53 protein-coding genes, 1 pseudogene and 1 riboswitch (2 of these 55 only partly in view) are annotated in these 57,671 nt (G+C 48.0%); of the genes and pseudogenes, 11 read left to right on the plus strand and 43 right to left on the minus strand.

Annotated features, from left to right (window positions below):
• From sdaAB to CZ379_RS18785, 21 genes are all read right to left on the minus strand, one after another.
• Positions 1–248, minus strand: the 5' end (the start) of a protein-coding gene (gene sdaAB / locus CZ379_RS18685) for an L-serine ammonia-lyase, iron-sulfur-dependent subunit beta (protein WP_110934455.1). The gene continues 418 nt to the left of window position 1, outside the view; only the first 248 of its 666 coding nucleotides appear in the window; its start codon is at positions 246–248; its stop codon lies beyond the left edge, outside the window.
• On the minus strand, positions 245–1,318 hold the full coding sequence (locus CZ379_RS18690; protein ID WP_110933002.1) for a dihydrodipicolinate synthase family protein: 1,074 nt from the start codon (positions 1,316–1,318) through the stop codon (positions 245–247). The genes sdaAB and CZ379_RS18690 overlap by 4 nt, the downstream gene beginning before the upstream one ends.
• On the minus strand, positions 1,318–2,334 hold the full coding sequence (locus CZ379_RS18695; RefSeq protein ID WP_110934456.1) for an NAD-dependent epimerase/dehydratase family protein: 1,017 nt from the start codon (positions 2,332–2,334) through the stop codon (positions 1,318–1,320). The genes CZ379_RS18690 and CZ379_RS18695 overlap by 1 nt, the downstream gene beginning before the upstream one ends.
• A gap of 165 nt (positions 2,335–2,499) precedes the next feature.
• Complete coding sequence (locus tag CZ379_RS18700) at positions 2,500–3,000, minus strand: RNA polymerase sigma factor (RefSeq protein ID WP_110933003.1); 501 nt, start codon at positions 2,998–3,000, stop codon at positions 2,500–2,502.
• A gap of 27 nt (positions 3,001–3,027) precedes the next feature.
• Positions 3,028–3,954 carry a D-alanyl-D-alanine carboxypeptidase family protein gene (locus tag CZ379_RS18705; protein WP_234404953.1) on the minus strand — a complete coding sequence of 309 codons (927 nt, stop codon included), beginning with the start codon at positions 3,952–3,954 and terminating at the stop codon, positions 3,028–3,030.
• A gap of 195 nt (positions 3,955–4,149) precedes the next feature.
• A complete protein-coding gene (locus CZ379_RS18710) occupies positions 4,150–4,806 on the minus strand; it encodes a GGDEF domain-containing protein (RefSeq protein ID WP_110933005.1) in 657 nt (218 codons plus the stop codon).
• Positions 4,807–4,840: 34 nt separating this feature from the next.
• Entirely contained in the window at positions 4,841–7,999 is a 3,159-nt protein-coding gene (locus CZ379_RS18715) for a hybrid sensor histidine kinase/response regulator (protein ID WP_234404954.1), read from the minus strand.
• A gap of 29 nt (positions 8,000–8,028) precedes the next feature.
• The gene (locus CZ379_RS18720; RefSeq protein ID WP_110933006.1) at positions 8,029–8,697 is read right to left on the minus strand and encodes a class D sortase; all 669 of its coding nucleotides are present in this window, start codon (positions 8,695–8,697) and stop codon (positions 8,029–8,031) included.
• Between the two features lie 132 nt (positions 8,698–8,829).
• Complete coding sequence (locus CZ379_RS18725; RefSeq protein WP_110933007.1) at positions 8,830–12,300, minus strand: LPXTG cell wall anchor domain-containing protein; 3,471 nt, start codon at positions 12,298–12,300, stop codon at positions 8,830–8,832.
• A gap of 151 nt (positions 12,301–12,451) precedes the next feature.
• The gene (locus CZ379_RS18730) at positions 12,452–12,919 is read right to left on the minus strand and encodes a hypothetical protein (protein ID WP_110933008.1); all 468 of its coding nucleotides are present in this window, start codon (positions 12,917–12,919) and stop codon (positions 12,452–12,454) included.
• A gap of 146 nt (positions 12,920–13,065) precedes the next feature.
• Positions 13,066–14,205, minus strand: coding sequence for a response regulator (locus CZ379_RS18735; RefSeq protein ID WP_199925681.1), 1,140 nt, complete (start codon positions 14,203–14,205; stop codon positions 13,066–13,068).
• Between the two features lie 25 nt (positions 14,206–14,230).
• Complete coding sequence (locus CZ379_RS18740) at positions 14,231–15,328, minus strand: sensor histidine kinase (RefSeq protein WP_110933010.1); 1,098 nt, start codon at positions 15,326–15,328, stop codon at positions 14,231–14,233.
• The gene (locus CZ379_RS18745) at positions 15,318–16,013 is read right to left on the minus strand and encodes a response regulator transcription factor (RefSeq protein ID WP_110933011.1); all 696 of its coding nucleotides are present in this window, start codon (positions 16,011–16,013) and stop codon (positions 15,318–15,320) included. The genes CZ379_RS18740 and CZ379_RS18745 overlap by 11 nt, the downstream gene beginning before the upstream one ends.
• 129 nt (positions 16,014–16,142) lie before the next feature.
• On the minus strand, positions 16,143–16,856 hold the full coding sequence (locus CZ379_RS18750; protein WP_110933012.1) for an MgtC/SapB family protein: 714 nt from the start codon (positions 16,854–16,856) through the stop codon (positions 16,143–16,145).
• Positions 16,857–16,996: 140 nt separating this feature from the next.
• Positions 16,997–19,303 (minus strand): 5-methyltetrahydropteroyltriglutamate--homocysteine S-methyltransferase, encoded by a 2,307-nt coding sequence (metE, locus tag CZ379_RS18755; RefSeq protein ID WP_110933013.1) that lies wholly within the window; start codon positions 19,301–19,303, stop codon positions 16,997–16,999.
• 132 nt (positions 19,304–19,435) lie between these two features.
• Positions 19,436–19,632, minus strand: a riboswitch (cobalamin riboswitch).
• 94 nt (positions 19,633–19,726) lie between these two features.
• Positions 19,727–20,086 carry a replication termination protein gene (locus CZ379_RS18760; protein ID WP_110933014.1) on the minus strand — a complete coding sequence of 120 codons (360 nt, stop codon included), beginning with the start codon at positions 20,084–20,086 and terminating at the stop codon, positions 19,727–19,729.
• A gap of 198 nt (positions 20,087–20,284) precedes the next feature.
• Complete coding sequence (locus tag CZ379_RS18765; RefSeq protein ID WP_110933015.1) at positions 20,285–20,926, minus strand: response regulator; 642 nt, start codon at positions 20,924–20,926, stop codon at positions 20,285–20,287.
• Between the two features lie 202 nt (positions 20,927–21,128).
• Entirely contained in the window at positions 21,129–23,654 is a 2,526-nt protein-coding gene (hrpB, locus tag CZ379_RS18770) for an ATP-dependent helicase HrpB (protein WP_110933016.1), read from the minus strand.
• A 126-nt stretch (positions 23,655–23,780) separates the two neighbouring features.
• Entirely contained in the window at positions 23,781–24,587 is an 807-nt protein-coding gene (locus CZ379_RS18775; protein WP_110933017.1) for an SDR family oxidoreductase, read from the minus strand.
• A gap of 152 nt (positions 24,588–24,739) precedes the next feature.
• Complete coding sequence (locus CZ379_RS18780; RefSeq protein ID WP_110933018.1) at positions 24,740–24,934, minus strand: SH3 domain-containing protein; 195 nt, start codon at positions 24,932–24,934, stop codon at positions 24,740–24,742.
• Between the two features lie 22 nt (positions 24,935–24,956).
• The gene (locus tag CZ379_RS18785; RefSeq protein WP_110933019.1) at positions 24,957–25,793 is read right to left on the minus strand and encodes a hypothetical protein; all 837 of its coding nucleotides are present in this window, start codon (positions 25,791–25,793) and stop codon (positions 24,957–24,959) included.
• Positions 25,794–26,267: 474 nt separating this feature from the next.
• On the opposite strand from CZ379_RS18785, the gene CZ379_RS18790 reads away from it, so the two are divergent.
• Positions 26,268–26,507 (plus strand): hypothetical protein, encoded by a 240-nt coding sequence (locus CZ379_RS18790; protein WP_110933020.1) that lies wholly within the window; start codon positions 26,268–26,270, stop codon positions 26,505–26,507.
• 96 nt (positions 26,508–26,603) lie between these two features.
• On the opposite strand, the gene CZ379_RS26295 is transcribed toward CZ379_RS18790, so the two are convergent.
• Positions 26,604–26,744, minus strand: coding sequence for a hypothetical protein (locus CZ379_RS26295; RefSeq protein WP_199925682.1), 141 nt, complete (start codon positions 26,742–26,744; stop codon positions 26,604–26,606).
• 189 nt (positions 26,745–26,933) lie between these two features.
• Positions 26,934–27,287 (minus strand): annotated as a pseudogene (locus CZ379_RS26755) (MFS transporter); the annotation flags it as partial.
• Positions 27,288–27,360: 73 nt separating this feature from the next.
• Between CZ379_RS26755 and CZ379_RS18800 the strand changes: the two are divergent.
• The 3 genes from CZ379_RS18800 (at position 27,361) to CZ379_RS18810 (ending at position 29,711) form a co-directional block, all read left to right on the plus strand.
• Positions 27,361–28,146, plus strand: a complete 786-nt coding sequence (locus CZ379_RS18800; RefSeq protein ID WP_110933021.1) for an alpha/beta hydrolase — start codon at positions 27,361–27,363, stop codon at positions 28,144–28,146.
• A gap of 124 nt (positions 28,147–28,270) precedes the next feature.
• Positions 28,271–29,257: a YpdA family putative bacillithiol disulfide reductase gene (locus CZ379_RS18805; RefSeq protein ID WP_110933022.1), complete on the plus strand. Its 987-nt coding sequence runs from the start codon at positions 28,271–28,273 to the stop codon at positions 29,255–29,257.
• Position 29,258: 1 nt separating this feature from the next.
• Positions 29,259–29,711 carry a DUF441 domain-containing protein gene (locus CZ379_RS18810; RefSeq protein WP_110933023.1) on the plus strand — a complete coding sequence of 151 codons (453 nt, stop codon included), beginning with the start codon at positions 29,259–29,261 and terminating at the stop codon, positions 29,709–29,711.
• 73 nt (positions 29,712–29,784) lie between these two features.
• Here CZ379_RS18810 and CZ379_RS18815 read toward each other — a convergent pair whose 3' ends face one another.
• Together CZ379_RS18815 and CZ379_RS18820 are read right to left on the minus strand one after the other, a co-directional pair.
• Entirely contained in the window at positions 29,785–31,533 is a 1,749-nt protein-coding gene (locus CZ379_RS18815) for an ABC transporter ATP-binding protein (protein ID WP_110933024.1), read from the minus strand.
• Between the two features lie 57 nt (positions 31,534–31,590).
• The gene (locus CZ379_RS18820) at positions 31,591–32,535 is read right to left on the minus strand and encodes a phosphotransferase family protein (protein ID WP_234404955.1); all 945 of its coding nucleotides are present in this window, start codon (positions 32,533–32,535) and stop codon (positions 31,591–31,593) included.
• Positions 32,536–32,680: 145 nt separating this feature from the next.
• Between CZ379_RS18820 and CZ379_RS18825 the strand changes: the two genes are divergently transcribed.
• Positions 32,681–33,199 (plus strand): ADP-heptose synthase, encoded by a 519-nt coding sequence (locus tag CZ379_RS18825; RefSeq protein ID WP_110933026.1) that lies wholly within the window; start codon positions 32,681–32,683, stop codon positions 33,197–33,199.
• A 76-nt stretch (positions 33,200–33,275) separates the two neighbouring features.
• Here CZ379_RS18825 and CZ379_RS18830 read toward each other — a convergent pair whose 3' ends face one another.
• Positions 33,276–33,578, minus strand: coding sequence for a HesB/YadR/YfhF family protein (locus CZ379_RS18830; protein WP_110933027.1), 303 nt, complete (start codon positions 33,576–33,578; stop codon positions 33,276–33,278).
• A gap of 476 nt (positions 33,579–34,054) precedes the next feature.
• Here CZ379_RS18830 and CZ379_RS18835 point away from each other — a divergent pair, with 476 nt between their 5' ends.
• Both CZ379_RS18835 and CZ379_RS18840 read left to right on the plus strand, forming a co-directional pair.
• Complete coding sequence (locus CZ379_RS18835; RefSeq protein ID WP_110933028.1) at positions 34,055–35,812, plus strand: ABC transporter ATP-binding protein; 1,758 nt, start codon at positions 34,055–34,057, stop codon at positions 35,810–35,812.
• Entirely contained in the window at positions 35,813–37,885 is a 2,073-nt protein-coding gene (locus CZ379_RS18840; RefSeq protein ID WP_324616478.1) for an ABC transporter ATP-binding protein, read from the plus strand.
• A 133-nt stretch (positions 37,886–38,018) separates the two neighbouring features.
• Here the strand turns inward: CZ379_RS18840 and CZ379_RS18845 are convergent, their stop codons facing one another.
• The 3 genes from CZ379_RS18845 to CZ379_RS18855 all read right to left on the minus strand — a co-directional run bounded on the left by CZ379_RS18845 (position 38,019) and on the right by CZ379_RS18855 (position 40,481).
• Entirely contained in the window at positions 38,019–38,915 is an 897-nt protein-coding gene (locus CZ379_RS18845) for an S-layer homology domain-containing protein (protein ID WP_110933029.1), read from the minus strand.
• Positions 38,916–39,001: 86 nt separating this feature from the next.
• Positions 39,002–39,337, minus strand: a complete 336-nt coding sequence (locus CZ379_RS18850; RefSeq protein WP_110933030.1) for a four-helix bundle copper-binding protein — start codon at positions 39,335–39,337, stop codon at positions 39,002–39,004.
• A gap of 112 nt (positions 39,338–39,449) precedes the next feature.
• Positions 39,450–40,481 carry a CobW family GTP-binding protein gene (locus CZ379_RS18855; RefSeq protein ID WP_110933031.1) on the minus strand — a complete coding sequence of 344 codons (1,032 nt, stop codon included), beginning with the start codon at positions 40,479–40,481 and terminating at the stop codon, positions 39,450–39,452.
• Between the two features lie 148 nt (positions 40,482–40,629).
• On the opposite strand from CZ379_RS18855, the gene CZ379_RS18860 reads away from it, so the two are divergent.
• The gene (locus tag CZ379_RS18860) at positions 40,630–41,142 is read left to right on the plus strand and encodes a MogA/MoaB family molybdenum cofactor biosynthesis protein (RefSeq protein WP_110933032.1); all 513 of its coding nucleotides are present in this window, start codon (positions 40,630–40,632) and stop codon (positions 41,140–41,142) included.
• Between the two features lie 101 nt (positions 41,143–41,243).
• On the opposite strand, the gene CZ379_RS18865 is transcribed toward CZ379_RS18860, so the two are convergent.
• From CZ379_RS18865 to CZ379_RS18915, 11 genes are all read right to left on the minus strand, one after another.
• On the minus strand, positions 41,244–41,780 hold the full coding sequence (locus CZ379_RS18865; RefSeq protein ID WP_110933033.1) for a hypothetical protein: 537 nt from the start codon (positions 41,778–41,780) through the stop codon (positions 41,244–41,246).
• A 180-nt stretch (positions 41,781–41,960) separates the two neighbouring features.
• Positions 41,961–42,968 (minus strand): acrylyl-CoA reductase family protein, encoded by a 1,008-nt coding sequence (locus CZ379_RS18870; protein WP_110933034.1) that lies wholly within the window; start codon positions 42,966–42,968, stop codon positions 41,961–41,963.
• A 108-nt stretch (positions 42,969–43,076) separates the two neighbouring features.
• Positions 43,077–45,383 (minus strand): thiamine pyrophosphate-dependent enzyme, encoded by a 2,307-nt coding sequence (locus CZ379_RS18875; protein ID WP_110933035.1) that lies wholly within the window; start codon positions 45,381–45,383, stop codon positions 43,077–43,079.
• A 66-nt stretch (positions 45,384–45,449) separates the two neighbouring features.
• On the minus strand, positions 45,450–46,457 hold the full coding sequence (locus CZ379_RS18880; RefSeq protein ID WP_110933036.1) for a 2-oxoacid:acceptor oxidoreductase family protein: 1,008 nt from the start codon (positions 46,455–46,457) through the stop codon (positions 45,450–45,452).
• A gap of 308 nt (positions 46,458–46,765) precedes the next feature.
• The gene (locus tag CZ379_RS18885; RefSeq protein ID WP_110933037.1) at positions 46,766–48,220 is read right to left on the minus strand and encodes a nicotinate phosphoribosyltransferase; all 1,455 of its coding nucleotides are present in this window, start codon (positions 48,218–48,220) and stop codon (positions 46,766–46,768) included.
• Between the two features lie 56 nt (positions 48,221–48,276).
• Positions 48,277–48,819 carry a cysteine hydrolase family protein gene (locus tag CZ379_RS18890; protein ID WP_110933038.1) on the minus strand — a complete coding sequence of 181 codons (543 nt, stop codon included), beginning with the start codon at positions 48,817–48,819 and terminating at the stop codon, positions 48,277–48,279.
• A 139-nt stretch (positions 48,820–48,958) separates the two neighbouring features.
• Positions 48,959–49,744, minus strand: a complete 786-nt coding sequence (locus tag CZ379_RS18895) for an NUDIX domain-containing protein (protein ID WP_110933039.1) — start codon at positions 49,742–49,744, stop codon at positions 48,959–48,961.
• A 109-nt stretch (positions 49,745–49,853) separates the two neighbouring features.
• Positions 49,854–50,249 carry a PaaI family thioesterase gene (locus CZ379_RS18900; RefSeq protein ID WP_110933040.1) on the minus strand — a complete coding sequence of 132 codons (396 nt, stop codon included), beginning with the start codon at positions 50,247–50,249 and terminating at the stop codon, positions 49,854–49,856.
• A gap of 194 nt (positions 50,250–50,443) precedes the next feature.
• A complete protein-coding gene (locus CZ379_RS18905) occupies positions 50,444–50,878 on the minus strand; it encodes a YlbF/YmcA family competence regulator (RefSeq protein ID WP_110934459.1) in 435 nt (144 codons plus the stop codon).
• A 102-nt stretch (positions 50,879–50,980) separates the two neighbouring features.
• On the minus strand, positions 50,981–52,531 hold the full coding sequence (gene miaB, locus CZ379_RS18910; RefSeq protein WP_110933041.1) for a tRNA (N6-isopentenyl adenosine(37)-C2)-methylthiotransferase MiaB: 1,551 nt from the start codon (positions 52,529–52,531) through the stop codon (positions 50,981–50,983).
• A gap of 209 nt (positions 52,532–52,740) precedes the next feature.
• On the minus strand, positions 52,741–52,947 hold the full coding sequence (locus CZ379_RS18915; RefSeq protein ID WP_110933042.1) for a DUF1657 domain-containing protein: 207 nt from the start codon (positions 52,945–52,947) through the stop codon (positions 52,741–52,743).
• Between the two features lie 175 nt (positions 52,948–53,122).
• Here CZ379_RS18915 and CZ379_RS18920 point away from each other — a divergent pair, with 175 nt between their 5' ends.
• From CZ379_RS18920 to spoVAD, 3 genes are read left to right on the plus strand one after another with little or no spacing between them, the layout of a single operon-like run.
• Positions 53,123–53,983, plus strand: coding sequence for a DUF421 domain-containing protein (locus CZ379_RS18920; protein ID WP_110933043.1), 861 nt, complete (start codon positions 53,123–53,125; stop codon positions 53,981–53,983).
• A 12-nt stretch (positions 53,984–53,995) separates the two neighbouring features.
• Positions 53,996–54,484, plus strand: coding sequence for a stage V sporulation protein AC (gene spoVAC, locus CZ379_RS18925; protein WP_110933044.1), 489 nt, complete (start codon positions 53,996–53,998; stop codon positions 54,482–54,484).
• A 1-nt stretch (position 54,485) separates the two neighbouring features.
• Complete coding sequence (spoVAD, locus tag CZ379_RS18930) at positions 54,486–55,502, plus strand: stage V sporulation protein AD (protein WP_110933045.1); 1,017 nt, start codon at positions 54,486–54,488, stop codon at positions 55,500–55,502.
• 89 nt (positions 55,503–55,591) lie between these two features.
• On the opposite strand, the gene pduL is transcribed toward spoVAD, so the two are convergent.
• From pduL to CZ379_RS18945, 3 genes are all read right to left on the minus strand, one after another.
• Positions 55,592–56,164: a phosphate propanoyltransferase gene (gene pduL, locus CZ379_RS18935; RefSeq protein ID WP_110933046.1), complete on the minus strand. Its 573-nt coding sequence runs from the start codon at positions 56,162–56,164 to the stop codon at positions 55,592–55,594.
• A gap of 120 nt (positions 56,165–56,284) precedes the next feature.
• Positions 56,285–57,151, minus strand: a complete 867-nt coding sequence (locus tag CZ379_RS18940) for a 2-oxoacid:ferredoxin oxidoreductase subunit beta (protein ID WP_110933047.1) — start codon at positions 57,149–57,151, stop codon at positions 56,285–56,287.
• On the minus strand, positions 57,152–57,671 hold the 3' portion of the coding sequence (locus tag CZ379_RS18945) for a 2-oxoacid:acceptor oxidoreductase subunit alpha (protein WP_110933048.1). It continues 1,241 nt past the right edge of the window; 520 of the gene's 1,761 nt are visible here — the last part of the coding sequence; the start codon falls outside the window, past its right edge; it ends in the stop codon at positions 57,152–57,154. It abuts the gene before it with no gap.

Raw genomic sequence — 57,671 nt, forward strand, 5'->3', positions numbered from 1 at the left:
TTTAATGCATCCTTTATGCGAGGATCATGAGTGTCGAAATTCATCAGCCCGCCCACGGTGGCCACATCCGTTCCATGGCCCTGATAGGTCTGCGCAAACGAACCGCAGAATTCGATTTGAGCCTGACGCGGATTTCGTCCAAATAGCCGCCGGGCCAACCGACCGATTCGTGCTGCCCCCGCCGTATGAGAACTGGAAGGCCCGATCATGACCGGGCCAATAATATCGAATACCGAGCGATATTTCATGTCATTTCCAGCCATTTCGCCAGACCAGCCTGTACAAACTCATCATCATTCAAGTGGGGATAAGCACGATACACGCGATCGATTTCCTCCATTTGGCCTGAAGACAGCTCTTCCGCCGGGTTCAGGCACCAACGCCCTTCAAGCAAGCCTTGACGGCGCAGTACCTCATGTATGCCGGGAATACAACCGTGAAAATCATGCCCGGGGTCAAAGAAGGCCGCATTCGCATCGGTAATTTCTATGCCGCGGGTCATCAGCTCCTCCGGAATGCTGTCGCCGCTTTCCCGCAAATCGATAATTTGCGACATTAATTCCACGGCCTTACGCGTCCATACGGCCCAATGACCCAGCAAACCGCCGACAATGCGCTTCTCCACCTTCATGCCATTAACCTTAAACCGGTAAGTCGTCAGCAAATCAGCAACAATATTATCGTCATTTCCCGTATACAGAGCGATTTCCTCACAACGGCTAGATTCACAAACCGCTCTGACGACATCCAGCGTCTGATAACGGTTGAACGGAGCCATCTTGATCGCTTTTACCCCGGGAATTTCAGCAAGCTCGCGCCAAAACTTATAGCTCAGCCGCTTCCCGCCCACAGCCGGCTGCAAATAAAATCCGAAAACGGGAATCACCTTAGCAATCGCCTCCATGCGCTGCAGAAGCGCGGATTCATTCCAAGAATCCAATCCTCCTGTGCTCACTAATCCAAGATCATAGCCGTACTTGACCGCTATCTCAGCTTCTTCCAGGGCCTGATCCGTCGGTCCGCAGATCCCTGCGACTTTGATGAACGAACGTTCCAGCATGGACGCACTAACTTCCTCTGCGGCCATGCGCAATACCGGTTCATACAGCTTGATGCCGGGATCACGGATTTCGAATTGAGTCGTATGCACCCCCACTGCAATGCCGCCCGCTCCGGATTCAATATAGTATCTGGATAGTGCCCGCTGCCTCCGTTCATCCAGTTGTCTTGACGAGTCAAGGGCTAAAGGATGAGCTGGAATGACGGTGCCCCGCTGCAATAATGCTTCAATGTCCGATTTTAATTGAGGGGCCTTCATTAGAACGCACCCTCCCGTTCTTGGAAATGCGTCGGTTTGCCAAGAGTGTCTCCCCCTGCTTCAATCCAGCTAACCGTCCATTCCATCATTTGCCGCAGCGTAACGCGAGGATATCCAAACAGACGATGAGAATTTGAGGCATTATTCAATAAGGCGGTTGGCTGTTCTACGCCAGTAAATATGGGAGCTGTCCCGAACATTTCCCCGAAACGCTCTGCCAGCCAGCGAATGGATACTGTCTCCGGCCCCGTAATATTTAGTGTGACTGGCGGGGAATCGCAGAGCAGCAACGAGCGTATTGCCATTTCATTAGCATCTCCTTGCCAAATGACATTGACCTGGCCCATGCTCAAATCAATCGCCGTCCCTTCGTTGACAGCTTTAGCGATTTCCAGCAAAATCCCATACCGCATATCGATCGCATAGTTTAAGCGAAAATTGACAAGTGGCGTGCCATTTTTACGGGAAAAATATTCAAACACTCTTTCTCGGCCAAGGCATGATTGCGCATATTCACCTACGGGAGCCGGAGGCGTCTCTTCAGAGGCGCCTCCCGACGCGACAGCAGTTAGCGGATAAATATTACCTGAGGAAAAAGCGACAATCCGCGATTGTGGATACTTCTCCGCTACACGCCCCGGTAAATAAGCATTCATCGCCCATGTAAAATATTCGCGGCCAGTGGTGCCGAATTTATTTCCGGCCATATAAATCACATTGCGTGATTCCGGAAGCTTCGAGAGCGCTGCTTCATCCAGCAAATCTGCAGCAATCGTAGCCACCCCTGCGGACTCCAGTTCATCTCGCAATTCCCCCGAAGAGAATCTGGATACCCCGGTTACTTTCTTACCGATTCCGGCTGCGTCGATCCCTCTTTTCAGCAGCTTAGCTAGACTTGGCCCCATCTTACCGCCAACACCGAGGATGAGAATATCTCCATCCAGCTTCGTTAAATCCTCTATTAGACGTTCAGAAGGTTCACTTAACTTACTCTCCAATTCGCTTGTCGTTCTCAACATTCTCACCTCTTCTAGTAATATGATCAGATGGAAATCAATACCTCTTGTTATTTCCATTCTAAAAGTGGCCCCATTATAAGACAACGTCTTTAAATCGCCCTTAAAAGCGCTTTCAATCTATGCAAAAAAAAAGACCGGAGAGATATCCCCAGTCTTGGATCGCTATGCACTTGCAATTTCTTTGGATTGGCTGCGTAGTCTTTGTCTTGCCCGATACAAGGTAATTTTAAATTTAGACAGTGATATCTCCATCAAGTTAGCGGATTCTTGGTAGGAAAAGCCGTGAACATCATATAACAGCACGGCCTGCTGCTGACTCGGGGACAGCAATGACAATTGATGATAGAGTTCCAGTCGATTCTCTTCCCGGAGCACATTCGTCTCAGGCGTTTCCTCACAAGCAAAACGATAGAAAAATTCATTTTCGTAGGAAGAGGAACGACTCTCCTTGCGCAGCTTATCTATGTAAGCATTATGGGACACGCGAAACAACCATGGTTTTACTTTTTTCTCCGGCAATTGCTCAAGATGTCCCCATGCCCGGCAGAACGTCTCTTGCGTCAAATCCTCCGCGGTATGATGGTTGCGGCATAAATAGAATAGATAACGATATACGTCAACTTTATACTCTCGGTAAGCTTTGTCGAGTGATAAGAATGTCATTTGCAGTTTCCCCCTATACTTCTCTCTTTAACTTTTGAATCCGTAATCCAGCAATTTTATCGTGTCTGACCATACCCCTAGCTCTGTCGAATGCAGAACAACTGTAATCAGCTCTTTGTTATTGCGAAGCGCTGATCCGACCAGACAGTAGCCTGCCATTTCGGTGTAGCCCGTTTTTATTCCATTTGCTCCTCTGAAGTACCATTCGTTATCAGGCTGAATCAGTCTGTTCCGATTATGGTAAGAAGATGCCGACTCTTGGCCCTGGCTATAGTAAACCGACTCGTTGACGATAGCCTGAAACAATTCATGATTCATCGCCGCCTTAGCAATAACGGCTATGTCTCGCGCTGTCGTGTAATGATCTGGATCATGGAGCCCATGCGGATTAACAAAATGACTGTTCTTCGCCCCTAGCTCCTTGGCACGCCGATTCATCAATTCAGCGAAATGGGCTAACGCTTCCTCCGTTCCCAGCTTCTGCCCCGTATCCTTCTCGGCGATATATACCGCAGCGGTTCGGGCAGCATCATTCCCGGAGGGAAGCATCATCGCCGCAACCAAATCTTGAACCGACAACCTATCCCCTTCCCACAAGCCAGCACTACTCTCATCTGCCCTGCGAAGCCTCGCCTCTTCTCCGACTGTCACCAATTCATCGGGCTCCCCCTTTTCCAGCACAATCAATGCGGTTAAAATTTTGGTCGTGCTGGCCGGGTACATTTTTTTCTTATCATTATGGGCATACAAAATCTTCCCGTTTTCCTGATCCATGACGAGTATGGCCTTCCCTTCCACGTCTTTCAATTCAGGGATCTTGAGCCCACGCCAATGTGTTTCAACCTTATTCAACAACGCAGCAGCGCGCGGGTGCAGCCGCTCAAGCTGCAGATTGTTGCTCAGGAACAGCAGTAATACGATCATTGCCAGTAGAGCGAGCCATTTTTTTCGCAAATAACCTCTTACCCCTTTCTCTGCATGCATGTATCACGTGAAAATCGATAGTTCCATTATGGCTTTCATTGTTTTCTTTCAGTGTAAGAAATTATTAAGATTCCCTTAAGATTTTGCTGCAAATATCTTAACCTTTCGATAAAATACAAAAAAACGCGTTGCCTGTTGCAGGGCAGCGCGTCATTTGGATGATTCTTAAAATAGTATTTTCTTCTTTTTTAGCGAGTACTCCAGCTCCTTCAAATATTTATGCCTGTCCTCTCTGTACAGCGAATAACGGTTCCTTCCGAGCTTTTTCGCATGATACATCGCCAAATCAGCTTCAGCCATCATTTTTTGCCGATCAACATGCCGGCCTTCACTAACGCTGATTCCGATGCTGCCTGTCACCGTAATATTCCGGCCCTGGATTTCGAACGACCTGCTGATTTTATCCAAAATAAGCGCTGCGAGGATTTCTACCTTGTTCGGGTCGCAATTTTTCATTATGAACACAAATTCGTCGCCGCCGATTCGAAAGGCCAACTGATTTTTGTTTGTTATTTGCCGCAATCTTATGCTGACATCATGAAGAAGCTGATCTCCGGCCTGATGACCGTAAGTATCGTTAATTTCCTTGAAATGATCTAAATCGAGAGATAATACGGCAAGATGATCCTTCCCCTTATGGCGATTCCAAAAGTGATCAAAGCCGTTTCTGTTCATTAGTCCTGTTACAGCATCTGTATATGCAAGCTTCATCAGCATAGTCCTCTCACGCAGCAGTGACCTAAGAACAATAGTGATTCCAACCAGCATGGCACTTAACAGTCCAATGATGGTGATATAAATAATCCCAATATATTCTGCCATTTTCATCTCACATCCCATTTCACTTGAAAGACTCTCAAGCAATGATTTCAGCCTTTGGTATCGTAAAAGCAACGGTCGTTCCTTCGCCACCAACGCTGTTAATCCGCAAGCCTTGCCCGTATAGCTGCTTCAGGCGCCGATCCGTATTGATTAACCCAATCCCTCGTCGCGGATGCAATTCGGCATGAAGCAAGCCCTGCAGCTTCTCTTCCTCGATCCCTACCCCATCATCCTCAATTATAATTTCGGTGTGATCCGTACGATCAAGGATGCGAATGGTTACTGTCCCTCCGCTAACCCGAGTTAATAGCCCATGTCTTACCGAGTTCTCTACTATTGGCTGTATGGACAATGGAGGTAGGTGTACCATACTGTATTCTTGCAAATCCCAGACCACTTGCAGCCTATCGCCGAAGCGCTCCTTCTCAATATAAAGATAGGAGCGGAGAAGCTCCAGCTCGTGCTCAATAGGAACTACCCTCTGCAAGTTGCATACATCAAAACTAGTGCGCAGGTAGCTGCCAAATCGCTCTAGAAGAGCGGCCATCCTGGATGTGTCGGTGACACTAAGCGAGGCTACAGAGTTTAATGTATTAAATAGGAAGTGAGGCTGTATTTGTGCCTGCAGCCAAGCCGCCTCCATGCGAAGGCGTTCCATGATCGATTGCTTTAACTGAATCAGAGCACGAACCCTTGTTTTCAGTTCTAGTCCATCCATCGGCTTACTCAAATAATCATTGGCTCCAGCCTTAAATCCGGTTTCAATATCTTGAGGTCGGCTGCTTGCAGTCAAGAGCAGAATCGGCAGCTCAGAGATCGAATATTTGCTGCGAATTTTGCGAGTCAGCTCATACCCCGATATATGCGGCATCATCACGTCGGAGATGACTAAGTCCCATTCCCCTGAATCCAGCAATAACAATGCTTCTTCGGCGTTTGTCACAGCCGAAATATGGTACTTTTCCGCGGACAGCAAATATTGTAATATTTTTAAATTTACCGGGTCATCGTCCACAGCGATAATTTTAGGATGGTTATTGCATGGCAATATCCCTGAGCCTAAAATGTCCTCTTCTAAATTGGACAGCTTAGCGAGTTCATGAGACGTTACAAGTGACCATGGAGCTTCCTGTTGTTCCTCCACTGCTTCTCCAGCCGCAATTTCTCCTCCAGCTTCTTTTCCGGCTTCTTCCCCGGCGCCAGCCATAAGCGGCAAAGAAAAACTAAATACTGATCCATGCCTCGGCTCAGAGCGTAACTCCAAAGTGCTTCCATGTAGTTCGACTAACTGTTTGCAGATGCTTAATCCGAGTCCTAGCCCGCCTTCAGCATAGGTATTTCCTTGTTCATAGGGAAGAAATATTCTCTGCTGCGTTTCGCGATCCATGCCGATTCCGGTGTCGCGTACAAAAATATAAGCCCTCTGCTTCCTTACTTCAGCAGATAAAACGATAAAGCCCTCATTCGTATACTTTATCGCGTTATGCAATAGATTGAATAGAATTTGAATCAGCCGATTCTCGTCGGCAAAGACTCGAGGAAACGTATCCGGCACGTCCAAAATCAATTCTATTTTTTTGCTATCGCTTAAATAGCGAAGCATATCGAATATGCCTGAAGACGCTGCCAACAAACTTACGCTCTGCCAATTTAGTCGGATCTGTCCCTCCTTCAGCAGAGTAACGTCCAGCAGGTCGTTCAGCTGCAGCGACATCCTTTGCCCAACCTGAATAATAAGCTCTATATCGCTGCGATGCCGATCCTCCAAGTGATTTTCCCCATTATTCAGTACCGCCTGGGCCATATTGATCATGCCATGCAGCGGATTTTTTAACTCATGGGAGGTATTGGCAAGAAAGTCATCCTTGAGCTTGTCCGCTTTTTGCAGGCGGTCGGCAAGTCGCTCGGCATGAATCGTAGTCTGTGAGAATCGAATAAACCAAAAGGCGGCAAAGCCAAAAAAGGCAATGATGAGATCGAACGGATAGTAGGGCATATCCATCCAAAACCTGTTTTTCACGATTCCTCCGATAAAAATATTGTTGGAAATGGCAGCAGCCCCCAGTAGAATAAAAAAGGCCGACCTCTTTCCTTCTTTAATGGAACGAAAGGCTAATCCCGGGATAATCACGATGACAGCCAGCATGACAATTAGCAAAAAATAATTAGCTGCCCCAAGATAGTGCTCCGGCAATCCGAGGGTTATCATTATGCTAGCGACGCTGAATGCAATAACGGTACGGATCGCCTTCTTCAGATCCTTTCGGCCAAGCAGGGATTTCGTGCACAACATTAAAAAGTTCGCTAAGCAAATGTAGGTAACAATTTTAAGTTTGATCGTCCATTCCAGTTCGATAGGCAGCCAGACTAGAAGCAGTTTGTCATCATCGGCCAAAACGGAGAGAATGGCAAAGAAAATGGTTACGGCAAAATAGAGTAGTCCTTTGTTGCGATGACCCAGGACAAACAAAATGCCTGCATATATTCCATGCAGCAGCAGCACTACGCATACGATAATCTGCATCATTTCAGACAACAGCCTCTCGCTCACCATTGCGGACACAGTACCGAACTGGACGGACTGCACGATTCCCCCCATGCCGTAAATATGGAAGTTGGATACATGGAGAATAATATCGATCTCAGTTTCCTCGGTTTGAAAGTTGACCAAATAGGGAACGTTCCTGGCTTTATTCTGCTCTTTCGCCTCACCTGGCTGTCCCATTTGGCCATACCATTGACCGTTAATATACAATCTTGAAGCTGTCTGCACATTGGGAAAACGTATGGAATAGACCGAATCTGTATCTTGTATCAAAACTCGCAGTCGGTATGTTCCGTATTCGTACTCCCGATTTATTGAAGGGCTCCATTTGCCCGGAACTTGCATAATAACGCTGTCAATTTCAGTATGCTGCCCTATCTCTTGTCTATGCTCCCGCCCTTGTTCTTGCGTCGCTGCCGGTTCAACGTAACGTCCAGGATAGAACCTCCACTCACCGTCCAGTGTAATAATCTGTTGATCATCAAATAACCACTGCCTAAGATCAAGCACCCCCTGTTCTGCCTTAGGGTGCTCCGGCACCATACGAAACGAGAGCCATATGAACCGCAAACTGACCAGCAGAAGCAAAAATAAGCTGAGATAGAGTAAAGCTTTCCTAGCTGTCATCTGCTTCGTAGAAATGGTCACGACTAAACAATTCCTTTATCAAATAATGGTTATTCATCATCCATCTCTGCCTGCTTCGCATGTACGATTAAGCGATGAGTCGGGTTAACCAAGGGCTCGCAAGTAATTAAAGTCAGGACACGATCGCTGTCATTCCCCTCCAGCACTGATACGTCAGTAGGCTTGACTACCGAAATTTGATATACGGAATAGACAAATTGTTCTCCCTTGGATCGCACGACAATTTCATCCCCTACCGCAACCTCGCCCAGCCGATTGAACAATCGTCCAGTAGTTCGAGAACGATGCGCTGCAATGGCCGCATTGCCGATTTTACCTAAAGGGGCAGTCTCTGTCATATGTGCAGCTGCATGCTGCAAATTCTGTTTTGAAGCCCCTTCTAATACCGGTAGCTTCAAATCGATGGAGTCGATGATGATCGTACCTATGCCTTCTTCCTCTTCCATAGCGGCACTCTCCGCGATAACCCCCTCTTGTTCGGCCTCTGTATTCATTTCCTCCAGCCAACGGGACACTTCTGCATAGCTCGACATCAAGCCGGCATCCTTCCCCCCAGTCGTCTGAATATGATTCACTTCCGCATTTTCAATCGCTTGCAAAAGCCTATCCTGTTTATGCTCGCTATACAACACCGTCATCTTTGGATATAAAACGATGCAAATTCCGACAACAATAATTACGTACGCTAATTTACGCATAACATTTGCTCCTATTCATAATCTGTCATTCTACTTTGATTTGCCAAGTATACAATCACTTTCTATACAAATTCTCAACTTATCTAATGAAAAAAAACCTTTCCCTGTAAATACCGGGAAAGGTTTCGATCTTTAAGCTTGTTTCATTGCCTTACGTCTTAAGTAGACACCGAATAGAATCATAGCCAAACCTGCAGCATAGTAAAGCAGATTTGAGCTTTCTCCTGTTTTGGGCAGCTTGCTTACGCCTAAATCTGATTTGCTCGAACTGCCCTTCGCTCCTTGGGCCGCTCCAGTCTTGTCTTTACCATCACTGGCATTGGCATTCAAATCGTGATCCTGACTGCCCGCACCCGAGGATGGGGAATTACCGCCGTCCGTAGATGCATTCGCATCAGAGTCGTGATCCTCTTCATTCTCCGATGGAGTTACCGTTTCTTCCGGCTCAGGATCCACAGGCTGAGTGACCGGTGGATCTACCGGTGGCGTGACCGGCGGATTTACCGGTGGTGTGACCGGTGGATCTACCGGTGGTGTGACCGGTGGGTCTACCGGTGGATTTACCGGTGGGTCTACCGGTGGTGTGACTGGCGGTTCCACCGGTGGATTTACCGGTGGGTCTACCGGTGGTGTGACTGGCGGTTCCACCTCTTTTTCGTTGACAATAACGATTCTTTTGACATTCCCATCTGTCTTAATGCTTGCATCAAGTGTCAGATTAATAATCGTATCTAGTACAATATAGCCTTCCGGTGCTTCAGTCTCTTCTAGAACATAGTCACCGTAGAGCAAATCTGTAAACAACGCTTTTCCATCAACGTCCGTCGTTTTCGTTATCGCTGGTCTCTTGCCTTTGGCATCCTGCAATACGAAAACCGCGCCTTCCAACACTTGAGACGAATCGTCCTGATCGACTTTTGTTATTTCCAGATTACCTCTGATTCCCGAGCCTGTACCCGAACCACCAGAGGTTCTGACAATAATCTCTTTATTGGAAATCATTTTATCCGTCTTGATGCCTGTTCCCTCAAAATGAACCGTATTTCCGACTGCCTCGCCATTAGCGGCATCAATCAGCGTTTCATATTTCAATATATACGCTTCGGATATCGGAGCATTAAATGATAGTTCAAAATTGCCCGAATCGTCCGGGGCAATGTCAAGCGTGTAATCGGTACCTTCCTGCAATGGTATCAGACCCGAGACATCTTGACTAACTCCACCTGAACCCACTTTCGCTTTATACAAGCGGAAGGAATCCTCGACAAGTATCAGGTTCGACGTCGGTTCATCGATTATTTTAGCATTCTCGACATAAGATTGCCCGCGGTTAATGTATATAGTCCAATTAATCTTGTCGTCGTCCTGCTCGCCGCCTTTAGAGACAAACTCGCCGCCTTGCGGTATATTGGCATTGCCTTTCCAGGATGCCAGGGTTGTATTCCCCTCTCGAAGCAAAGCCTCATTCTCTACCGCACCTTTATCAATAATGACATTCTCCGGCAGGCGCGTCTTGAATTCAATCCAATATGGAGTGCTATCATCTACAGTATTGAATGTTAATTGAAGTTCATTTCCGTTGGCTTCAGTTGGCGGTGTCAAAGTATATTTCGATGGATCAACCGGGTCACCCTGCGATGTTCCATTGGCTGTACCTGTTAGGATCATTTCATGGATTTTCAAAGAACCATCGAGATACTCCTGCCCCTGCTTCAACGTATCTACAATAGCCGCATTGGTTAAAGACTTCTTATTGTAGTTTGATTTAATTGTCCAGGTTATTTCTTTTGCAGCAGCATCATATTTCCCCGTTTTAACTCCATTGTTTCGAGTATAGCTGTCAGTCGGGAATGTGGCTTCCGCCGTAACGTCTACCGGCGTGCCATCCATTTCTTCGCCCGTTATCGTCGCACGGTTAAGGAACCTGGATACGTCGTTGTTGTCCTTCCAATCCGGATTGAAGTACGTTGCATACGTTACCGTATATGCCCCGTTGATCGGCTGTTTGAAGTCAATCGTGAACCCTTGCTTCGCATCCGGTGCAGCAAAGTCATAATCCGCAGAAGCTGATAAGACGTTTCCATCCTTATCCTTCACGACTAAAGAGCCTTCCTTGAACTGCTGGCCGCTGTTCACAAACTCATCCGTTATGACGACATCCTTCATCTCATAGTTGTCTTGATTGATCACGATGCTCCAAAAGGCTTCCTTGGTATTATAATCTGTACTATCGTACGACTTTTGAATCACCAGATTTCTATGTTTCCGGGAAGCCGTTTTCGAACCGTATACAGCATCAGTGACCGTATTAAACACCGTTTCATCCATAAGGACTCTGCCGTTAGCCTTGGTATCATATTTAATGATGTATCCAGAGTTAATCGGATAATTGAACTTTAAATCGAAACCGGTTTTTCCGTCCGCCGCTTGAGCAGGAATAACCGTATAATCATTGCCCGCTCCTTCATTCAGAAGCGTACCTGTTTCCCGATCATGGACTTCAAGTGATCCTGCTACCAAGTGTTGAGTGTCATTAAAGCGATCTTGCAGAACTCCCTCTTGAATGTCCTTACCTCTAAAGTTATACTCGATAACCCAGGAGATCGTCCGTGTCTTCTCATCATACTTTTCAACTTCCTTGGTTAATACTTCGGGACGCTGAATCGGCACGGTATCTGACGCGGTAGAAGTTCTACTGCCCGTCAAGTTCGCCGTGTTAGTAAAGCTTGTTTCGTCCCCGTTGCCGACATCCGTCGTATACGTTATCCGGTATGCCGAGTCAATCGGTCCGTCAAAATCAATCCTGAACCCATCCAAGGATTGTGTATCAAGCGTATAGCCTGACGTAACTAGATCCCCAGGCTGAGTACTGCCGTCTACGTTAACATTCAGCTTATGAACCATGATCGAAGAAGCATCCAATGTAAGACCTGTAGGCGTCTCGTCCGTTATTGCAGCCTGATCCATGCGTTCCAGCAGTGTGTTCACATCAAGCACCCAGTCGATCTGCTTATCTCCTACATTTGTGCCTCTCTTATCAAGCAGCGAGCCTCCATCCGGCTTGAAGTGAACAATGGCTACCTGTTGTCCTCCCCGGATCGGGAACGGTATTGCCACCTCAGTGCTTCCCGTTATCGTGGTCTTGCTAAAGTTGGTGTGGAAAATGATCGTTCCGCCAACATCGGAGTACCCGCTTACATCCTCATCAAAAGTAACAACTACCTGGCCGTCCTTGGAGGCTGTAAACTTACCGATCTCAAGACCTTCTACTTCCAGAATTCCATTGACGCTGTTATACAGCTCAAACGCCTCTGGAATTTTGAACTCAAACGTACTTCCCTCTACGTAATCATGGCCATTTTCCAGTTCCCATTCATATTCCAGGGTCACTGGTGCTCCCATCACTATGCGATCGGCATCGGATTTATACACAGCGTCAATGACGCCTCCTGCCGCATCCTTAAGATGTACCCTGGTCAGAATGCTCTTGCTGTTGGTGCTTGCTCCCTGATTATCCGCACTTACCGGTGCCAGGCCAGCACCAATGAGGCTGTGAAGTAGAAGCATAACCGTAACAAACATAACTAATGCTTTTTTTCCCATACTTAACCTGTCTCCTATTTAGAACTTGTCTTCATTGCAAAGGATATACGTAAACATCCTCCCTTCGTCGTTTCTATAGCGGCATGCCCATCCTACAAAAACCGACTAGACAAATTCTCAACAAATAGAGGCAAAATATAAAAAACGCTTACTATTGAGCCAGTTTTAACAAAATAACATCATTCTCCTGCAGTTCTTCTTCATTTAAAGTGTAGAAGGAATAGAATTTCTTTCGTTTGACGGCTGCTACAAGCCATGTAAAGAAATCCTGGATCATATCGTCCACCCACTGACCGTCTTTTCTATATAGCATCCGAGGGTATACGATATGCTGCTTAATCGCTCCTTCCCAGCTAAATAAAAATGTATTCTCTTTGCCATGATGCAGCAATTGAAATTTAAAATTATCCTCGAGCAAATAGTTTTCATCGTTGCAGAAAAACAAAGGCCCCTTAGGTGTAGCTACGATTCCAAGCAATTGTCCTTCATGATTGATGTAATAACCTCTCCTAAACTCAGCTTGTTTCTCTCTAATAATTTCGACTTCTTTCATAGCAAGGAGATCCAAGCCTTTGCAAACAAAGGTAGAGCGATGTCTAAAGTTACGGATTAATGTCATAGTGCAGCTTTTCCTCCATATTCTTTTTAACTATGTCAAAGATTCTTATATTCATCATAATTAAATGCCCTATACAATTTCTAAACAAGGTGATAAAGCCTATTTTTCCGAGAAAAAAAGCCGCCTTTTCGGCGACTTCATCAAAATTACAGCTGAACCGTATTCATTTTCCATTGATTAAACCATTCGTTAATATACGAGCTTGGCGCTTCATTCAACTCCTGCTGAAAAATCTCTGCCAGCATTTCGTAGTGACGCTGTACCAAGTGATAATTGCCCAAGAAATCATGGATTTTCATAAGAGCTAAATGAGCTTCTTCTTCCAGTGAATGCTGCTTGCAAATCGCCATGTAATTATTTATGGCCTGATCGTATAGTTTCTCGTTCTCGTACCATTTAGCCAAAGCAAATGAGGCTTGCAGCCAAAGCTCCTTTAGTCGTTGGCGCTCACTCTCCGCCCACCAATAATCGCATTCTTGCAAATAGTGCCCTGTATATAGTCTTAACACTTCCGAGCATGGATCAACAAGCTCTGAAGTCAGAGGTAGCATCGTTTCCAGCCTGGATTCCCATTCCTCCGCGTCCAGAATAACTTTTTGAATTTTTAATATATAACCTTCGGTCGCATTGGCTATTTGAAACCGATCACCAAACGGCTCCAATGTTTTGCGGATATGATAAACTGCGGTGTAAAGCTGGGAATACACTTTATCCATCTCATATTCAGGCCAAAGTAAATCGATCAGAGCAGACTTTCGCACCAGCTGCCCGCGATGCTGGAGTAAATACAAGAATAATTCTTGAGCCTTAGTAGTTCTCCACTGCATAATAGTAAACTGCCCGGGAGAAGTTTCAATCGTGACCTGCTTCAGGACATTCATACGGATATGATCATCCTTCGGAGCCGGTTCATGCTCGGAAACAGCTCCCATCCGCGCATGAATGCGCTCAATCGTAATAAGTAGTCGTTCAGCAATGATCGGTTTGACGATATAGTCCAATGCGTTCAGCTCAAAGGCCTTGACCGCATGCTCATTGTAGGCAGTAACAAATACGATATGGATGTCCGGCTTCTTCTCCAATATTTGCTCAGCCAGCTCGATACCGTTAATCTCCGGCAGGCTGATATCGAGAAATATAACATCAACGTCCTGCTGCAATATTTCTTCTCTACCTATTAGAGGGTTGGTGTATTTGCCTAGCAATTCAATATGGGCTAGCTTCATCAACTGCCGTTCTAAATAATCCAGGGCTAGCCTCTCATCATCTACCAAGATTACCTTCATCATAGTTTACTCCTTCAACATCATGCTAAGGCTTCGATTTTCTTGATAACTTGACTGTAAATGCCGTCCGGTCTTCATCGCTATCCGCAAAAACTTCGCCGTAATGGAGATCTACGATGTGCTTGGCGATAGCTAGGCCGATTCCAGAGCCACCCGTATTCGTAGCCCGCGACTTCTCAACACGATAAAAGCGGTCGAACAAGTGAGGCAAATCCGCTTCCGGAATAGGCTCCCCATAATTTATGACCTCGGTGATCACATGATCTCCTTCCACGCGGCCGCGGATGTCTATATATCTCCCTGCACTGCCGTAACGGATTGCATTGGCAATCAAATTCTCATAAACCCTTCTCAGCTTGTCCCCGTCCGCGATAACAAAGAGCTGCTGCTCCCCGAAGAAGAGGCGGCATTCCATGTTGTTCTCCTGCAGCTGCCAGCCAAAATGCGCTATAATTTGATGAAGCATTTCAACGAGATTGATTCGGCTTTTGTAGAGCTTCATCTCTTTATTTTGCAGCCTCGTGAATTCAAATAGATCCTGAAGCAACTGCTTCAAGCGCAGGGATTCTTCGTATGCCATGCCCACATAATAACGAAGCTCCACCTCATCCTTGTACCGATCCTGCTCAATTAGCCCCAAATATCCGGTAATGGATGTAAGCGGGGTACGCAGATCATGGGAGACATTCGTAATGAGCTCATTCTTCGTCTGCTCCGCTCGTCTCTCTTCTTCGATCGATGTTCTTAAGCGATCCACCATGCGGTTAATATCTGTCGCAAGCTGACCTAATTGCCCTACATTATCTACAGGTATTTTGCGAGTAGAGCCTTCCTCGATGCGGTGCACTTCTTCAATGAGCAGGGTTAAATATTTCTGTTCATGGCGACGAATGCTGCGCCGATAGAAATAGAGCGCGAATAGCAATAGGATAGGAACTCCGGCGATATAATAAGCATCCGGATAACCGATGTTCCGATTCACCCAGGTCAACACATATCCAAGGGTAACCCAAGGAAACAAGGCATAAAAAAGCTTCGCAAGCAGCACCAAAATGAGCAGCGCCGCAATAGACGTAATAACAGTCCATAACAGCCACGTGAGGAATCTAAGGCTAGCTTTCAATTTTGTAGCCAACCCCCCATACGGTGCGAATCAATTTTTCGCCGTCCATCTCTTTCTCAAGTTTATCTCGTAATCGGCTAATATGAACGGTAACCGAATTGTTGCTCTCGAAATACTTGTCCTTCCAAATCAGCTCGAAAATTTCCTCTGACCCGAACACCCGACCGGGATGGCTTGCCAGCAGAAAGAGAATATTGAACTCGATCGGCGTCAGCTTAACAGGGCGTCCGTCTACCGTTGCGGTATGTGTCTCCTTATCGATTTGCAGTGAAGCCAAATTAATAATATGATCCTGCGGGGGCAAGGAGGGCTGCATATTATAGGACGAACGACGCAGCAACGATTTGACGCGCGCAATCAGCTCCAAGGGGTTGAATGGCTTCACCATATAGTCGTCGGCTCCGGTCATCAGCCCTGTTATTTTATCCATATCCCCATCTTTGGCACTAAGCATCAATATCGGCGTAGTACGCGTCTCTCTAATTCTCATGCAGACCGTAATTCCGTCCATACCGGGCATCATAATGTCCAGAATGACCAGATCGATTTGATCCTGCTCCACGATTTCCAGTGCCTGCAGGCCATGATCTGCTTTGAAAACGGTATAACCTTCATTCAGTAAATATATCTCGATTAGCTTCGCGATCTTATCATCGTCGTCTACAATTAAAATTTGTTTGCTCATCCAATAATCCATCCTTTTAGGTGGTTTTTCAAAAATCTAAAGCAGTTCTATCATATCACGGTCTAAACACGTAGTTATGAATAAAAGGTTAATAAAAGAACGGATTAATATATTGGAAAGTTACTTAAGCTACAAATTTTCCACTTCAACACTGATGACATGTTCTATTTTTCGAATAAAATGATATATCTCCGTTGTATACTCACGCTCCGAAGCGGAAATCACCATGTCGATCCGTTGTCGTCCTTCCTCTAAATCTTTAATCTTCAGACGGCGAATGCGATGACGATTCCATTTGGCCTCAGGCCCCTTCTCATCCTTCCTTTCAATAATTCGGATAAGGTCAGTGACATTGCCGCGATCCTCCATCACGATTTTGACGGAAACGTCACGTTGATTCAATTTATATGGCCCAAGCCATTTGATCATATAAGGAACGAAATTGACCGCTAAGATGAGCAGTATCACCGCAAGCGCCGCCTCCAGATAAAAGCCCGCCCCGATGGCAATGCCGATGCCCGAAGCCGCCCAAATCATCGCTGCCGATGTCAGACCGGAAATCCCCTCATTGCTTCTACGCAGAATCACCCCTGCCCCAAGAAAACCAATCCCGCTGACAATTTGCGCAGCTAAACGCATCGGGTCCATATTCGGATGATCCGGACCGGCGAATTTGGCAAATGATTGGATGGATACGATGGTCACCAAACAACTGGCGATGCAGATAACCATACTGGTCTTAATGCCTAGTGGCTTTTGTTTCAATTGACGATCAATGCCAATGAATAAGCCGAACAGCAATGCGATAATCAGCTTTAATATAATTTCCCATTCCAGTAACATTCATGATCTCCTCCTGCATATAGAGAGAGTATAAGTGCTTTTGCTATATTTATGCAACACAATAAGACTACCCAGCAGGTTATTATTAACCCATTCAAGGTAGTCTTATTGTTCACTTATTTATAATAAGAACCCGCGAATTAAATTGTACTGGTTACGGACTCTTTGGCACGGTATTGCTGGGCAGCAAGCACCATATTTCTCAAAGACTGCACCGTCTCTTCAACCCCACGTGTCTTAAGGCCGCAGTCTGGATTAATCCAGAACAGCTCGGGATCCAGCACTTGGAGCGCACGATCGAGCATGGAGGTCATTTCCTCAACCGACGGCACTCGCGGACTGTGGATGTCATATACGCCAAGGCCGATGCCTAAATCATACGTATGCTCTTCAAAGCTGTGAACTAGCTCGCCGTGGCTGCGTGAGGTCTCGATGGAGATGACATCCGCATCCAAAGCCCGAATGGAATCAATAATGTCATGGAACTCGCAGTAGCACATATGAGTGTGAATTTGCGTCGTATCCCGGATCGTCGATGTCGTGACGCGGAACGCTTTGACCGACCAATCCAGGTATTTATTCCAATCCTCACGCTTCAGCGGAAGCCCTTCGCGCAGTGCCGGCTCGTCTACCTGAATCATCTCAATACCTGCCTGCTCTAGTGCTTCAACCTCTTTACGCAGTGCCAGCGCGATTTGATATGCCACCTGCTCCCGCGGCAAATCACTGCGCACGAAGGACCAGTTCAGAATCGTAATTGGGCCCGTCAGCATTCCCTTTACCGGCTTGTCCGTCAAAGACTGCGCATACTCGGTCTCTTTCACCGTCATCGCTTGATCGAAATCAACATCCCCGTAGATGACAGGCGGTTTCACACAGCGCGTACCGTAGGATTGAACCCAGCCGCCTTTAGTAAAGGCGAAGCCCGGCAATTTCTCACCGAAGAATTCTACCATATCGGTTCTTTCAAATTCACCGTGCACCAGCACATCGATGCCGATTTCCTCCTGCAATGAAATCCACTTCTGGATATGTTCCTTAATAAAGGAATCATACTTCTCCTGGCTCCACTCGCCTTTGCGCCATTTCTGGCGGGCTGAACGCACTTCTGCCGTTTGTGGGAAACTGCCGATCGTCGTTGTCGGAAGGAAAGGCAGATGCCATTTCTCCTTCTGCTTCTTACGGCGAATCGCGAACTCGCTATTTCTAGTCACAGGTTCCGTGGAAATTTTCTGAACCGCAGCCGATACGCTTGCCCGGTTCCGTGCCGGATCTTTAGCCAGATTCTCCAGAGCGATGCGATTATTTTCAAATGCGGACTTAACACTTTCGATGCCTTGAATAGCTGCTCTGCTTAACGCGACGATCTCGTCCAGTTTCTCCTCTGCAAAGGACAAAGCCTCACGAAGCGCTGGCTCTAAAGCCTGCTCCTGCTTGGCAGATACAGGGACATGCAGTAAGCTGCAGGACGGCTGAACGATAACGTCCGCATCTGGGACTAAGGATATAATCTCTTGCAGCAGTTCAGCCTGCCGATACAGATCAGTTCTCCATATATTGCGGCCATCAACGACCCCGGCTCCTAGACTCTTGCCTTGTGGGAACCCGAATTTGCGAAGAGAGGCAAGGTTGGCCTCTCCGCCATGAATGAAATCCAAGCCAATGCCTGCCACAGGCAATGAAACGACATCCTCGTAACGATCAACCGCTTCAAAATACGTTTGCAAAAGAATCGAAATTCCCGGAACATCCCGTTGAATCGTATCATAAATCGCTTTGACTCGCGCGACATCTTCGCTGGTTACTGAAGTCACTAAAGATGGCTCGTCGATTTGAACCCAAGCGACGCCTTCTGCAGTCAGCTCTTTTAAAACTTGTACATATAAAGGCAGAAGCAGGCTTACCCAGTGATCCCATTCCGTAGCTTCATTGAAGCCCTTCGATAATTTAAGGAAAGAATACAATCCAATCAGTACTGGTCTGCCTTCAATGCCCAGCTTTTCCTTTGCCTCTCGGTATGCTGCAAGCGGTCGATTGACCGTGAGCTGCGGCTGTCGTGCGCCAAGCTCAGGAACGATATAATGATAGTTCGTGTTAAACCACTTCGTCATCTCGCTGGCCGTCGCTTCTTTATTTCCCCGAGCGATTGCATAGTATGTTTCCATTGGCACTTCGCCGCCGCTATACGTAAACCGCTCCGGTACTAGACCAAACATAACGGCCATATCCAAGACATGGTCATAATACGTAAAATCTCCTACGGGAATAACCTCAACGCCTTGATCCTGCTGCTGCTGTAAATTATTGAGCCGGATTTGCGCCAGCTGCTCATGCAGTTCTTTCTCTTCTAACTTGCCCGCCCAATAGGCTTCAATCGTTTTCTTCCATTCCCGCTGTCCACCGATTCTCGGATAGCCTAAATTTCCGCTTTTAACAGTATGACTCATTGTTTTTTCCTCCCTAGTGTATGTTTATTCAACAACAAAAAAGTCCCCTATAGCTGGAATGGCTAAAGAGGACCTTCGTCATGACTTGCGATGGCTCGAATCTTTAACACCTCCCTATCTCCCGTAGGTACAGCAGTGCTGGCAGAACAGGCAGGTCTCCTGGCTTCAGAATCACAGCTGGACAGCAGCCTTCCCAATGAATGATCATCAGTGGCACTATCGCTTCCAGCTCCTCTGTTACAGTGGCGGGACCGCGCCGGTATTACACCGGACTTCCCTTTTAAGCTTCAATCGTTTTCGACTAAAGCACCTGTTCCACAATATTCGGTTATGAATATACAATTTATGTTACTTCAAGTCGACAAATAATACAATACAAATCGGATTAGTTGTAGAATAATTATGCAAACAGATGCAAGAATTTTAGTAATTATCGGCTACTGCCTTATTCAGCATTCCGATGCAGCGGTCTAAATCGGCTTTGACTTGCTTTTTATATAATTCGGCCTTCTCATAACCATCATCAGTGAAATAATAAAGGACGATTTCTTGGAAATCAACCGCAGGGTCATTCCCTTTCAATTGCTTCGTCCGGTAAAGCACTCCTTCTTGCACCAGTTCATGAAGCGCCCGATAAATTTCACTCTGCGGAGGAATGTAGCCGAATGGCTTAAACTCCTCTTTCAACTCTTCAAGCATCTGGTAGCCATAGCCTTTGCGCTCTTCTACCATCGTGATTAAATACAGCTTGATATAAGCCCGCTGCGCGATCATAAAAGCCATTCTCTCACCTCCTGCTCTCACTTTACAAGTATAGAGCAGTTATGAATTTTTCACAACAGGGGGTCAATTGCCCTTTGATACGATTTGAATAGCTGCTAAGGACGAGGATAGCAGAAGGAATTGGCGATCGAAGCAAAGGAATTAATTTTGTGCTTTTTATTGTGAATTTTTCATATATTGAAATATTGTAATTAGGGGCTAACGGTCGATCCAGCCTTGCTCCATTGCGTACCTCGTCAACTGTACACGATTTTCCAAATGCAATTTTTGCAAGATATTTTTCAGATGATTTTTCACCGTTTGATCGGAAATTTGTAATTCCTTAGCGATTTCTCGATTGGTCATCCCTTTCGCCACCCAATCCAAAATTTCACGCTCGCGGCTCGTAAGAGGATGATCGTCGTTGTTATTCTTCTTAGATAGCGGGAACTCTTGCAAAATCCGGTAGGCCAACTCGCTGGACAACGGCGCTTCATCGCTGGCAACCGCCCGTAAATATTGAAGCCAGGTGCCCGGCTCCAGATTTTTGAGCAAATAACCCTGCGCCCCTTGCTTCAGCGCTTCAAATAAATGAGCGGCATCATCCGAAACGGTAATAAGCACAATTTTGACGTAGGGATATTTCAGCTTGATTTCTCTCGTTGTCTCCAGACCATCTTTTCCCGGCATATGAATATCCATCAGAATAAGATCAGGCATCCATAATTCCGTTTGTAGCAGGGCTTCTTCCCCATTTTCTGCATAGCCGATGATTTCAAAGCTCTCGTCATCCGATAAAATTTCACCGATAGCCTCACGAGCGTGCGGATGGTCGTCAACGACTAAAACTCTAATCTTCATGGCCCAATCTCCTTTATAATGATGATAAAAGTATAGTTGGCATACTCCACAGAATATACGCCATAGCCAAAAAACTGACAAGTGCATGACACTTCACTTGGATAAATGTCTTCAGGAATCGCAAAGAGCAGAACGAGGTTTATTCGCTCTGCTCTAAAGTCCGAAGATATCGGTGCTTTTGCCTAACTAGTGATCTTCGCTATTATTTTGGACGCACCCTCCGTGTCGCCGTGGCCAGAAGCGGGTCCTCCGGCCAATAATGCTTAGGATAACGGCCCTTCAAATCCTTCTTCACTTCAAAATACGCATTGTGCCAAAAGCTGCGCAAGTCAGCTGTAACCTGCACAGGCCGACCTGCCGGAGAGAGCAGATGCATAATAATCGCAACCGCCCCATAGCCGATGCGCGGGGTATCCAGCATACCGAACACTTCCTGCAAGCGAACCGCTGCATACGGCGCTTCCCCCTGGTCATAGTGAATCAGGATTTTGGAGCCGCTCGGTACAGTCAAATGTGTCGGCGCTTCAGTATTTAATTCTTGGCGAAGCTCCCAGCCCAATTCACTCTCCAAAATCGACAAAAGAGATAGAGCTTGCAAATCCGAGCGTTTGCGAAAATTTGCAATATATGGCGCCAGCCATTCCTCGGCTCGCTCAGCCAGTACAGCATCCGACCAATCCGGCCACCGCTCGCTTTGCTTGCGTAAAAAGCCGACGCGAGCCTGCAGTTGACGAGCCTTATCATTCCAAGGCAGAATCTGAACACCCTGCGAAGATACGGCAGCCAATATGGCCTTTGTGAAATCCTCAGCCGCAGGCTGCACCGGTCGATCTTTGATCACAAGCGCTCCCAGCGTCTCCCGTAGACGAACGCGAACCGTCCCGGCTTCCTCGTCCCATTCCGCCAGTCGCTCTTCCTTCATATACTCGCCATAATGCTCCGCCAAATCCGCTATTTCCAATGGAGCAGCCAGCAAAATACGCCCTTCTGCTCCCTCGTCATCTACCTCGGCAATGGCGAGGTATGGAGCTTCTCCTAGTGGCTGCTTCCTTGCGAACATCGCCCCGCGGCCGCTGCGGAGCAAATATCTGCCATCCGCCCTACGCCCCGCAATGCGATCCGGATAAGCAAAAGATATAAGGATTCCGCAAGCCAGATACCCTTTATTGTCGCCAGAGCCTGCGGGGCTCTCCTGCTCCTTGATTCCCAGCCTCCGCTCATACTGTCCGCTCATAGCGATAATCCGCTGAATGTCTCGTTCCTCGGCCGAATGGACCGGCATGCCACGCTGTTTATGAGTGCCCTCCAAATTCATCAGTAAAGCCAGTCGACTGCGAATATCACAATCTTCTCCGACCGCCGCAGAGCCTCTAAACAAATCCCGTTCTTCCAGCAAAGCAGCCAGCAGGCAAGCCGGTTTGCCAAGACCTAGTTGCGCAGCCTTGAGCAGCATATGCGCCAAGCGGGGATGAAGTCCAAGCTCGGCCATCCTGCGGCCGTGCTCGGTAATTCGCCCATCTCCATCCAGCGCCCCGAGCTGCCCAAGCAGCCGCAGAGCTTGCCGATACGGTCCCGCTGGCGGCGGATCAAGCCAAGCGAGCTCCTCGGGCGAGCTTGCACCCCAGGCCGCGAGCTCCAAGGCCAGCGGCGTTAGATCCGCCTCCAGCATCTCCGGCGCGGTGCGCTCTGGCAGCAGCCGATCCTCCGCTTCGCTCCATAGGCGGTAGCACCCGCCGGGAGCCGTGCGCCCGGCTCGACCCCGCCGCTGATCGGCAGAATCCCGGGCCGCGCGCACAGTTACGAGCCGGCTCATGCCGGTGCGCGGAGAGAACAGCGCCGTGCGCCGCAGACCACTGTCGATCACCACCGTCACGCCTTCAATCGTCAGGCTCGACTCCGCGATCGACGTGGCAAGCACCACCTTGCGCTTGCCCGTCGGCGCTGCCGCTATAGCCCGCTGCTGCTGCTGCGCAGGCAGCGCGCCGTATAGCGGCGTAACGAGCACGCCGCTGGGCACCGTGGGTGCCAGCGCCCGCTCCACCCGGCGAATTTCCTTTGCGCCGGGCAAAAAAACAAGCAAGCTCCCCTCATGGCGCTCAAGCGCGCTGCGTACCGCGCGCGTCACCGTTTGCTCTAAGGGAGCTTGGCTTGCGGGAGCGTCGGCGTACCTGGTCTCCACCGGGTACGCCCGCCCTTGGCTGCGGATCACAGCCGCCCCGCCCAACAGCGTGACCAGCGGCTCCGCATTTAACGTCGCCGACATGACGAGCAGCCGCAAATCATTGCGGAGCAGCTCATGGCTTTGCAGCGCCAACGCCAATCCGATATCGCCATGCAAATTCCGTTCGTGGAACTCGTCAAAAATAATGAGTCCAACCCCCATCAAGGCCGGATCATGCTGGAGCATCCGCGTCAGGATGCCCTCCGTCACAACCGTTATCCTCGTTCGTCCCGATACTTTGCTCTCCGTTCTTATCCGATAGCCCACGGTTTGCCCAACAGGCTCGCCGAGCTGCTGAGCCATATAAATCGCCGCAGAGCGTGCTGCCAGGCGCCGCGGCTCCAGCAAGACGATGGCCTGTCCTTTCAGCCAAGGCTCATGGAGCAGCTCAAGCGGCGTGCGCGTCGTCTTGCCCGCACCCGGTTCCGCAAGCAGAATCGCCATATTAGCCGACTCCAAACAAGCTTTCAGTTCTGGTATAACCTCATCAATTGGAAGCGTAGTCATCCTCTTCTCCTTCAATAGAAAAACGTCTATCGACATTTTAGCACACAGACCTCGTTTGTCCTACAGCAGCACAAAGCCCTGTCCCTTGACGATGCGCCAAGTGGGACAGGGCTTCCTTGGGTTTAACTATAACAGAGATTCCGCTCCATCAATTACGATCCGGGCTCCGGTAATATGCACCGATTCATCGGAAGCGAGAAACGCTACCAAATCGGCCACGTTCTCCGGCTGCCCAGGCCCCTCTGCCAGAGGCTGCGCCCCTTCCGGGTATTCGACAGGAATAATAATCCCCTCCAGCTCCTCGCTTACCTCAGATGTGGAGTCAATGTTCGTCGCGATTGCCCCGGGGCAGATGACATTGACGCGAATTTTAAATTTCGCCAGCTCCAAGGCAAGCATTTTGGCGAAGGCTACCTGTCCCGCCTTAGTCGTGCTGTAAGCCGACATCCCAAATCCGGAAAAACGGTCGTTTCCATTGATCGAGCTCGTAATAATAATACTTCCGCCGCCCTGTTTTTTTAGAAAAGGCACGGCATGCTTAACGGTAAGAAAAGTCCCGTTTAAATTAATGCCTAGCGTGCGCTGCCAATCTTCAAACAACATTTCTTCCACCGGGGCCAGCGTGCCGTTAATTCCTGCATTGGCAAACACGATATCGATCCGGCCAAATTGCTCCGCCACTTCCCCCACCGCTTGCTCCATGCGCACGGGATCAGATACGTCGACGTCAAAGGAGCGTGACACCCCCCGATAAATATGATTGATTTGATGCTCTGTACTGCGCGTACGATCATCTATCAAATCAAACAGAGCTACTTTCGCTCCCTCTCTGGCCAATTTAATGGCAGCTGCCTTTCCGATTCCGGAACCCGCCCCCGTAACAATTGCGGTCTTTCCTTGAAACCGAAGTTGATTACCCTGCTTATCCGTCATGAAGGTCACACTCCTACTGGAATTTTGGGTTGAGTGATAAGATAAGACATGCCAGCTCATTTCTTCCGCTCTGCCGTCTGTTTCAAGATTACCCAAAATAGGGTGTGATTTAATCACCGGACAAGCAAATTAACATTGAAACAACATAAAATTTACCAACCAATAAATTGAATGATGGCTAATAAAACAAGTCCCAGAATCATTAGTCCAGCAATCGTCAGAAAGCCGGCTAAAAACCAACGAACATAGCTGCCGCGCTTAGGCGCTTCATAATACTGGCTAACCTGCTCTTCCAGCCGCGCGACCCGTTCCTTCAACTCCGCAAGCTCGAAATCAAGTCGGCTCAATTTTGATCCTCCCTAAAATGAACTACTGACTGCGTCCCGCATAACCGCAGGGCTCTTGAAACCAGTGCAGCAGCATTTCTTTAAATTGATCCTTCTGCGTGGGGGTAGCGATAAGCCAGTCCTCATCCACCTTCGTGCTGGAGCGGAGCAACCAATTGATCGAATGATTGTTAATAAACTGCGCTTGCTGAGACTCCCACTGATCCCCATTCCAGGCAAAAAAACGAATATCTCCCCTAGCCACTTGAGTCTTCAAGCACTTAGCCAGCGAGATAACACCCTCCTGATCATCCGTGATCTTCAGCAGCTCCACCATGACATCCTCTATATCCAGATAATCCAATTGCCGGACAATTTCCTCAAACTGCCGCCTGGACAGCATGAGTGCAGGCAGCTCGCCAGGGCAATGCGCATTCCACATCATATTCCCCGCCAAGCTTCCGCACACATTGTGCACCTCGCTGATTTCGTCCAACTGGTGCAGCCTCGGATTATCCTTGGATCTTTCCACTTTGACAACGTACTCATCCGCAATATGTAGAAATTGTTCATACATTTCGGTTCCCTTGCGAAATTTTACCCAACAGGCTTTCTCTGCCAAGGAAACGGCTACAAGAGATGACATGACATGCATGGGCATCGTCAGCACATCCTCGCTTCCGCGAGGCGTTAGATAGCCTTTTTTGATCAAGGATTCTCGGACAAGATCCGAGTCCTCATCCGGCTCATTCAATAGAAATCCGCGAAAGGGATCTTCCTTGCCCATCATACGGTTCGCTCCGAGCAGATCGGTTAAATAGATCAATTCTTTGGACTCCAGCGTAACCACTCCACTCGGGGAAGCATCCGCAATTAACATCTGCCCACCTCCTCAACTTATCGGGTATGACTCGTTAATCCTATATTTTCTATCCAACTCGATTGAAATCAGTACTACTAACCTAGGAATGTTTGCAGGGTTAAGCGTAACTTAAATTTCACGCAAATTTCACGCAATACCATTAACCCTTTTTCCAAAATTTGAAACACTCCTTACAGTTTTGTCATAATCTCAACATTATCATACCACTATTTGTATCATATTTGCTCGGAATAATTTGGTAATCTATTACAATATACCCATAAAAATAGGAGTATGATCTTAACTTTTTAGCTGTTTTGAAACTTTTCTGCCCTCTTTTTCGTAAGTAAAATAGAAAAAACCAAGAAAATATTTTTTCTTTTTTGTGAAAATATCATCAAAGATTAATTGAATTATAATGTTTTCTTAATCTATTTTTAAGTTTTCTGCTTTACAATATGTACTATGAAACCACTGTAAGAGGTGATTCGCATGAAAATACTTATTAACTTCCAAGACAATTTGGTACCTGTTTATTTCAATGTCGATAGCAAGCAGCCGATTCAACGGACGCTCAAGCTGCTGACTAACGCACTGGAGAACAAGTTCAATAATGGTAAACAAGCTTTGAAGAAATGCCTGAACTCGCTAATCAGTATTGAAATCGAAGGCTCAGAAGCTATATTGCACAGCAAAAGTGAATATGACTCCTTGGCGCTTTCTCTCTATTAATATTCTCTCTATAAACTTCTAATGCTTGCTTACTTCATTTTGTTTATGCTCTCCTATTTTTCAATGGAATGGAAGAATAGAGGCCCGAAGCAACGGCTACTCAACTGCCGACTTCAGGGCCTCTTCTTCGTGCCAAGCTTTCTCAACTCGAATCATAAACAAGCGGAGCAGATTTTTCTTCATTGGCTGGTAGGTACAGGTTTGCAGTTTTTTTAATATAAACCGGTCGATCGCCATATCCTCCTCCCCTTCACGCGCTACTCACAGCGGAACCAGGAATAAATTCCCTGACCCTTAATGGTTATTTAACCCAAATGGAACAGATTAAACTCAAACTGCCGAGGAGCTTTTGCCTGAAGGACTGCTGATCCTTGACCTTGGCTTAAATTTTAGCATGACCGCCGTTGGTAAGAAGCAAGCCGTTTACCCTACCAATGGGCCGATAATGCCGCCTGCCGCCCCTGCGGTAGACATGATGCCGAGCGAGAACCCGACTTTTTTCTATGGAGTATTTGTCGCAATCATGCAATGGCTGAAGGAACATAACCGGATAATAATCCGGTAAGAATACGAACAAGAACTAACTCCTATGGATTTCTGACAAAGGCGTTCAACACGTACACCAAACAAAGAGCAAAGCCCGAGCGAAGCAGCATCGGCTTCCTGCCGTATTTGTCCGAGAGCGATCAAAAGGGAGCGATTAGCTCACTCGCCAAAAAGTATACCGTAGGTAAAGCCTGACCATATCGTCAAATGATCGGAATGTACCACTTTACCCATATTTCGATGATCTGTAATCTAGAGGATAATGTTATAATTTTTTTAAGATTATTTCTAAAAAGGAGCTAATACGATGGCTTTAATTCAATGCCGATTTTTCTCTGAGGTACTAGGTCTTTCCACTTCCATGACAGTCATATTGCCACAGCGGGCCAAATCGCAAATCGGGATGGGCAGCAGCGAGATATCCGGCCCATTTCCCACCTTATATTTGCTGCACGGCTTGTCTGATGATGATTCAATATGGCTCCGCCGCACATCGATAGAGCGATACGTATCCGAGCTTGGGCTCGCCGTCATTATGCCGCAGGTCGATGTTAGCTTTTATACGGACATGAATGCGGGTAAACGCTACTGGACGTTTATCAGCGAGGAGCTTCCTTACATATGCCGTTCGTTCTTTCCCTTATCCGAGCGCCGCGAGGATACTTTTGTAGCTGGCCTATCGATGGGCGGGTACGGCGCCTTCAAGCTCGCCCTGAGAAAACCTGACGTGTTTAGCGCAGCTGCTAGCCTGTCCGGCGCCTTGGACGTATCCGTCAACCGAATTGACGAAGTAAGGCGTTCGATCGACGATCAGTCTTTGTATCGGCATATCTTCGGGCCTCAAGGCCCCCAAGGTACGGAGGATGACCTATTTAAACTGCTAGAAACAGCCGATCCCGAAACTGCGCCGCGTTTATTCCAATGCTGCGGCACCGAGGACTTTCTTTACGATGATAATATTCGATTCCGAGATGCCTGCATAGAGGCCGGGTTTGAGCTCACTTATGAGGAAGGGCCAGGAGCCCATGACTGGGCGTATTGGGATGCGCGTATTCAAGACGTTCTCGCCTGGCTGCCGCTCAGAGACAATTGATCATTTCTCCATCGACTAGTTCTCGCCTTTTGGTTCTGAACATATGGATATTACTTTTTATTTGCTGTAGGATGGTATTGTTTCGACTTACGTCATTTGAACTACATGAACTAGGAGGACTACCATGCAAGACGTCATAATTATCGGTGCTGGTCCTTGCGGACTCTCCGCGGCGATTGAATGCCAAAAAAGAGGATTACATGTCCTTGTGCTGGAGAAGCACTGTCTCGTACACTCCATTTATTCTTACCCAACGCATATGCAATTCTTCAGTACCCCAGAGTTGCTGGAAATCGGCGATATCCCCTTCACGACCCCGAATGAGAAGCCATTCCGCCATGAGGCCTTGGCCTATTATCGTGGAGTTAGCCGACGTTATAATTTACACATTGCTTCCTATGAGGAAGCAACGGAAATCCATCGCCAGCAGGATGGCAGCTTCATCGTGCATTCGGTTACCCGAAGCGGCGAGAATTGGGAGTATCAAGCGCGTAATGTCATCATCTCCACAGGTTATTTCGATCATCCGAACATGCTTGGCATACCTGGGGAAGAGATGGATAAGGTATCCCATTATTTCCAAGAAGCCCACCCGTATGCAGGTACGAAGGTGACGATCATCGGAGGAAGCAATTCCGCGGTCGATGCCGCCCTGGAGTTGATTCGTGTAGATGCCGAGGTTACCATCGTATATCGACGGGACAGTATTTCGGAACAGATCAAGCCATGGGTCAGACCTATCTTTGAAAGCATGGTCAATCGGGGGAAAATCGATCTGCGCTTATCCTCCCGCGTCATTGACATCGGTCAGGATCACGTTATTGTCGAATCGGAACTGGGTCGTGAAAAATTACTGAATGATTTCGTGCTTGCCCTGACTGGTTTTCATCCCGATCGGAAGCTGCTGTTCCAAGCAGGCGTCAAAATGTCTGGAGAAGCGGAGAAGCCGATCTTCAATCCGGAAACGATGGAGAGCAATGTTCCCGGTCTGTATGTTGCTGGCGTTATTGCTTCCGGAAGCAATGCGAATGAAGTTTTCATAGAGACTGGCCGCAAGCATGGCGTGCTGATAGCGGAGCATATTACAGCCTCCAGATCGGATGAGACATAGGATGAGCCAAGTCGATATCACCTCGCTCCTATTGCTCTTCCTCGCGGCGCTGGGTATCTTCAGCAGCAATTTACCGATAACGATAGCGATGATCTTCCTACTGCTAATTCGGGTGCTGCAGCTGCATACGGCGTTTCCATGGCTGGAAAAGTACGGTTTAACTGTGGGGATCATTATTTTGACCATTGGTGTTATGACTCCGGTTGCCAGTGGCAAAATTCCTCTTTCCGTGCTCTGGTCTTCCTTTTTCCATTGGAAATCCCTGCTCGCTATTGCTGTCGGCATGCTCGTTGCCTGGCTTGGCGGACGAGGAGCCCTGCTGATGGGCAACCAGCCGACGATCGTCGCAGGCTTGCTGATCGGTACAGTGCTTGGCGTGGCTTTCTTCAGAGGGGTCCCGGTCGGGCCGCTGATCGCTGCTGGGATATTGTCGCTCTTTATCGGCAAGCTTTAGAAGCCTCGCCCATTTCAATGAAATAGAATCGCCCATGAAGCTAGTACCTAAGCTTCATGGGCGATTTTCACATTTATGGATTCAAATTTTGAATATTGTACAGCTGTGCGTAAACTCCGGCCTTGTCCATCAGTTGATCATGCGTTCCCCGTTCAGCGATGCTGCCGTTCTTCATCACGATAATTTGATCGGCATGGGTGATTGTGGACAGCCGATGAGCGACGATTAAGGTCGTTCGGCTCCTTGAAAGCTGTTGAAGCGACTGCTGTATGAGATGCTCGGATTCCAAATCAAGCGCAGAGGTAGCTTCATCGAGGATCAATATCGGCGGATCTTTCAGAAACACCCGGGCAATGGCAATTCGCTGCTTTTGTCCGCCGGACAGCTTGACTCCTCGTTCCCCTACTTCCGTATCATAGCCATTCGGGAGTTCCATAATGAATTCATGCGCATTCGCCGCCCTGGCTGCTTCGTACACAGCCTCCTCGCTGCTGTCGGGATTGCCGAGCAGGATATTGTCACGAACACTGCCGCTGAACAGAAAATTATCCTGCAGAACCATGCCGATCGAGCCGCGCAAGCTCTCCATCGTCCAATCTTTCACATCCCGTCCGCTCACCGTCAGGCTTCCCTTCTGAATATCATAAAACCGAGGAATCAAGCCAACGAGAGAGGACTTTCCGCCGCCGCTCATCCCGACGAAGGCCACCGTCTGGCCGGGATTGATCTGGATCGTAATATTCTTCAGCACCCATGGATCTTCGATGTGATACTTAAACCATACATTGCGCAGCGCAATGCCGTGGCTTCCCCCCGCTAAAGCTAGAGCGGCTGGCTTATCGACCATATCATAAGGCTCTTCCAGCAATTCAAGCACCCGTTCCCAGGACGCGGAAGCCTGGGTCAGTACGGTGGAGGAGTTGATCAAACGCTTCAGGGGAGAATACAAACGATCTAAATATCCGAAAAAAGCGATGAACGTTCCTAATGTCAAGTTCCCTTGAATCACCTGATAGCCCCCGTAACCGATCACAAGCAGCGGAGCGATGTCTGTCAACGTATTTATGATTGCAAAAGTCCAGGCATTCCAGCGGCTATGGGCTAACGCTTTGTTTAGATAATTTCCGTTAATGCCTTCAAGCTTAGCCTGGTCATGTCTTTCCAAGGCAAAGCTGCGAATGACAGAGATGCCTTGAATTCGCTCGTGAAGATACGCCTGAATCCCTGCAAGGGCTGCGGAGCGATCTTTTGTCAGAATCTTAAGACGTTTGTACAGCACTTTGACCGCAATCGCATAAAGCGGAAATATCGCAATCGCAACAAGAGTGAGCACCGGATCTAAATAGAACATGAACCCCAGCACGAACACAAGCGTAAATGCATCAAGCCACACATTCATCATGCCGACTTCTACGATATTTTTTGTTTGCTCCGCATCATTAATGAAACGGGAGATGATCTCCCCTACTTTAGTATTCTGATAATAGCGAAGCGAAAGCCGCTGCAGGTGGCTGTACAGCTTGTTCCGCAAATCAAATAGTATTTTTGCCGTAATCAGTTGCGCGAAATACTGGCGGGCATATTCCACCGGTCCTCGGACGATTACAAAAAGAAAAAGGGTTACCCCGAGCACGATCATCAGCTGGGATACCTGCTCCTGCAGCCCAATCGTCTTATTTAGCAAAATATCGTCAATGACATATTTCTGCACTAACGGAAGCAATGACGGAATCCCGAATTTTAATACGCCAATAAATAAGGTTAGGATAATCCATTTTGTATATGGTTTAACGAAAACAAAATAAGCTTTCCAATGTTTCAATGATGCGCACATCCCTCTATGTTTGTTCTACCGCCGCTCCCCGCTATTCACGTTGTTCTAACATCTTCGCAGCAGACTTTCGGCATATTCGTCCAGACGTGCAGCTAACAGATCCTTGTGTAAATGGGTTACTCCAAGATCCAGCCACCCCTGATATACTATAAGTTCCTCATCTACGTAACCCGCAAGAGTCAACATATCCCAGTAAGGAGCATACTCGATCCCTCGTTCGCCCTGCATATGATCGTAATAAAGATCAAGAAAATGGTCGGCTGCCTCCTGCCCGTGAAGCTGAACCACGTTGACCCTGCAATGTCCGACATCAATTCCTGGCGGACCTAGACAGGCGTTGACCCAATCGACGACTCCGGAAACCTGTCCACGCTCCCACAGCACATTCGCGGGGTGGTAATCGCGATGAATGAACCGTGGCGTACTGACCGGCGGGGGCTCCTTGATCATCCGGGCTATTTCCCTCCAAGCCTCCGGTCTGGTCGTCCAATCCGGAAGGCGAAATTGAAATGGATCGATGTATGAGTAATAAGACCATGGAAAGGGTTCCACATTTTTCCGGTGCAAATCGGTTAGTGTTTGAGCTATTCCTGCAAGCCAGCTAGTAAGATCGTCCGGCATAAGAACGACTTCCCCCGGCAAGCGCGTCATAAGAACAGACGGTTCTCCGCAATGCCTCCCGTCTGGATCGGACGCGATCCAGTTCGGTGATTTAATCCCATGCCGATGTACGATGTTAAGTGCGGATGTCTCATGAGTCACCACATCAGGCTCTTCCTCAAGCCAGTCCCGGTCTATATACTGACGGAGCACCCAAAGTGCACGCTGTTCATTTCTTTGCAACTGTATCTCATATACGGCAGACGAAATCCCCCCCTTCAAGGGACGAATATGACGTATATGCCAACCTCCGCCGCATTGATCTTGAATCCAATTCTGAACGTTGGCCGATAAAGCCTCGTCTCGCTGCAATCCCCCAGATTCAGGCATAACCTTCCTCCAATCGTCATTCATTTTTTGCCGATCAAGCTGTAATTGTATTCATGTTATGATATACTCCCTATAATATGTCCCTGCTGCAAGCAAGAGCTTTCCCGCAGCGACAAGTGCAGTAACCGTTTGTAGGAGGATAACCATGTCACGTCGATTTGTCATTGAAGCCGTGATGGTGGCCATTTATGGTGAGTTACTTGCGCCTGGTGCGCCTGTAGAATATATTGTACCTTACACCACCGTCATGGAGCTGTACGAATTCAAGAATAGCCCCGAACCTCTCATGCATGATCCAGCCGATGATTTGCATGTTAAGAATAAAATTAACGAATTGATAGACTACTTGGAGGAACCGTTAAATCGCAAGAAGCTAGAACGCGCACTGAATGTCCCCTGGTCCAAAAGTCCATCCATCCTATTCGGCTCGAACGTTTCATGGACTGTTGTCAACGCGCTCGACAACGAGCAGTACGGGGAGTTCCTTGATCCGATTGAGACGGAGATCGTTCTGACCGCACAGCGTGAAAGCGCGCCTGTCCTGACGGATCAGCTGGAGCTCATTCGCCGCATTATCGAAGCTGAGGTTCCTGTCCAGGTATTCGATATTCAAGACTTTGAATTTGCGATGGAAGACAGCATTTTCTTAAATAACAATCCCTAACACAAAGTGAAGGCCCGTTCAAACGGGCCTTTTCTTCTGGTTGAGCATCCGCTCGGATGATGTCGCTGCTTGCCGCCTAGGCCTGTCCTTCGGCCAATTCGTACTGGTATTCGATATCATGATGCTCCTGATTGTACTCGACGTTTAAGTGATAACCCTCCAAATACCATAGATCCTTGTCTTCCATGAAAAATTTAATGCCTTCGACCTCGGACACGGTTCCTGGTGATATAGGGTTTTCAATTTCAATCCCCAGCGAGAATCCAGGATGAATCGTCCCTCCGGCACTATATCGTGCAAAAAAACGGATCGCCTGACCCGCTTGTACACCAAGTTCATTTTTGAACCAGCCAGCAGCTTCTTTCGTTACGTTGATCATATCGATCCCCCCTATCTTCTCCCTATTTTAGACCAATCCTGAATGAAATGCCAAAATAAAAATTGACATCCGCTGGAAAGCGGTGTTAAACTCAACAACATACGAGATCTCATTTGTATTAATTACCAAATAATGAAAGGGTGAGCACGGTGTTGATTGTTAATCATTTTCCTAAAACTGACATGGGACACATCTTACAACTGAATACCGGAGCAACCCCTGCAGGCTTGAATGGAATATATTCGCAAACTATCCCCGTTGTCTTCTAACGGGTAACGGCAATATCACCAGGCTGCAGTTGCTTCACTTTGTGATAGCAGCGTAGCGTTATATGTTATTAGTTTTTAAGGCATATCGTTTACGGACGATATGCCTTTTTTGCGGTTCCGAATGAAACTGAGATTGCCTGTAAGTGATTGCTTCAGAAAATATGTTCAAACAATTACGTCGTTACAACGAATAGGAGGAAAATTTTTATGTTTTCCGTTCTTCAAAAACTAGGCTGGTTCTTCCGCCGAGAAAAAAAACGATATACGATCGGTTTGATCCTGCTCATCATCGTTGGCATCCTTGAGCTCATTCCGCCAAGGCTGCTGGGCGCAGCGATTGACGACATCACAAGCGGGTCCATTAGCTGGAAGTCGCTGACTCAATATATTTTGATGATTATCGGAGTACTCATTGTAATTTACTATATGACCTACATATGGATGCATAAATTATTCGGCGGCTCTAATTTGATTGAAAGACTACTGCGAACGCGATTCATGAATCATTTACTGATTATGAAGCCGCCGTTCTTTGAACGGAGTCGCACGGGAGATTTGATGGCTCGAGCGACAAACGATCTAAGATCCGTAGCCCAAACTGCCGGCTTCGGCATGCTGACCTTAACGGATTCGACGGCTTACTTGACGGTCATCTTTGTAGCCATGGGTACGCTGATCAGTTGGAAGCTGACGCTTGCCGCGATTATTCCGCTGCCCTTCATCGCCCTCGCCATGATGATTTACGGCCGGGTCATCCATCAGCGCTACACTTTGGCTCAGGATGCATTTGGCGATATGAATGACCAAGTGCTGGAATCAGTCGCTGGTGTACGCGTCATTCGCGCTTATGTTCAGGAGCGCCAGGACGAGAAGCGGTTCCAAGAAGTTACCGATGATGTTTATCGCAAAAATCTGGCCGTCGCTCGGGTCGATGCCTACTTCGAGCCCACGATTCGGCTTTTTGTGGGCCTCAGCTATGCTATCGGGTTAACGTACGGCATTTATCTCGTGTTTCATAACGAGTTGACCTTAGGGGATCTCGTCTCCTTCAATATGTATCTGGGTATGATGATTTGGCCTATGTTCGCCATCGGAGAGTTAATCAATATTATGCAGCGCGGCGGCGCTTCACTCGACCGGGTCAATGAAACGCTCAGCGTTAAGCCGGACGTCGAGGATATTGCCGAGCCTGTCCATGTCGATGCTCCCGATGCCATTCAGTTCAGCCATGTCACCTTTCAATATCCGGCTTCTACGATGATCAATCTGGACAACATTCATTTACTGATTCGTCGCGGCGAAACGCTTGGCGTCGTCGGCCGTACCGGGAGCGGGAAAACCACGCTTCTGAAGCAGCTGCTGCATGAGTATCCATTGGGATCAGGCGAATTGACAATATCCGGCGTGCCTATTCAGCATATCTCGCTTAGGCAGCTCCACAGCTGGATCGGATATGTGCCGCAGGAGCAAATTCTTTTCTCCCGAAGCGTAAGACAGAACATCCAGTTTGGGCTTAAGGACGCTTCCGACGAAGTCATTATGGAAGCGATTAGAACAGCTGCCTTCGATAAGGATCTGGAGACCTTGTCTGACGGACTGGATACGTTGGTCGGCGAGAAGGGCGTCGCCCTTTCCGGCGGCCAAAAACAGCGGGTTTCCTTAGCGAGAGCCTTTATCGCCAATCCGGACATTCTGATTCTGGATGATGCCCTTTCTGCAGTGGATGCCCGCACTGAGGCGCGAATCGTTGACAACATACGGAGCAAGCGCTCTGGAAAAACCACGCTTATCTCCACCCACCGGCTATCTGCCGTGGAGCATGCCGATCAAATCGTCGTGCTGGAGAAAGGGCGAATTATCGAGCAAGGCACCCATCAAGAGCTGCTGCAAGCAAATGGATGGTATCGCGAACAATACGAGCGACAGCAGGTAGAATCCAGCCTCGCTGACGGGGAGGAGTCCTAATTGCATACGCATACAGGAAAAGCACTTTTTAAATATGCCATGACGGCAAAAAATACATTTATACTTGCCTTGATCATGCTGGCCATCGGCGTAGCTGCCGATTTGGCCGGGCCATTTCTCGCCCGTTCTATGATCGATGATCATATGCTGGCGATCGAACGGCCTTTCTATGAAACGACCGTTCCGAGCGAGTTGACGGTATCCTATGACGGACGATACTTCAAAAGAGCTGACCGGTTTGCTGAAGATGAAGCTAGGGGGCAAGAGGTTCGCATTCTTCAATCCGGTATTTCCTTCGTATTCGTGGATGAGCCCGTAGCCCGAACAAGTGGCGAACGGAGCTATAACAGCGGAGTTCTCTCGATTGAATACAATGGGAGCAAGACCCAATATCCGGCCGTCAAGCTCACACCGCAGGAATTATTCGCTTTTTACAAGCCGGAAATTCCCGGAATTCTAACCTTGGTCAGCTGGTACTTCGCCTTTTTGGCTATTGCAATCGTTATGGAATTCGGAAAGACCTATTGGCTTCAATCCTCAGCCAATAAAGTGATTCAGAAACTTCGGGTGGACGTTTACAGCCATATTCAGCGCCTGCCGGTCAACTTCTTCGACAATCTGCCGGCAGGCAAGGTGGTTTCCCGTGTCACGAATGATACTGAAGCCGTAAAAGATCTGTTTATCGCCGTACTTTCCAACTTCTTCTCGGGCGTCATTAATATGGTTGGCGTGTACGTAGCCCTGTTCCTGCTCGATGTGCGGCTTGGACTTATCTGTCTTTTCATTGTGCCGATCATTTGGCTCTGGGTCGTGCTTTACCGCAAATTTGCCACGAAATACAATACGATTATTCGCTCTCGGCTAAGTGAAATTAATGCCATAATCAATGAGTCGATTCAAGGCATGTCGATCATTCGCATATTTCGCCGCGAGGAACAGACCAAGGAAGAATTCGAAAATCTGAACAATGATTACATGAAACATCAAAACAAAATGCTGAATTTGAATGCCCTGACCTCTCACAATCTGGTCAACGTCATTCGCAGCTTGTCCTTCGCGATCGTCCTTTGGTATTTCGGCTCGGCGCAGCTGACGGGAGCCGGCGTCATTTCTCTCGGCGTACTCTATGCCTTCGTCGACGTACTCGGCCGCTTATTCCAGCCGATCACCGGAATGGTGAACCAATTGGCTGCACTGGATTCCTCAATGGTATCCGCTGGTCGCGTGTTCAAGCTGATGGATGAGCCAGGGGAGGATGTTACGGACGGCGGCATGCCGAGGTACAAAGGGAATGTCGAATTCAAGAATGTGTCCTTCGCGTACAAAAGGGATTACGTGCTGAAGAACATTTCTTTCGAAGCGAAGCAAGGGCAGACCATTGCTCTGGTCGGTCATACCGGATCAGGCAAAAGCTCGATCATCAACCTGCTATTTCGCTTCTATGATCCGCAGAAGGGCATGATTACGATTGATGGTCGGGATGTGACCGAGCTGCCGAAGCAATGGATTCGCCAGCATATGGGCATCGTTCTGCAGGATCCCTACTTGTTCACGGGCACAATCGCTTCGAATGTAAGCCTTGGAGACGAACGAATCAGCCGCGCTAGCGTAGAAAAGGCTTTAGCGGACGTCGGGGCGACACGCATTTTGCAGCATCTGCCAAAAGGACTGGATGAACCCGTCGTCGAAAAGGGAAGCACGCTGTCTGCCGGCGAGCGGCAGCTTATCTCCTTCGCTAGGGCGCTGGCGTTCGATCCAGCCATTCTGATTCTGGATGAGGCGACAGCTAACATCGATACCGAGACAGAGGCGTTGATCCAATCTGCGCTTGAAGTGCTTAAGCGGGGCCGTACGACCTTCATTATCGCCCACCGTCTTTCTACGATCCGCAGCGCCGATCAAATCCTCGTCCTGCACCGAGGCGAAATCGTCGAACGTGGATCGCACGAGGAACTGCTTGCCCGGGGCGGTAGATATTATCAAATGTATCGCTTGCAGCTTGGCGCAGCAGAAACAGATTCGCAAGCTCAGCCGCAACCTGCAGGCACATTGACGGCAGCGAATCCAGGCTAAGCCATGTTATCCGTGGAGTCGTCATAACGAGGAGACGCCTTTCCTCTGACGCCGAACACCGCGCGAGAACTTTTATATCCCATAACCAAACGCCACTCACAAAGGTAGTGAGTGGCGTTATTTTTCAATCTGCCTATTTTTTAAGCGGCTTGATTTTCACTTCATATTTGCTGGATACATACGTTTCCGTTTTAGAGTCCGTAATGACCTGTGGATAAAATTTGCCCGGGTCTGGAGAAAGCAGTTCGTAGTATACAACTGCTGTATTATCCTGGAACTCTACTTTAGCTACAGAAATACCATAACCAGGATGCGGCTGGTTCGCGCGCGTCAAAATAACCTTGTTAACCTGGTCATTCACTTTTTCGATTTGGTGGGATACCTGGTTCAACTTATTGCCATCCTCTATATCCGGGATTACGTTATCTTTCTGTTTTTGCACATATTCAGCCGCATTGTAGACAAGACGAGCGGCTTCGATCCGGGTTATCGGTAATTTAGGATTAAATTTTCCGTCTTCATCCAGGGAAGCCAGCTTAGTAAGAAGCAGCGCTTGTATGCTGGTCATGTAATCTGGATTGATCTCATCGGAATCAGCGATGTGCAGATACATCATAATCATCGGATAGTCGCCGGTAGCAGCGACACCTTGCATTAGTATGCTGGCAAATTGCTCTCGGGTGAGCTTCTCGTTCGGCTTGAAATCTGCCGGCAATTGGATGCCGTTGTCCTTGGCGATTTGCAGCGACTCAGAGTACCAGAACGCCTTCCCGCCTTTTATGCCAAAATTTTTGCTGTTTCCTTTCAAGTCCAGGGCCTGAACGACCATTCGCACACCTTGCGCTCCTGTAAGCTGGCTCTTCGGCGCAAATTTGTCTTTGGATATCCCATGGATAATCCCCTTCTCATGTAGAGACTTCGTAATTACAGCGTCCTTCCCCTCCACGTCATGGAATGCAGCAGCCGAAGAAGCTAGCAGCAACGAGCTGGACAGCAGGAGAACAGCTGCCATATTTAATTTTTTATTCATCCTTATCACCTCTGCCCTCTTTGACGCAGTGAATGCCCGGAAGGTTTCAGTTTTATGGACTTTTGTCATTTATGCAAATATGGGGTTTAAGCAACCGCAATCATTTTACGGCATAATTCGGCGCATCTGCGGCATGCCTGCTCGCATTGCTTGCAATGATGATGCTCATGCTTTCCGCATTCTTCCGCACAAGCATCGCAGGCTTTGGCGCACAACTCGCAAATCTCGCGTGCGAAGGGAGTATTACGAGATAACGATTCTGCGGCAAAAGAACAGATTTCTGCGCATTCCCGTGTAAGCCTTATACATTCCCTTAACATCGCCAAATCGTATTCCTTCAAACTGGAGACATAGCAGTAATTGCATGCATTCATACACTCGAGGCAAGCTTCGATGCACTCCCTGTATTTTTCCTGAATCATTGTTCTATCCCTCCTGAAAATGTAGTTTCCGTCGACAAGCTCTTTATTAAACTAACCAGGAAGACGGTGATATGAAACGATGAAGGACGATATATTAAAAATTGAACCCCGATTAATGAGGAACTGCTTCAAGCTGGCGAAGCCGTTCGGCCAGTTTATTCTTGTCAAAATGCTCGCCTATAAATACCACGACATCAGGAACATCGCCTTGGGGCGTAATCTTTAAATAATCAGCCTCTCGATAGGCATATTGGAACAAAAATCGACTTGACGTATCCGAAAAGGTAAGTACCCCTTTTCCCCGATATACGTCGCGCGGAAGCTCGGCAATGAAATTCTCGAACAGCTCACTGTTAACAGGCCCATGGAAGTAGTGACTATACACGGTGACATGATTATGCGACTCATGCATGTGAACATGTTGGTCTCCTTCCTCTTCATTCTTGGCCGTTTCATGTTCATGGCTGCAGCCGCAATGTCCATGTTCCTCAAGCTGATCATCATGATTCCGGTGCGGAGAATCATACATTGTAGTAAGACGATCTAAATCCACATCACATTTCACGGCGGGCAATAGTGCGGCGAATGGGTTTAATTGCCGCAGCAGAGCTTCAACCTCCGTCAACTGATTTCCATGCAGCCTGTCGATTTTATTAATAATCAAAACCGAGCCGCAGCGAATCTGCTCCATCATAAGTCGATAGGTCTTCCCCTTCTGAGCTTCATGCAGTTCTAGCAAATGCACCGAGTCTACAACCGTAATCATCGGCTTAATATCGATCTTGGCTGTCAAAGAAACCTCAGTCACAGCGTCTAATATTTCCAGCGGATTGGCTGCGCCGGTAGCCTCAATAACGATCACATCCGGACGCTCTTTGCTTATTAGTTCAAACATTTGCGTGCTAAGATCGCCCCGAACGGTACAACAAATACAGCCGCCCAGCATTTCAGTCATAGGAACCTCATCGCCGACAAGGAGACCGTCTAAGTTAATATCACCAATTTCATTCATTATGATCGCAGGTTTCAGACCCAGATCCCTCCAGTAGGATAGCATCCGGTGCAGCAGCGTTGTCTTTCCGCTCCCAAGAAACCCGGACAATATATAAATCGGCGTTGTTTTGTTCATATTATTTTCCGACATGTAGATACCTCCATTAAGCTGGCAAATCCTTATCCATGAGAGCGAGTTTACACCAAGCCACCCTTGGATGCAACCTGTCTTTGAAGTAGGAGTCCGGATAATTATGTTAAAATAGAATAAAATCCATATCCAGAAAGGAAACGATACGATGAGATCTGTGGAAGAACACCGTAAGGAAGCACCCGAACACGTTTCCTGCATGATCGTGACCGTCTCTGATACCCGAACCGCCGAGAATGATGCTAGCGGTAAATTGATCCAGCAGCTTTTGGAGGAGAACGGCTATAAGGTGATTAAATACATCATCGTTAAAGATGATTATGACAGTATTCGCCAGCTTCTCCGGGAGGCGGCATCGGATCGCAGCATCGAAGCCGTTCTGCTGAGCGGGGGTACTGGAATTTCACCGCGGGATACGACTTATGAAGCCGTTCGCAGCTTGCTAAACAAAGAAATGCCCGGTTTCGGGGAAATTTTTCGTTACTTAAGTTTCACAGAGGATATCGGCTCGGCAGCCATTTTAAGTCGGGCGATCGCCGGTACGATCAGCAATATGGCCGTATTCTCCATGCCTGGTTCTCAGGCCGCTGTAAAGCTCGCTATGGAACGAATCATCATTCCGGAGCTAAAGCATGTTATGCGTGAGATAAACAAGAAGTAAATTCGTAGAGTAGCACTTAAGCGCCATTAAGAAGTCGAGCCGGAAGCAGCAGTCTTCCGAACTCGGCTTCTTTGAATTTCAACCTTAAACACGGTTACGGATCAAGGATTGATAATGCGATCCAACATGCCCTCAAACACGTTTCTCATTTGCTCGGTGTATATCTTGTCCCTCATTCCGTTAGAGCCATAAACAAATACGGTTCTGCCGCGTGCGACAACGACTGCAGGCTGGTTCGTGGATTTCACGCGAATATTCCCTGTACCATAGATTTCGGCCAATTCCTGGATGCGCTTTTCTTCGGATGGGTAAACATATACCATGACGAAATGACGAGGATCACTGTTAATCAAGTAGCTATAGCTAATCGTTCCGTCCGCTGTCTCGGCGTAGGTTTCCTTCGTCAAGCGAATTCCCTGTTTGGCGCTTTCGCTTGTTAAGTCGTGAAGCAATGCTTTAATTAACGTTTTTCCTTGTGTGGATTGTCTTTGATTTCCTTTTTGGTACGTTCTCATCTGTACACGATCCAATTCTTCCTTAGCGATCCGATTAGAGCCGCTTCTGCAGCCTCCAATAACAACGATAAGACACAAAACAGCTATAATAAATAGGCCAAGCCTAGCGTTCCGCCACTTCATGGCAATCCCTTCTTTCTTCGGCATCATTAGCTTTAGAATTATGATTAGGTTGTCACAGGCAGGACGGTTTCATACGAACATATAGCTAGCTAAGAACTTATCCTATCTAAAAAAAGGGCAGCTGCTTCCTTAGAAGCAGCTGCCCTTTACTTAACGAAATGATGTTTATGCGATTTCCGACTATTTATCCCTTCTAAGAGAAACAACCTGACGCCCAATGGCCTTGCCGTTTAGCACGATCGAAAGTGCTTCTTCCAACTGCTCCAGTTCATAAACCTTTACGCCATCCTGGAGCACCTGTTCCGGCTTCCACTCGGAGCCAAGCCGCTTCCACAACTCAAGCCGTTCTGCCTGCGGACAATACACGGAATCAATGCCAAGCAAATTCACGCCCCGCAAAATAAAGGGAAAAACCGAGGTTTCCACCGCTCCCCCGCCGGTCAGTCCGGATAATGCAACAGTTCCGCCGTACTTCACCGTTTTTAAAATCTCTCCGGTACCTGCCCCGCCGACGGGATCGATAGCTGCCGCCCACTGACTCTTGCCAAGAGCTCCTTTAACGGAAGCAGAGGCCGCATCCCGAGAAATCACGGAGGAAGCTCCCCAGCGGATGAGGGCGGTCTCTGCCTCAGGCTTGCCCGTAGAAGCAACGACCTCAAAACCAAGCCTGCTCAAAATGTTTACCGCAATGCTTCCTACGCCGCCCGTCGCGCCCCTTACAAGGACAGGTCCATTCCCAGGCTGAACACCGCTTTGCAGCAGCCGCTCCACCGACAAAGCGGCGGTGAAGCCTGCCGTACCGATCGCCATGCTCTCCTGATGCGTTAAGCCTTCAGGCAGTTTAACAAGCCATTCGGCAGGAACGCGAGCGAACTCCGCATACCCCCCGTCGTGAGAAACGCCTAAGCCGTAGCCGGTACACAGTACCTCGTCTCCAGCCTGGAACTCCGGGCTGCGAGAAGCTACCACTCTTCCGGCTAAGTCAATCCCAAGGATCAAGGGATAGCTGCTGACCACTTTTCCCTTTGGGGTACTGGCGAGACCATCCTTATAATTTACGCTTGAGTAGAACACCTCAATTGTAACTTCATTGTCCGGCAGATCGGATAAGTTTAACATATCGATACCGCTTGAGAACCCTTCCTCTTCCAGATGTACGCGAAAAGCGCGAAATGCATTTTCTCCCAAATGGATAACCCCCTTTCATCAGCAGTAAAGCAATGATTAATAACAGCTCATGTATAGCTTAGCAGGCCATTAAAGAACCCATTTCATTATATTTTTAAATGACTGCACTTACAAAAACGGATGCTCGTGCTTGGCCAACAAGATTTGCCATCTCCGATTGACTTCCCGCTCAAACTCGGCGAGGGCCTCACTGTTCTCCGGCTTCGTCAGGTGACGGGTTTTGCCCATCGTCTTGAGCCAGTCAACGAGCGGTACCCGCTTGCCCTTCTCCTCCGGATTATACGTAATCATCGTTTCGCCGCGCTCGACCTCATAAAGAGGGAAGAAGCAGGAACTTACCGCCGCATCTACGATATTCGTTCCTTCATCATCAGGGCTGATCCAGTTCAGCGGACAAGCTATTAATATTTTACCATAAACAAGTCCTTCATTCTGCGCGTACCATTGTGCTTTTGCCGCTTTCTTGACCAGATCCTGCGGATAAGCCTCGCTGCCCGTGAACACATACGGAATGTTCGTCGCTGCCATAATTTGCGCCGTATCTTTATGATGGAATACCTTCCCCTTCTGTACCGAGCCGATATTCGAAGTTGAAGTACGATGTCCAAGCGGCGTCGAATAGGACAGTTGGGCACCCGTGTTCATATATCCTTCGTTGTCATATTCGATGATGATCATCCGATGATTGCGCAGTGCAGCGCCGATCGCCGGGCCCATGCCGATATCCATCCCGCCATCGCCGGTTACCATAACGAAAGTGAAGTCATCTTGAAGTCCAAGATGATCCAGCTCTCCGCGGCGTTTACGCTCCCAGAACATCTCCACTACGCCGGACAAGGTGGCTGCACCGTTTTGGAACAGGTTATGAATGTATGTGGCCTTATGCGAAGAATAAGGGTATCCCGTCGTTACTACCATAGCGCAGCCAGTATGGAACAGAGCGACGATGTCGCCTTCAATTCCCTTGAAGAACAGCTCCAGTCCGGAGAAAATACCGCAACCTGGACATGCGCCATGACCTGGGGCAATCCGTTTAGGCTTCTTCGTTAAAGAGCGGAGCGGAGGTATGCGAACGCCAAGCTTGCCGGTTTCCTCATTTTGCGTTACCTTAATAAGTCCGGTCTTCAAATCCTCGAAACGCAGCGGATTCAGTACTCGCTTAGGCGCTTTCTCGGCGTCCCCTGGCGTATGGCCATAATAATCAAATGGTACTTCGACCTTCTGCTTATTTGCCGCTTCAATCGCCAGCGAGAATAAATGATGGCCATCCTCCGCATAAAACTCCTTGCCGCCTAAGCCATAGACACGGCTAACAACCTGCGTCGTCTTATTGCCATACGTGAACAGGGCTGCTTTGATCTCATTCGTCATATTGCCGCCATGCGCGCCGTAAGAGTCCGCGCGATCGCCCACCGTAACGGCCTTCACATTTTTAAGCACTTCAGCAATTTGCCGCTGCGGGAAAGGACGAATCATATTCGGAGCAATCGAGCCCGCTTTAATGCCTTGACTTCTCAAGTTGTCTACGACGTCTTTAATAATTTCCGAAGCAGAGTTCATTAAGAACACGGCAACCTCGGCATCCTCCATCCGGTATAGATCGAGCATTTCATATTTTCTGCCTGTCAGCAGCTCATACTCCCCGGCAATTCGTTCAAACACTTTTTCTGCCCGGTACATGGCCTCGGACTGCTGATAACAGTTGTTGATATAATCAGGCTCATTCATATATGGGCCGACGGTAATCGGATTGTTGCGATCCAGTGTATGCGGAAATCCTGCTGGCGGCTGCTCGCCAACGAACTTTAATACATCCTCGCGGTTGGCGAACGTATGCACTCTTCGTTTCTGGTGCGAGGTGAAATAGCCGTCTGAAGCAACAAGCACTGGCAATCTGACCTCAGGATCCTCAGCCAGCTTGAGCGCCATGATGTTCATATCGTAAACCGACTGCGGATCACGGCACATTAATATCGGCCACCCCGTATTCAGCGCAAAATACAAGTCCGAATGGTCACCGTGAATATCCAGCGGACCGGAAACCGAACGGCATACCAAATTCATCACCATCGGAAAACGGGTTCCCGACTGAACCGGCATTTGCTCAAGCATGTACATGTATCCGTTCGCACTCGTAGCATTAAATACCCGCCCTCCGGCGGTAGAGGCCCCGTAGCAAATCCCCGCAGAACTATGCTCGCCATCGGAAGGGATTAACTTAATGTCATGCTGACCGTTCGCCTTCATTAAGTCGAGAAATTGAGCAACCTCTGTTGATGGGGAAATTGGAAAATACCCCATGATATGATAATTAATTTGATGGGCAGCGTATGCTGCCATTTCATTGCCTGACTCATATACTACGCGTTGCTCCACTTTAGCTGTGCCTTGCTCTTTTGCAATATCCATCGCCATAACGCTTCCGCCTTTCTAATTATTTATTGGACTACAACGTTAGCTTCTTCTGCCGACATTTCCCGCTTATTGCAGCGCTAAATCAAACAGATGCGGAACGCGATTGGCCTCCGCGTAACCGTCTTCCTCCCGCTCCCCGGACAATGCGTCCGTTGGGCAAGCATGGATACACTTCAAACAGCCTTTGCAATACTGATAATCAATCCCCTGCAAGAACATCTGCAAACGGCCTTTCTTATCGGGCAGCTCCTCCCATACGAAGCAATTGTCAGGACAGACATTGTCGCATTGGGCACAATGAATGCATGCATCCGCTTTGAAATGCGGCATCATCCCTGAACGAGAAATACTCAGATCCTTCAAAATGCTGTTGCCAGGATTCGTCACAATCCCGCCAATCGGCTGAGTTTCGTACCCGAGAACTGGCGTGTCTGCGCGTGTAAACTCAGGCATGCTCATTCCTGCTGGCAGCGAGAAAGACTCGATGACTACTTCCTGATATCCCCGCTCAAACGTAGCCAGTGCAGGAGCGACCGATTGGGGATATTTTGTTTCCAAAGATTTTCGGATAACGTCCTTCATCGTTTGCGGCTCCAAGAAAGGACATAAGCGGAACATTGCGCCGAGCATCGCCATATTGACCCGATTCTTCTCTTCAAGAGCGATTCCGGTAGCATCGACGACGGCTATCGTTCCGCCAAGCAGCTTTAGCTGCTCCTTCAATTCGGCAGGTGTTTTACGTGAATTGACAAGCACGGTGCTGTCTTCATAAATACCGCTAATCACATTTACGGTCTTAGCAAGCGCTTCCTGAAAAATACCCACGATATGCGGCCGCTCTACAGGCGACGTATCCCGGATCGGTGTCTTGAGATCACAAAAACGAATATGCGCCTTCACGGGCGATCCCTTCTTCTCCGAACCGTACGAAGAGAAGCTAACTCCATTCAGTCCGGCTCCCTCTACGCCTGCTTCAGCCAGCATTTTCCCGGCTAGGTTCGCGCCAAGGCCGCCAATCGATTCCAGCCGAATTTCAAAAAATCCTAACTCGTTCACTTTTGGTAATTGGATCATGCGTCTGGACTCCCTTCTTTCGCCTATGCGAGTTGATCGAAAAGACTTTAAAACGGTTATAAACCAATAAAAAATACCCTTCAACTTCGTCATATACTACCGAGTCAAAAAACCCTCGATTAATTTTTCAATTTATCATATGTAGAGTGTGACGGATGTAACAAATGTCATAAGGACAGTTTTGGAGCTGCTGTCGAATGAAGCAAGCAATGACGCTAAAAATAGCGCTTTTTGCGCTTTCCCGAGAAATAAAAAAGACCGTTCCCTCAGCCTAAGCTTAGAAACAGTCTCAAAATATACACATTCCATTAATCCTCTTGGTGCCCCATATAATCTTCGATCAGCTTTTGCTTCAATTCCCAAGCCTCTTGACTCAGATTGACGCGGTAAATTTCAGGGTTCAGCTTCCGTAAATATTCCGGCCAGAACATTTGCAGCTGCTCCTTATGATATTTCCGAATGTCATTTAGGGAAGGCAGCTCGTAGACAAGTTCTCCGTCCGTATAAATTTGCTGCAGCATCGCTATGGACTTATAGTTTTTCACAGATTTTTTGAGGTAAGGATGAACCGGGTCAAACAGCCGTAGCTTACCACCAGATCTTGCTTGCTGCTCATGAGGGAAACAAATATAATCGGCAATCGCTTTGCCGCTCTCCGCGTCGACGATTCGCAAAATATCTTTCTTGCCCGGCGTAGTTACTTTCTCCGGATTGCCGGATATTTTGATCGTCGGCTCCATTTTCCCGTCCCGTTCCCGTTCAACCAGCTTGTACACCCCGCCTAAGGCCGGCTGATCCGCTGCCGTTATTAACTGAGTCCCCACTCCCCAAATATCGATCTTCGCCCCCTGAGCCTTAAGGTTAAAAATCGTATTCTCATCAAGGTCATTCGACGCTACGATTTTGACATAAGGAAGGCCGGCATCGTCCAGCATCTTCCGGGCCTGGATCGATAGATAGGCAAGGTCGCCGCTATCTAAACGGATACTGCTGAGCTGCTTGCCCTTAGTCTCCAGCTGTTTGGCCGTTTTAATCGCATTCGGGACACCGCTGCTAAGCGTATCGAAGGTATCTACGAGCAGGGATACTTGATCCGGCAGAGCCTTAGCAAAAAGCTCAAATGCCTCCAGTTCCGAGTCAAAGCTCTGTACCCAGGAGTGCGCATGCGTTCCTTTCGTCGGTATGCCGAAGATTTCTCCGGCAAGCAAGTTCGATGTCGCATCAAAGCCTGACAAATAGGCAGCACGTGCGCCCCAGATCGCCGCATCCGCCTCCTGCGCACGGCGTGAGCCGAATTCAAGCAGCACCTCGTTCTCGGCTACTCTTTTAATACGGGATGCTTTAGTGGCGATCAAGGTCTGAAAATTCATAAAATTAAGCAATGCCGTCTCAATAAGCTGAGCTTCCATAATCGTTCCGTCTACACGAACCAACGGCTCATTTGGAAATACCAAAGTCCCCTCCGGGACGGCATGTAGATTGCCCTTGAATCGGAAGCTCCGCAGCAGCTCCAAAAAAGCAGGATCATAATTCTCTTCCTGTCTGCCTAGAAACTCGATATCGCTATCCGTAAAGCGCAAATGGGATATGTACTGCACAATTCGCTCCAAACCTGCGAACACAGCATAGCCATTGCCAAAGGGCAGCTTGCGGAAATAAGCCTCGAACACAGCCTTGCGCTCATGTGTGCCGTTTACCCAATGCGCATAAATCATATTGATCTGATATTTATCCGTATGTAGCGCCAAACTCTCGCTTTGCATTTATCTTTCATCCTCTCTGGTGTCACAACTGTACAAATGCACAGCTTTACTGCAGTTTATCGGCTGTTTGTAACATTTGCACCCAAAGTAGCGCGGAAATGTCCGAGTGCCCATGCATGGCCTTCCGGATTGAAGCTGGCAACACCATCCTCGTAAATGGTAATGCTATAACCTTTATTATAGGCATCCACGGCTGTATGCAATACACAAATATCCGTACAAACGCCGACGATCGCTATTTCTTGAATTCCACGTTCACGTAATTTCTGCTCAAGATTCGTTCCGCAAAAAGCACTGTATCTCGTCTTGTCCATCCAATAGATTTGTTCCCGATGCTGTTCATATACTTCCGCTAATTTACCGTATAATTCTCGTCCTTCTGTACCGCGAATATTATGAGGTGGGAACAGCTTGGATTCCGGGTGCAGTGTATCCCCCTCTTCGTGCAAATCCACCGCCATAACGACATAGTCGCCGTCCTGCACATATTGCTCCGTGATTCGGCAAATGGCCTCTTCAAGCAGGATCGCCGGCTCGCCTACAGGCAGCTTTCCGTCTACAAAATCCTTCGTATAATCAACAACAAGCAATGCTTTCACCTAGCTTCACCCAGCCCTTCTTCTTTAATAATAAAGCGACTATGAACATGGAATGAACAATGAACGGCAGCCTGACTGACAATTATCACTTTAATAAAAAGCTTGAATGCATCGTTGTTTGGTATTCAGAAAATTTGGATTACGTATAAATGGACAGTCTAGGTGTGTAATCCGTAAAACGATAAAGCTGAGCCGGTCGCTGCGAATACTGATTGGACAGCATAGGGACGCCATTTTCATCATGTACTTCTTCCAAAATTCCTTGTCTGCTACGGGTAGACGTTATTTTACGAATAAAATTCAGCTCGGCAAAATCCGGTACTACAGTTTGAATGACCTGATACAGCTCGCCAAGCGTGAAGTGGGGCGGTAAAAACTGCTTCGCAATCGTAGTATGAAGCATTTGCTGCTGAATCCTTTTATAAGCATCCTCTAAAATTTCCCGATGATCAAACGCCAAATGTAAATCCTCCAGCGCTTCCTTCACCGTAAACAATCCGACTTCCTGGGCATCATCAGCGGACTGGCGCTTCTCCAGCACCCATTCCTCCACAAGCGCGAAGAAGGCATGAGAGATAATCCATCCGCGCGGGTCGCGTCCCGGCTTGCTGTACACACCGAGGTATTCCAGATGGTGACCATCTACTCCCGTCTCCTCCTTCAACTCCCTGCGTGCTGTCTCATATAAGGATTCGTCCTCTTGAGAAAAGCCCCCCGGAAGCGCCCAAGCACCGGCAAACGGCCAGCTTCTGCGGCGAATCAGCATCACCTTCAAATCGAACCTGGGAAGTGACTTCGTGGCTGCTTTCCGCTCCTGCTTGGCTAGTGTAAACATGACTATATCTGCAGGAATTCCGTCCGGTGTTCGGTATTTCTTAGCATCGTATCGGTGCTGTCCCTGATCCTGTTCTTGTTCCATACTCATCATGAATCACCACATTAATCATATGATAACGCTGCACAGTGGATTACTGTGCAACATTCCCTAGTATATCCATTATAACGTACTAGCCCTGATGCGCAGCAGAATTCCCCTAAACTTTCGGCAGGCGGAATGTTGCTGTTGAGATGCATCCCAGTGTACCCTCGCTATTACGTACCTCCGCACGCAATGTCATCGTACGGAATGTCTCATGCTGCGGATAAGCTGTCACGATCAACTCGCCCTTGGACATCGGGCTAAGAAAGTTCACGTTCAAATGGGTCGTCACGCCTTCCCGTCCGCCCTTCGTGGCCATAACGAGCGTTCCCATGGCCTGATCCATCATCGAGGACAATACCCCTCCATGGACAATGCCCATCGAGTTAAGATGCGATTCCGTAGCAGTGAGGCCAATTTCCACACGCTGACTGTCTGCCGATAACAGCCGGAGGCCAAGCAGTCCCCAAAATGATTTCTCGCTGCGGGACAGAATATCCGTCCAATTCATTATCGTTCCCCCTATTCTGTACGGGCGATTCAGTGCAACCCTTCTAGATGTATTATTTCTAAGATGCCATCATTCTAACAATCGTTCATGCAAATACTTCACACTATTGACTAGCTTGAAAATTTGCAGCTTCTTTTATATTATCGTCAAAAAAAAGGTGCGAAGGGTAAGCCTCCGCACAGATTAATGACCACTTACTCTCCGTACCCCGAGGCCGGAGCGGGTTCGCTTCCGGACTCGACATTCACCTTCTCCGATACCGTATCCCGAATAACCGAAATGACAAGCTGCAGCAAATAGTTGATATCGCTCTGGCTTTGCTGAAACTCGGTAACCACCGGAATTTCATCAAGTTCATCCTGAAGTTCCTCAATTTCCCGCTCAATCTTGTCTACCATCGTTTGATTTTGAAAGCTTTGGAAGGCAACGATCTCCTTCTGCTTCTTCTTGATGGCGCTGATTAGCGTCTGAACTCTTTCATGCTTCTGAATCAGACTCTCCGCTTTTTGGAAATGCTGAACCTCATCGCTCGTGCCAATCAACTCTGCGAGCTCTTTTGCTTTTGACATAATATCTTCTCGAATAACGAGATCACGGGAATCGAATTTCGGTATTCCGCAATCAGTCATTTGGTTATGCTCTTGTCCCAAGGCTCTATCCTCCCCATCATCATCAAACAATATATTGCAGGCTGCTGGCTCCCCGCCTATTCCAATAATTAAGCTGGTGAATTATGCGGAGCTAACCGCTGTTGTTACAATATTCCCTTTGATATACCATGTCATTGGATCAGTAATTTCCACTTGTACGAAGCTGCCGATCAAATCCTTGCTGCCTTCGAAATGCACCAGCTTGTTGCTGCGTGTCCGGCCGGACAGCACGTCGGCATTGTTCTTGCTCTCGCCTTCCACAAGAACTTCGACGATCTTGCCCTCCATGAGATCATTGCTCATTCGGCAATGTTCATTAACGACCTCGTTCAAGCGCTGTAAACGTTCCTTCTTAACTTCCATTGGAACATTGTCCTCCATAACCGCAGCTGGTGTTCCTTCACGTGGTGAATAAATGAATGTGTAGGCAAAGTCATAACCCACTTCACGAACCAGTGACAGCGTATCCTGGAACTGCTCCTCTGTCTCCCCAGGGAAACCCACGATAATATCCGTAGTTAACACGACGTTAGGCATGGCTTTCTTGATTTTGCCGACAAGCTCCAAATAATGCTCTCTAGAATATTTACGGCTCATCCGCTTCAAAACTTCGGTATTGCCGGATTGAACCGGTAAATGAATATGTTCTACCAAATTGCCGCCCTTAGCTAGCACTTCAATCAAAGCATCATCAAAATCACGTGGATGCGAGGTCGTAAACCGAACACGCGGAATGTCGATCTGCCGGATATCGTCCATCAAATTGGCAAACGTGTAGTCGATATCCGTAAAGTCTTTGCCGTAGGCATTTACATTCTGTCCAAGCAAAGTAATTTCTTTAAATCCTTTGCGTGCTAATTCGCGAACCTCCGAGATGACATCCTCCGGACGGCGGCTGCGCTCCTTCCCCCGTGTGAACGGGACGATGCAGTAGGTGCAGAATTTATCGCAGCCATACATAATGTTAACCCAAGCACGCATGCCCTCCCGCTTCTTCGGCAGGTTCTCGATGATGTCTCCTTCTTTAGACCATACCTCGACAACCATCTCTTTGCTAAATAATGCTTCCTGGATCAAGTATGGCAATCTGTGAATATTATGTGTACCAAAAATCATGTCGACAAACCCGTGCTTTTGTAAAATACGGTTCACAACGCCTTCCTCTTGTGACATGCAGCCACATACGCCGAGCAGCAAATCGGGATTTTCCGTCTTCAGCCCCTTCAGGTGACCAAGCTCCCCGAAAACTTTATCCTCGGCATTCTCCCGAATGGCACAAGTGTTCAGCAAAATGATGTTTGCTTCCTTGCGCTCCTCCGTAGAGGTATAACCCATTTCCTCCAGCAGGCCCTTCATCGTCTCGGTATCATGCTCATTCATCTGACAGCCGTACGTATAAATAATGTATTTCTTACCGGTTCCGATGCCCTTCAGTTCCTCAGGCACAGCGGTATCATACAGCACTTGAATATCCTCTTTCCCGCGCTGCTTCTCTTTGCGATGATCCGGTTCCGAAAGAATTTGAATATCCCGCCCACGAATTCTGATCTTCTTGCCGCGCTCATCTTCGGAAATAACTTTGGCGTCCGAGAAGTCAAAATACTTGGCGTAATCCTTCGTTTCCTTAGCCATGATGTCGGCCCACTCCTTTAATCAATCTATCGCTTAAAACTTCAACGTCCACATGACATTTTGAAAAATGCATTACACTAAATTATAACATGGTTCTAAATTGATATCCAGACGAGATGAGCTTCTTCGCAAGATTCAGAAATGTGCCGCTAACAGAACACGAAAAAGCCCGTTCCAACGAACGGGCTTAACTGCTTTAAAATAAGCTATTAGAATCCTTTATACTGCGGCTCTTCGTTTTCCAGCTGTTGAACTCTCGTCGACACTTGATCAACGATTTGCTGTGTTTGCTGCGCCGCGGTTGTGAACAAGTTTTTTGCATCCTGGTTCTGCGTGTTCAAGGCGAATTGCTCCAGATTCGCTTGAGCGCTTTTTAAAGAAGCCAGTGTTGTTTTCACTTGGGCTGCTACGGTCATTTTCGATTCACCACCTTATTCATTAACTTTACTTTGCGCCATCATAATTTCACCAGTCCCGCATAAAACATACATCGTGCATTTATTCCAAATTTTGCGTTAGTAAAAAACCTGCTTCTGCGCATAATTTGCTTACCAGAGTTTGTCCTATGAGGCAGTGAAAGGAGCATCAATCATGCCGTTATGGTTAGAGGTTGTTGTACGCACCTTAGTATCCGTTGTCGTACTGTTTTTTCTGACCCGGATGCTCGGTAAAAGGCAGGTTTCCCAACTGTCCTTATTTGAGTATATTACCGGGATCACGATCGGGAGTATCACGGCTTATATCTCTCTAGATGTCGACACGGACTGGTATTTGGGCATCGTCTCTTTGGTTGTTTGGGTGCTCGTGTCCTACGGAATTGAAGTGCTGCAATTAAAAAGTAAGAGATCGAGAAACTGGATTGACAGCAAGGCCACCATACTGATTAAAGATGGAAAAATTATGGAAGACAACCTGAAGAAAGAGAAACTGACAAATGAAGAGCTACTAGAGCAGCTTCGCAAAAAAAGTGTGTTCAAAGCTGCCGAAGTGGAATTTGCAGTCATTGAGCCCAGCGGTGAGGTTAATGTGCTGCTCAAGAGTGAATATCAACCTATAACTCCTTCCCACCTTGGCATTAAAGTAGCCCCTGAACCGGAGTCTCAAGCCGTGATCCTTGACGGGAGAGTGATGGACGAGCCGCTTTCTACGCTGGGATTAAACCGAGCATGGCTGGATACTGAGCTGGAGAAATTGGGAGTATCGATAGACAATGTCTTTTTGGGGCAAGTTGATGGTTATGGCCAGTTGTACGTCGATTTGTACGATGATCAACTGCAGGTACCCGAACCCCAAGAGAAAGCCTCTCTGCTAGCTCAACTGAAGAAATGTGAAGCCGATCTGGAATTGTTCGCGCTCTCCACGGAAAATACGGAGGCAAAGCAAATGTATGCCGACTGTTCCAATCAGCTAATTCAGGTTATCCAAGATGTAAGACCGATACTGTCTCAATAGGGAGGTTTTAAAATGAGCAGTCAAAATAAAAAAATGACTCCGGTGCAGCAAAAGTATCAGAAGCTCGCGCAAACGCAAGAGCCGCAGCGTCCCGTTTTGGGCAATTGTCTGCGCGCTTTTATCGTAGGCGGGGGAATATGCCTGCTCGGCGAATGCATACGTCAGGCGTTCATGAAATATGGAGGTTTTGATGAAAAATCCGCCTCCAATCCGACAGTAGCCGTCTTGATCCTGATCGCCGTCATCCTCACCTCATTCGGGGTGTATGACAAAATTGCCCAATGGGCTGGGGCAGGCTCCGCCGTTCCTGTTACCGGGTTCGCAAACTCGATGGCATCCTCTGCTATAGAGCATCGAAGCGAAGGTCTCGTACTAGGGGTAGGCGCAGGAATGTTCCAATTGGCCGGCTCCGTTGTCGTATTTGGAACTGTTGCCGCTTTTGTCATCGGCATCATCTATGCCTTGTTTGTACCAGGTTATATAGGAGGAGGAGGTTCGTGAGATGCTCAAAGGCCACCAGAGTTGGATATTTGAGAACAAACCAAAAATCATTAGCAAAGCGACAATCGTCGGCCCGTTTGAAGGTCAAGGGCCATTGGCCAAAGACTTTGATATCATTCATGCAGACCTCTATTTGGGACAGGAAAGCTGGGAAAAGGCCGAGAAGACGCTCATTGAAGAGTCGACCAGTTTAGCGATCGAAAAAGCTGGATTAACTAAGGATCAGGTGCAATTTTATTTCGGTGGAGACCTAATGAATCAAATCATTAGCAGTAGTTTTGCCGCCAGAACCCTCAGCATTCCTTATCTGGGGTTGTTCGGAGCCTGCTCCACATCGATGGAGAGCCTCGCATTAGCCGCTTTCATCGTCAATCACGGGGGCGCTAAATACGCGCTTGCCGGAACCTGCAGCCATAATGCCAGTGCAGAGAAGCAGTTCAGATACCCGACCGAGTACGGCTCGCAAAAGCCTCCAACCGCCCAATTTACAGTAACCGGCTCCGGGGCGGCCATTATATCCCCCGAGGGCGACGGTCCTGCCGTTACTTCAGCTACAATTGGCCGAGTCATCGATATGGGCATCAGCGATCCGTTTAATATGGGGGCGGCTATGGCACCAGCGGCTGTCGATACCATGCAAGCCCACTTCCGCGACATGGACATCGAGCCGTCGTATTATGATCTGATCGTTACCGGCGATCTCTCCAAAGTGGGCTATGAAATTGCCAAGGAACTGCTTCGCCAGCATCAAATTCCGATGGAAGGTACGATTTATAAGGATTGTGGGATGATGATATATGACTACACCAAACAGCAGGTACAAGCTGGAGCAAGCGGCTGCGGCTGCTCGGCCGTCGTCACCTATGGGCATTTGCTGAATCAAATGCAGCGTGGCGAGCTTAATAAAATTCTAGTCGTTGCCACAGGAGCCCTACTCTCCCCTCTGTCCTATCAGCAGGGCGAGACGATTCCTTGCATCGCTCATGCGGTATCCATCGAGAATACTTCAGCACCGTAAAATGGAATGTTGATCTGATCACAATTTAAAACGGGCTATCCCCAGAAGTTTATCTTGGGGTTAGCCCGTTAATTGCTCACTTAATGAAATTAGTCAATGATCTCAGCCGTATCGCCGTTGTTAGCTCCCGCTGCGTTTGCTTCGTCGGTATCGATATGCATGTCCAGTGCAAAGGAATCAGATACGCGTGCAATGACGTTCTCCAGCACTAAACCGCGCTCACCGCCCAGGCGAACCTTTAGCATCTGCTTGTCTTTAATATCCCATTTCTCGGCATCCGAGGTATGGAAGTGAATATGGCGAGCTGCTACGATAACTCCTTCGTTCAATTCCACCTCGCCGGCGGGGCCTTTAATCTTAATGCCCGGTGTGCCTTCAATATGTCCAGATTCTCTAACTGGCGCCTTTACCCCGATCGCAAAGGAATCAGTGCGGGAAATTTCAAGCTGTGAAGCAGGACGTGCAGGTCCTAGTATACGCACTTTGTCGAATTGACCTTTCGAACCGATAACTGCAACCGTTTCATTTGCTGCGAATTGTCCCGGTTGGGACAGCGGCTTGAATTCAGTAAGCTGATAACCTTGTCCAAACAAAGCCTCAATATGTTCTTGGGTCAAATGAATATGACGCGCTGATACGCCGACTGGCACTGTTTTGCTCATTTTGCAAACACTCCTCAGTTTTTTCTCTATGTCGATGACGTTTCACATCGTTACCCATTATACACCTAAATCAGACAAAAAGAAAAAGATGTCCTCCCAAAAAGGACATCTTTCACTGTATTATCTAAATTCTGCAACAAGATTGTCAAAGTCCGCCTGGGACAATGCCAGCGACTGATGCGCCAGCGGCTCCTGGGAGAAACCGTGCACGAGGTTCTCATAGCTCTTCTTCTGTTTGTTCTGATAGATCAAGCCGGTGATCATGCTGCCCGTTTCCATCAGCTTCGTCATCGCAGCCAAACGGTTCGTATGGTCGTAGCCCTCGACAGTATCCAGATTAATGATGTTCTCCTTGAACCAGTCGTACGTGTTCACTTTATTGAACGTCACGCATGGGCTGAATACGTTGATCAATGAGAAGCCTTCATGCTGAATGCCTTGTTCGATCAAGGAGGTTAACTGCTTCAGATCGCTCGAGAAGGATTGCGCTACGAAAGTAGCTCCCGCTGCAAGGGCCACCTCAAGTGGAGACAATGTCGATTCGATGGAGCCTTCCGGCGTACTCTTTGTCTTGAAGCCTTCGCCGCTTCGCGGGGAAGTTTGGCCTTTGGTCAGACCATAAATCTGATTATCCATAACGATATAAGTGATATTGATGTTCCGTCGAATCGCATGAACGGTATGACCCATTCCAATTGCGAAGCCATCGCCGTCTCCACCGGAAGCGATGACGGTCAAATCACGGTTCGCCAGCTTCACGCCTTGGGCAATCGGCAGCGCACGGCCATGGATGCCATGCAGTCCGTAAGCATTTATATATCCAGAAATCCGGCCGGAACAACCGATTCCGGAAATGACAGCCAGCCCCTCAGGCTCCAGTCCTACATTCGCCGCAGCGCGTTGAATGGCAGCTTGTACGGAGAAGTCTCCGCATCCTGGACACCAGTTCGGTTTAATTTTATTGCGAAACTCTTTAAAAGTTGCCATTTACACCAACTCCTCCTGCGGTTTATTCCCGGCTACATTTTTGCATTCGTTGTAAACTTCCGAAGGAAGGAACGGATTACCGTCATATTTAAGCACATTGACAATTTTATCGTGATAACCGACGTTTTGCTTGATTAGGTTGGCCAGTTGGCCAGTTGCGTTATTTTCCAGGACAAGTACTTTCTTCGCTTTTTTAATTTGCGGCAGCACTTCTTCAACCGGGAACGGATGCAACAAGCGCACGGTCATATGGTTTGTCTTGATGCCTTCGCCATCCAGACGGGTACGCGCCTGATCGATCGTGCCGCCCGTTGACCCCATGCCGATGACAAGAATGTCCGGCTCAGCATGCGGAGCCTGCAAATGGATTGGATTCGTCACTTGCAGTTTATTCAACTTGCGCAGACGCTTATCCATCATTTTCTTGCGGTTGATCGGGCTCTCCGATGGACGCCCTGCCTCGTCATGCTCTACGCCGGTAACGTGGTGAATCCCGTTCTTCTCCCCTGGCAGAACCCTA

This window comes from Paenibacillus bouchesdurhonensis (assembly GCF_900155685.1).
GTDB classification, from domain to species: Bacteria; Bacillota; Bacilli; order Paenibacillales; family Paenibacillaceae; genus Fontibacillus; species Fontibacillus bouchesdurhonensis.

What these genes read in the sequence shown, in the direction of transcription:
- CZ379_RS18690 (WP_110933002.1), bottom strand. Translation starts at nt 1,318, where the DNA reads ATGAAGGCCCCTCAATTAAAATCGGACATTGAAGCATTATTGCAGCGG.
- CZ379_RS18700 (WP_110933003.1), bottom strand. Translation starts at nt 3,000, where the DNA reads ATGACATTCTTATCACTCGACAAAGCTTACCGAGAGTATAAAGTTGAC.
- CZ379_RS18710 (WP_110933005.1), bottom strand. Translation starts at nt 4,806, where the DNA reads ATGGCAGAATATATTGGGATTATTTATATCACCATCATTGGACTGTTA.
- CZ379_RS18720 (WP_110933006.1), bottom strand. Translation starts at nt 8,697, where the DNA reads ATGCGTAAATTAGCGTACGTAATTATTGTTGTCGGAATTTGCATCGTT.
- CZ379_RS18725 (WP_110933007.1), bottom strand. Translation starts at nt 12,300, where the DNA reads ATGGGAAAAAAAGCATTAGTTATGTTTGTTACGGTTATGCTTCTACTT.
- CZ379_RS18730 (WP_110933008.1), bottom strand. Translation starts at nt 12,919, where the DNA reads ATGACATTAATCCGTAACTTTAGACATCGCTCTACCTTTGTTTGCAAA.
- CZ379_RS18735 (WP_199925681.1), bottom strand. Translation starts at nt 14,205, where the DNA reads ATGAAGGTAATCTTGGTAGATGATGAGAGGCTAGCCCTGGATTATTTA.
- CZ379_RS18745 (WP_110933011.1), bottom strand. Translation starts at nt 16,013, where the DNA reads ATGAGCAAACAAATTTTAATTGTAGACGACGATGATAAGATCGCGAAG.
- CZ379_RS18750 (WP_110933012.1), bottom strand. Translation starts at nt 16,856, where the DNA reads ATGTTACTGGAATGGGAAATTATATTAAAGCTGATTATCGCATTGCTG.
- metE (WP_110933013.1), bottom strand. Translation starts at nt 19,303, where the DNA reads ATGAGTCATACTGTTAAAAGCGGAAATTTAGGCTATCCGAGAATCGGT.
- CZ379_RS18760 (WP_110933014.1), bottom strand. Translation starts at nt 20,086, where the DNA reads ATGGCTTTTATGATCGCGCAGCGGGCTTATATCAAGCTGTATTTAATC.
- CZ379_RS18765 (WP_110933015.1), bottom strand. Translation starts at nt 20,926, where the DNA reads ATGAAGATTAGAGTTTTAGTCGTTGACGACCATCCGCACGCTCGTGAG.
- hrpB (WP_110933016.1), bottom strand. Translation starts at nt 23,654, where the DNA reads ATGACTACGCTTCCAATTGATGAGGTTATACCAGAACTGAAAGCTTGT.
- CZ379_RS18775 (WP_110933017.1), bottom strand. Translation starts at nt 24,587, where the DNA reads ATGACGGATAAGCAGGGTAATCAACTTCGGTTTCAAGGAAAGACCGCA.
- CZ379_RS18785 (WP_110933019.1), bottom strand. Translation starts at nt 25,793, where the DNA reads ATGTTAATTGCGGATGCTTCCCCGAGTGGAGTGGTTACGCTGGAGTCC.
- CZ379_RS18790 (WP_110933020.1), top strand. Translation starts at nt 26,268, where the DNA reads ATGAAAATACTTATTAACTTCCAAGACAATTTGGTACCTGTTTATTTC.
- CZ379_RS26295 (WP_199925682.1), bottom strand. Translation starts at nt 26,744, where the DNA reads ATGGCGATCGACCGGTTTATATTAAAAAAACTGCAAACCTGTACCTAC.
- CZ379_RS18800 (WP_110933021.1), top strand. Translation starts at nt 27,361, where the DNA reads ATGGCTTTAATTCAATGCCGATTTTTCTCTGAGGTACTAGGTCTTTCC.
- CZ379_RS18805 (WP_110933022.1), top strand. Translation starts at nt 28,271, where the DNA reads ATGCAAGACGTCATAATTATCGGTGCTGGTCCTTGCGGACTCTCCGCG.
- CZ379_RS18810 (WP_110933023.1), top strand. Translation starts at nt 29,259, where the DNA reads ATGAGCCAAGTCGATATCACCTCGCTCCTATTGCTCTTCCTCGCGGCG.
- CZ379_RS18820 (WP_234404955.1), bottom strand. Translation starts at nt 32,535, where the DNA reads ATGCCTGAATCTGGGGGATTGCAGCGAGACGAGGCTTTATCGGCCAAC.
- CZ379_RS18825 (WP_110933026.1), top strand. Translation starts at nt 32,681, where the DNA reads ATGTCACGTCGATTTGTCATTGAAGCCGTGATGGTGGCCATTTATGGT.
- CZ379_RS18830 (WP_110933027.1), bottom strand. Translation starts at nt 33,578, where the DNA reads ATGATCAACGTAACGAAAGAAGCTGCTGGCTGGTTCAAAAATGAACTT.
- CZ379_RS18835 (WP_110933028.1), top strand. Translation starts at nt 34,055, where the DNA reads ATGTTTTCCGTTCTTCAAAAACTAGGCTGGTTCTTCCGCCGAGAAAAA.
- CZ379_RS18845 (WP_110933029.1), bottom strand. Translation starts at nt 38,915, where the DNA reads ATGAATAAAAAATTAAATATGGCAGCTGTTCTCCTGCTGTCCAGCTCG.
- CZ379_RS18850 (WP_110933030.1), bottom strand. Translation starts at nt 39,337, where the DNA reads ATGATTCAGGAAAAATACAGGGAGTGCATCGAAGCTTGCCTCGAGTGT.
- CZ379_RS18855 (WP_110933031.1), bottom strand. Translation starts at nt 40,481, where the DNA reads ATGTCGGAAAATAATATGAACAAAACAACGCCGATTTATATATTGTCC.
- CZ379_RS18860 (WP_110933032.1), top strand. Translation starts at nt 40,630, where the DNA reads ATGAGATCTGTGGAAGAACACCGTAAGGAAGCACCCGAACACGTTTCC.
- CZ379_RS18865 (WP_110933033.1), bottom strand. Translation starts at nt 41,780, where the DNA reads ATGAAGTGGCGGAACGCTAGGCTTGGCCTATTTATTATAGCTGTTTTG.
- CZ379_RS18875 (WP_110933035.1), bottom strand. Translation starts at nt 45,383, where the DNA reads ATGGCGATGGATATTGCAAAAGAGCAAGGCACAGCTAAAGTGGAGCAA.
- CZ379_RS18880 (WP_110933036.1), bottom strand. Translation starts at nt 46,457, where the DNA reads ATGATCCAATTACCAAAAGTGAACGAGTTAGGATTTTTTGAAATTCGG.
- CZ379_RS18885 (WP_110933037.1), bottom strand. Translation starts at nt 48,220, where the DNA reads ATGCAAAGCGAGAGTTTGGCGCTACATACGGATAAATATCAGATCAAT.
- CZ379_RS18895 (WP_110933039.1), bottom strand. Translation starts at nt 49,744, where the DNA reads ATGAGTATGGAACAAGAACAGGATCAGGGACAGCACCGATACGATGCT.
- CZ379_RS18900 (WP_110933040.1), bottom strand. Translation starts at nt 50,249, where the DNA reads ATGAATTGGACGGATATTCTGTCCCGCAGCGAGAAATCATTTTGGGGA.
- CZ379_RS18905 (WP_110934459.1), bottom strand. Translation starts at nt 50,878, where the DNA reads ATGACTGATTGCGGAATACCGAAATTCGATTCCCGTGATCTCGTTATT.
- miaB (WP_110933041.1), bottom strand. Translation starts at nt 52,531, where the DNA reads ATGGCTAAGGAAACGAAGGATTACGCCAAGTATTTTGACTTCTCGGAC.
- CZ379_RS18915 (WP_110933042.1), bottom strand. Translation starts at nt 52,947, where the DNA reads ATGACCGTAGCAGCCCAAGTGAAAACAACACTGGCTTCTTTAAAAAGC.
- CZ379_RS18920 (WP_110933043.1), top strand. Translation starts at nt 53,123, where the DNA reads ATGCCGTTATGGTTAGAGGTTGTTGTACGCACCTTAGTATCCGTTGTC.
- spoVAC (WP_110933044.1), top strand. Translation starts at nt 53,996, where the DNA reads ATGAGCAGTCAAAATAAAAAAATGACTCCGGTGCAGCAAAAGTATCAG.
- spoVAD (WP_110933045.1), top strand. Translation starts at nt 54,486, where the DNA reads ATGCTCAAAGGCCACCAGAGTTGGATATTTGAGAACAAACCAAAAATC.
- pduL (WP_110933046.1), bottom strand. Translation starts at nt 56,164, where the DNA reads ATGAGCAAAACAGTGCCAGTCGGCGTATCAGCGCGTCATATTCATTTG.
- CZ379_RS18940 (WP_110933047.1), bottom strand. Translation starts at nt 57,151, where the DNA reads ATGGCAACTTTTAAAGAGTTTCGCAATAAAATTAAACCGAACTGGTGT.